Here is a 57018-nt window from a genome sequence, read left to right as displayed (position 1 = left end):
CGCCAGCCAGACTGCGTCCCAGACGCCCCCCCAGTTCGCTACCGCCCCAGGCGCCGATAGCGCCGCCAACCAATCCACCGATCAGCGTACCGACCACCGGCACCACCGAGCCGATGCTCGCTCCCAGAGCGGCGCCAGCCAGGGAACCAGCCAGGGAGCCACCGGCCTCGCCATAGGCGATGGTCTTTTCGCTCTCCGACAGGTCGCTGGAGTAAACCTCAGCAACATCGATCAACGACGAGGCCACTTGCAGCGGCGCGTTGCGTATGGGCAAACGCGACAGGCGCGGCAGCTTTCCTGCCATCGCCCCCAAGCCTCCTCCAGCCGAGAAGCCAAGGGATGGAAGGGAGCGGGCCTTCAGCCCACCGCCCTTGCCTCTCTTCCTGCGTGGTGTTTGACCGCGCTTTCGTTGTGCTGGCCTCCTCGCGGACTCCAGCGTAGAGTCGCCTCCCGGCACCGGCCAGTTGGTAACGAACACGCGCTGTATTTCGCTACCACCCGATACCCGGCCTGCACCCCGTTCGATCAGGTCGCCGACGGCAGCGCTCCCTCGCCGACCGAGCCGACCGCCACGCAGCACGTCGATAGCGCCGCGCCCTCCCTTGTAGGCGAGATACCCGGATAACACCGCACCTGCGGCGGCGGTAAGACCGGCCGTCGTCCGCGGATAGGCTTCGAGCAGTTCCGCAGTCGACTCGCCGAGTACCGCGCTCCCCTTGGCCAGGTTGTCCAGATATGGATTCAGGGCGCTGCCCAAAGCGGTCTGCGCCCTCTCCCAACTGTCGCTGGAAGCCTTCCACAGCTCCTGGGACATCCCCTTGCGACGCTGCGCATCGCGCTCCGAAGAGCCTACGGAAGACTGCTGGGATTCGAGCAAGCCCTGGAACTCGCCGCGCGACGCTCGATAGGCTTCAAGCGCCGGCGACGCCGCACCGGCGCTGAGCTTGCCGCCCTTATCCCGATAGCGCGCAGCCAGCTCCAGGTTGGCCTCCAGCAGACTCGCTCCGTCCTTGCGCAGCGCTTCCAGGTCCCGGTCGTAGTCCTGGCCATAAGCGCGTTTCAAGCTGCCGCTGCTGACGAACTCCAGCCAGGCCTTCATCCGCACGTCCGCTTTGTCTGGCGTGGTGTTCTTTGCCTGAATCTCCAGCAAGGCCCCCAGTGCACCGACATCGCCGGCCGTGGCCTCTCCCGCATTGCCCAGCGCTGACAACAAGGCAGGCAGGCGACGCGCCAGGGCCTCACTGCCGACTCTGCCTTTACCCAGGACGACCAGGCGGTCGAGGGAGGCGGACAATTGCTCTGGCGAGTCCGAACCCTGGGCCAGTTGCAACGCTCGAACCAGCCCCGCAGCCTCGGCTGAAGCAATCCCTTGGCCAAAGCCGAAGCGGCCCGCCAGTCCCAGATTCATTTGCGCGGCGGCGAACCCCATGCCGGTGGCGTTCAAGTGCTCCAGCATGTCCAGCGTCGCCGTGCGTCCCAGGCCGCTCTGGCTGGCACGGTCCTGGATCAGGGATGCCAAGGCTGGCTCCCGGCCGACGTCCAGGCCGTTGCGGATCGCCAGGTCGCGCAACCGCGCTTGATAACCGGCAGCCGTCTTGCTGGCTTCCACGACCAGTCCGGAAAATGCGCTAGCCAATGGCATTGCCTGGCTGGCCTGCTCCAGCCGTTGCAGGCCGCGGACCTGCATATCCAGGCCACGCTGCATCTCGCCCAGTCGAGCGTAGGCATCGCCCGCGGCCCTGGCCTCGATGCCGAGTCGCTTCAGTTGCTCCTGGCGTTCGCCAAGCTGCCGGGCATGCTCAGCAACGCCGCGGTCCCCGACCTTGCGCATATCGGCGAGTTCTCGCTCCAGGCGTATGGCGTCTCCCAGCACATCCCTCAGGCTGGACGCCTGGCGGGAACGTTCCTGGAGACTGTCGAGCCGTGCCTTGACGGTCTCGAATGCCTTGCCCAAGGAGGGGTCGGCGATGCCGCCGATGGAGACCACCAGGTCCATGTCTTTACTCATGACGGTTCGTCTCGTCTGTTATCGATGTCCGCCACCGCGGACCTACTGAAGTAGCGCGGGCGCCGCTCGCCTGGCGGACGGCGCCGTCGCTCACTCCTCGCCCTCGGCGAGCCACCAGAGCAGGTCGCCCAGGGTCATGCGCTCCAGTTCGCTGGCCTGGAAGCCCAGCTCAATGGCCAGGCGCCTCGCCAGTTGACGCATACGCGAAGGTGTCGTCCGTGTCGTCTTGCACCAGGCGAAAGTAGGCGCCTTGCAGCCGCTGGTAGTCGCTCAGCTTCAGCCCCTCCAGGTCCTGGCGGCTGACCTGCGCCAGCGAGGCGAACAGTTGCAGTTCGCGCTCCTCGGCATCGTCGCCGGCCACCTTGCCGGCCAGGCGGATATCACGCACGGTGGGTGCACGCAGGGTCAGCGTGTCGACGCTGACCCCGTTGCACTGTGCCGGACGCGAGAGACGAACGAGGGCGGCGTCGGCATCCAGCGTCAGCCAGCCCGGCAGTCGATTCTCTTGGGTCATGTCCGGAGCTCCTCTTACAGGCCGAGGTCGTTGCGCATGCCGGCCAACTGGTCGACACCGTTGATCGCGCGGACACCGTTGACCGGATCGATCTCGTAGACCTCGCGGCCATCGACTTCCAGCTTGTAGTAGCTGACCGCAACGGCGTACTTGAACTCGGCTTTCTCGCCGGCCTTCCAGTCGCCCGGGTCGACCTCCTTGAGCAGGCCGCGCAGGGTAGCCACCACTGGCACGCTGGCGCCCTTCTGGCCCTTGAAGGAGCCACGGAACACGCCATTGAAAGCGCTCTGGTCGGCCAGGCCGAAGAAATTCAGCGCTTCTCGGCGGGCACCGTTGGTGGAGAATTTGGCCTCCATCGCCTCCAGGCCCATGTCGATGGATACCGGTGCATCCATGCCGCCGGCACGGTATTGCTCGGTCTTCACAGCCAGCTTGGGCAGGGTCAGGGATGGCACGTCACCGGCGAAGCTCACGCCGTCGATGAACAGGTTGGTATTGGTCAGGGTTTGCGGAATCATCACGGGCGCTCCTTAGGCGACATCCAGAACTTCGGTGAGCCACTGATCGGTCACCTCGACACGGAAATTGGGGTTCTCGGCAGGCGGCACATCGGTGAAGCGGATGTTCCAGTACACCTTGCCCTGGGCCAGCTGGCTGGCGCTGTTCAGGTCCGGGTCGGCATAGACTTCGAAGTTGATCACCGCGCCCTGGTTCTTCAGATCGCGCATGAAGGCGCGCAGGCCCTCGGTGACATCCTTCACGTAGGTCTTGGTGATGCCGCGGTCCACCGCCCACTTGTGCCCGGCGAGGATCGCATCCATCACCAGGTCCATGGTCCGAACGCGGGTGACGAAAGCCCACTTGCTGTCGCTGGACAAGGTGCGATTGCCCCACAGGCGATAGCCATCGTCGCGAATGATCGTGGCGATATTGGCGTTGTTGAGCAGGTTGGCGCGACAGGTCTCATCGCCGTCGAGGAACTCCACCGGACGGCTGGTGCCGGTGATGCCCTTGATCTCCTTGTTCGACGGCGAGGACCAGAAGCCGTACTCGGCGTCGGTCCAGGCGAACAGGCCGGCGGCGTAGGCCGAAGCCGGGGCGTTGCGTGCGGCATTGGTGGCGCTGTCCCAAACCTGCACGCCCGGGTCGACCATGAACAGGCGCTTGCTGCCGAAGTTCTTGGCGTAGGCGACGGCCGCCTCGTCGGTGCTATTGGGACCATCGAGAATGGCGATGGCCCGCAGTTTCTCGGCCAGCCCGTCCATGGCGGTGGCCACCGCTTGCTGGGCCGAATGACCCGGCGCAACTAGTAGACGCGGCTGAGCATTGAAGCGGCTCTTGCCGTCTAGCAGAGCCTGAAGTCCGGTGCGCTCGCCGGCGGCGCTGACACCACCTATGACGGCGCTGGCCTGGGCCTCGGGAGTCTCCGCGGCTTCCACGCCCACCGCCACGATCACGGCCTGGGCACGATTGTAGATGGCCTCGCAGGCCAGGTAGATCGACGAGCCGATGCCGAACGCCGCGGCGGCGTCCTTCTTGCTGGTGAGCAGCACCGGAACGTTGGGCTTGGCGCTTGCCTGCGCCCCCGGCGTGAACACATCGCAGAGGCCGATGACGGAACTGGCCGGCAGCGCGATGGTGCGCGCACCGATATCGACGTTGGTTACCGTAACGCCGTGGAAGAAACTCATAGGTAGATCTCCATTAATGAAAAACCCCACACGAGGCGGGGTTCAGGGGGTGATGAGCGATTGGAGCCAGGCAGGCGGCTCGGGCCTTGCGTTCAGGTCGGGAAACTCCGCGGCAATAGGCCAGTCGCGAAGAACGGCGCGATAGAGAGTTAGCTCACGAAGCTGCTCCTGGCTCAGAGTCGTAGTTTTTCCCAGGTCCTGCTCGTCACGATGCCGAGCGAGAGGCCCGTCGGTGAGCTGTAACTGCCGGTCGCGCCAGATGCGTTCCCGTTGGACGAGAATGTCCTTGGCCGGAGCCGGCGGATCGACGCAGATAGGGCGACCGGTGTGGTCCGTGACAATTCGTTTCCCTTCGCTCTGCGCACGAAGAAGAGCCTGGTACTCGGCGTCTTCGAGAGGATGCATTTCATCCTCCAGAGGCATGCGGGACCCATGAATTTCCTTCGAATAAAAGCCGCCCGTGGCGGCATGGAAAAAAATCATTTTCACCTCAATAGCCGATGGCCATCACTCTGATGCCATAGTTTTGAGCCAGTCCGTAGTACTCGGAGGAAACGATCACACATCCCGTGTTGCTGACGCTGACATCGGCGACCGTAACGGTCGACGCGGACGTCGCTGGTCGCCCCACCTCCTTGACAGTCGGTACGACATGCAGACAGGCGCTAGGGAACGCGATCGGGAACGTCAAGGTACGATCGATTATTCCACCGGGATGATCTCCTACGTTCACCTGCATCCACTGGACGATCAGACCGGTATCGTTGTCCTTCCACCAACCATTGAGCGCCCGGCTCGCCGTGGCCGGCACTCCGGCACCAATGTTGTTGCGTGCTCCGGCCGCTGTATTGGCGCCAAGGCCACCACGAGCGAGAGGCAAGATGCCGGAGGTGATCTGGCTGGTATCGTGGTTATGCCCTGAGGGCGGGAAAGTTGCCGGCTTACCCGGCAAAGCCGCCCAGGTAAATCCCACCTTTGGCAGGTAGCTGGCCGGATCGAAGTTTCCATCGTCCCAGTTCTGCCGCCACGGACGCCAAGAGCCCGCATAGCAGCAGCGCGAATATGTGCTTCCGTTGAGTGTTACGTAGGTCTGATAGATATGGTCTGCATGTGCGCGGTAGACAATCAGCAAACCGGCCAGCCCCACGGGATAGTTAGCTCCACCCGCCGCCCATTCCGATGTCGATTGCAACCACCATCCGGAATTGACGAAGCTGTTTATATTGACGCCATTTCCAATGGTCCCGTCAGTCGTCTTCGTGAAGGAACCTCCAATGTCGCAGCGCTGCCAGGGCAACCACTCCCGGATGCTAGGGTTGGCCGCGTAGGACACCCGTACATACATCTCGGATGTAGCGTTGTAGCTCGTTGCAATCTGCGAAGCATTGCCGTTCTGATCCGGATAGAACATCGACTGGATGTAGAAGTATCGTCCGGCAACAGGTCCGTTCGCATGATTGGTCAGCATCAACGGCACGGTCGCGGTGTTCGGATCGCTACTGTTCGAGACAGCAGTAGCCAACCCGCGCGCGAATACCGGCAAACGCTGCTCGGCCAGCACCCCGCTGACCAGCTTCGACGCATCCAGCCCGGGAATGTCCGTCGCCGCCAGCGCCATTCCAGCAGTCACCCTTCCCTTCGTATCCACGGTCACCTTCGGATAGCTGCCCGCCGCCACACCGGTAGCGGAAAGACTCAGCGGCGCAGAAACATTGGCACTGCCGTCGAAGGTCACCGACCAGGAGGCATCGCCACTGGCTGCCAGGCTGCGCGGTGCGGCCAGCCTGCTGGATGACACGGCGTTGCCATCGACTCGCAGCGCATCGGTGATGCCATAGCCGGCTAGGGTGGTGGCCTTGTTCGCTTTCTGCGCCAGTTTTCCGTCGGTATCGGCCTTGGTATAGGCATCTCCGATCGCATAGCCGGCCAGGGTGGTCGGATTGCTGCCCTGGGTGACCACCCCGTTGGCGTTCACCGTGACCGAGCGATAGCTGCCCGCCGTCACGCCGGAAGGCGCCAGGCCAATGCTGCGGTCGGCAGAAAGATCGCCCCCACCGACCAGGCCATTGCCAGCCAGGATCTTGCGGCCCTTGAAATCGGCAGCGACCTTTTCCTTCACCCAGTCCTGAGTGGCGTAGATGATGCCGTTGTCGATCAGCAGCTGGACATTCTCCAGCCCGGAGAGTGCGATGTTCACCCGAATGGTCTGGGTCCGCGCACTGCCACTTTCCATTGCTGCCTTGTAGCTGGGCGGGCAGTTGGATACCGCGACGAACTTGCCGTCGACATCCTGCAGGCCGATCTCGCGGATCCAGAAGCCACCTACCTCAACTGGCAGCACCACCTCGGCAACCAAGGTATTGGCGTTCTTGTCGGAAACGAACAGCCGATTCAGCTGGGCCCGATGGCGTTGGTTGATCAGGCTCTTCTGCGCCGCCGAAGGCAATGGATCCGGCGTGTCGCCTGGCGCACCGCCAGCATCGCCGATCAGCATATGAGTCGGCTGCCATTTCTTGCCTGCTGCGCTGGCCGCAGCCAGCGCAGCGGCACCTATGTCGGTGAGCAGGCCACCGTATTTCGGAGTATTGGTCGTCATGTCACTGTTTCCAGGGGAAGATTTCCAGGGTGTCGCCGTCGGTCACGGCCAGTCCGTGACGGGACCGGATTACCGGGGTGATGCGCAGGTCCAGGCGGGTCAGGTGTCGACTCACCGGGCGGACGTCATCGAGCAAGCGCTCCAGCTCCAGTGCGGTGCCTTCGTCGATGCCACGGTCACTGACGTCCACGGTGATCTCGAAGGTCCCCGGCACGCCGGTCGGGCTTCGCTGCCACCATTCGGTGACCTCGCTCAGCGCACCGATCGGCTCGACCACTTGGCGCAACGCGGTCAGCGTGCCTTTGCGCTGGTGCAGGACGAAGGACGTCGCTACCGCATTGCGCTTGGCCTCGTCGCTCCAGTCCGGGTCCCAGCGGTCCACCGAGCGCGTCCAGGCCAGGTAGGGCAACAAGGCCGCCTCACAGCGTGCCGGATCGTGAAGCTCACGAAGCGGCACCGGCAGTTCGGCAGGCAATACATCACCCAGAGAGCGTTCCAGAGAACTCCTGTTTGGCGGCAGCAGTCGGCTACTCATCGACGCCTCCCAAGGTGATCGCGTACCCCGTGCAATAGGCCGCCTGGGTTTCATCCAGGACCACGTCGGCCGCAGGCTCCTGCAGTTCGACGCGCTGCACGCCTTCGACATGCAGGGTGGCGAACAGGGCCGAACGCCGGATGTCGCGGCCCAGGCGGCGCTGGGCGGAAATGTAGTCGCGCAGCGAAGCCTCGGCGGCGGCACGGATCAGTTCGGCCTCGGGACCGGGAAACAGGTAGAGCTGCGCCTTGACCTGATAGGGAACGATGCCTGCCGAGCGCACCGTTACCCGATCCGCGACAGGACGCACGTCCTCCGCGTTCAGCGCCAGGCGCACTGCCTGCAACACCGCTTCCGGTGCCTGCCCGTTGCCTTCCACCCCGAGCACGCTGATCAGCACTTCGCAGGGCGCCGGACTGGTCGCAGAGGCATCCGCCACCCTTCCATCCGCGCCCAGCGCATGGGCTATATAGGCGTTCCGCGGTCCTGCGACGGATAGCTGCTCGAACGCGAGCTGGATGCGATTGCGCAGCGACTTGTCGCTCTCGTATTGCGCCTCCACCGGCGGTACCGCCTCGGGCTGAGCGGGCCTGATCAGCAAACGCTGCACATTGAAGCCGGCACCGATCTGGTCGAGATCGGCACCGCTGGCGTATGCCAGCATCACCGCCCGCGCCGCATCGTTGATCCGCGCCCGCAGCAGCAGTTCTCGATAGGCCGCCAGTTGCAGAAGCTTGAGAACCGGATCGGACTCCACCTCCGCTGTCCATTCGCCAGCCATGGCTTCGCGGAAGTCGCCCAACAGCTCTTGGTAAATCGTCTCGAAATCGAGGTTTTCGATAACCTCTGGCTCCGGCAACTGGGAAAGATCGATGATCACGCCGAGACCTCCATATTGATGTTCTCGCCCTCGAACACGCCGCTCAGGAGCAGATCCACGCGGCCATCGACGACCGCGACGACTCGCACGGCAGACAATCCGATGCGCGGTTCCCAGCGCCCCAGGGAACGGGCTACCTCGGCCTGCACGGCGCTTTTCCAGCCTTCGCTCACCGGCATGTCGACCATCCGCCGCAGCTTGCTGCCGTACTCGGGGCGCATGCGCCTGCTGCCCAACGGGGTGGTCAGGATGTCCTCGACGGACTGTTTAAGATGAGCCAGGCCGGACAGGGGTAGCCCGCTACGGCGATCCATCCCGATCATCGCCCTGCCCTCCCGCTCCGGCAGAGACAGGCCGCGCCTGGCTCCGAATGGCTGTGAGTGTTGCCCATGGCGAACTCCGCAAACGAAAAGGCCCGCTCGCGCGGGCCGGTTGAATGTTCGACGGACCGCCCTTCGGCAGCCCCGTCGTATGTTCAATGGGTGTGGTGGTTGCTGTTGCCGGCGGTGTCGATGATCGAGCCGCCGCCGAGGATGTCTCCGCTGACCGTCAGTGTCCCGGCGATCTCCACCGGTCCTTCCAGGCTGATCTTCGGCGCCTTGAGACTGACCGCCCCGTCGCTGACCCGCACCTCGCTGGCGCCGACCCTCACTTCCACGGTGCCGCTGGGCATCTCGACGCGGTAGCGATGCGCAGCCCAGTCGTAACTCAACGAGGCGCCGTCGTCGAAACGCCAGGTCTCACTGCTGGCGCTGTTGTCCGGCGCCGTGCCCGCATCGCCGTACAGACCGGGAATAAAGGTACCCATTGACACTCCGCCCGACGGACTGAGCAGTACCCCCTGTTCGCCTATGCTCGGCGCACGCCAGTGGCGAACCTTGCCGGCTGCCAGGGAGTGCCAGCGCAGCCAGCCGCTGGTCCAGTCGCCGGAGCGCACCCGTACCCGCGCCGCTGCCAGGTCCACGGCGACCACCACGCAGGGCAGGATCATCGCGGCGAGCATGCGGTCATGCTCCGCACTGACATAGCTCATGCCAACGCCTCCGGAGCAAAGTAGTCCGGCTCATGGCCGGGGCCGGTCTGCGGGTCGAAGCCCAGCATCAGGCTGCCCGGCGGCTGGTCCTCCCAGGCCCACTCCGGGTCTCCGAGACGCAGCGACTGCGTCCACTCGACCAGCCAGACACGCAGGCTCTTCAGCTCCTCGCGACTGCCGTCGACGGCCGAGCGTACGAAGCGCGCCGGTTCCAGAGACAGGTTCCAGGTCTGCTCGCGCAATGTCCGAACGATTCCGCAAGCAATGGATACCGCCTGGCGATCGGCACCAGGCGGCACCATTATCCGCGCCTGCAGGCGGCACAGCAGGGCGCTCTCGCCGGTACCGGGATCGCGCTCGGGCAGCAGCTCGGCCATTTCCAGGGAAACCGCCGGGGTATTTTCCGGCACGCCTGGCCAGAAGCCGATCAACTGCACCTCCGGCAGACGCTCACGCAGTACCTGCTCGATGGCCGCGTACAGAGCCTCGAGCGTGACAGCCTGTTCAGGCATGGTTGACTCCTTCGATCAGTTTCAATGCGGGCCACGGTCGCCCGACTGTTCCTCGGGCAGCTCGCAAACCCCCAGGCGCCGGGCGGCCCAGCGTTCGTAGAGGCCGACGGCGATCTCCGCGCCGGCCGCGGCGGTCAGGCTGCCCAGCGCCGCGGCGAACAGCAGCGCGGCGCCGCAAGCCAACGCCAACAGCATCACCGCCACGCCGCAGACGATCGACGCGCCGGAGCGCAGCGCCAGGCGCCGCAACAAGGCCCAGCCGCCGAGACCGGCCTTGTCGGCACGCCACATCTCGCCGCTGACGCCGCCCAGCGCGGCGAGCAGGATCAGTACCCAGAGCGGCATTTCCGTCAGTGTCTGCGGTTCGTTGCCCATGAGTCCCTCCTTGGCAGGCAGCGCCGGGCACGTCCGCACGAACGTTTTCCCGGGCAATAAAAAACCCGGCGCCAGGGCCGGGTTCCGGTGCTTCACGAGTGCCTCCCTGGGGACGCACCTTTACAAGAATGACTACTTTTTACCGCCCGATTCCCAGCCCGGCAATGCCTTCTCGACAATCCACTGCAATAGGAGGGAGACGCACCACGATATGAGGGTGATATACCGCCCTGGGAACCTTCGCCAGGCATCCGGGCAAGCGCGTACCCACTTCCGATATGGAAAAGCCCGGCATCGACTGACGAAAAGGATGGATCCGCCAGCCCGACCCCGCCTCTACCGTGCAGGGTCCGCTGCTGTGCATGGGGCTCGCCGCCTCCATGGGCGACAGGCATAAAAAAACCGGCCCGAAGGCCGGTTGGAAAATTCCAGGGGGGACCAGGATCCGGTCCAGGAACTCAGGCCGCCCGCCGCAACAGGCCGTCCTGGATACCCTGGTGCGCCACATGCAGGCGCAGATAGAAGGTGTTGCGGCTGCAACCGCAGTGGCGGTACTTCTGCTCGGGGAAGCTGTCGCGATTGAGATAGTGCTCCACCACCACGGTCTTCAGTTCCTCGGGTAGGCGATTTACCAGGCGATCGACCTCCGCCACACGGTCGAGGATCACCCGGCTGCCACGGTGGCCGCGGACCACCTCGCCCTTGCTGGCGATCAGCATGGCGATCAGGTTGCCGCCGGCGTAGCCGCCTCCGTTGCTGCCTGGCGCGTGCATTTCCTCGGCCCAGAGCTTGAGCATTTCATCGATGGCTTTGATCACGGTCGTGTCTCCTTTCACTGCCCGCGAGGGCTCGGCATGAGGTCGGTTCAACGGCGCTCGTGGCGGTCCTGGCAGTCGATGCAGCGACTGCAACCCGGTGCCGCCCGGCGGCGCGCCTGGGGAATGGGCTCGCCGCAGTCCTCGCAGTCTTCCGCGGACTCGCGGATGGCCAGCGCCGGGCGCGCCGCCAGGAGGCCGTCGAGGCGAGCCAGGACCAGTTCGTTGGCGTGATCGGCAAGGTCAGCCATGGAAAGCCTCCCTGGCGTGCCCGACGCCCGACGGCCGAATGGATGGAACATGACAGATGCGCGGCGCCGGTTCGGCGACCTGCGTTCCTCTGCGCGGAAATGGCGAGTGCGTATCTCGCGACATGGCAATGACTCCCTGTACGACGCCGCCGTACCTGAAGCAGGTCGGCGACAGAATGAATGAGCGGGATGGAGCGTCTGCATGGACGGCGCTCCGGCCCTCCAGGTGCCGGAGCGCTTTCCCATGGCCCCGGCACCCAAGCAGTCGGCACCTGCATCGTCGGTCGCCGACAACCGGGTGCGTCCCTGCACCCATGTGAAATCTCTGAAAGGCGGGTGGGAAGTTGTGGAACTCACCCCTTCCGCTTTCTGACGGAAGAGAAATTACAACTAAAGCTATTTATCGTCAACACCTAGGCTCTTTACAGAAAATTCATCGGCCTGTAGATTGCCGAGCATGGACAAGAGCACCCAGATCCCGCCCGACAGCTTCGCCGCTCGCCTCAAGCAGGCCATGGCGATGCGCAACCTGAAGCAGGAAACCCTCGCCGAAGCGGCTGGGGTTTCGCAGAACACCATTCACAAGCTGACCTCGGGCAAGGCCCAGAGCACCCGCAAGCTGATCGAGATCGCGGCGGCCCTGGGCGTCTCGCCGGTCTGGCTGCAGACCGGCGAAGGCGCTCCAGCCGCGCGCAGTGCCGTGTCCGTGGCCGATGGCAGCCCATTGGTGCTGGAACCGCTGCATCCGTGGGACAGCGACACACCGCTGGACGAAGACGAAGTGGAACTGCCGCTGTACAAGGAAGTGGAGATGTCCGCCGGCGCCGGACGCACTGCGGTACGCGAGATAGAGGGGCGCAAGCTGCGTTTTTCCTATGCCACGCTGCGAGCCTCGGGCGTCGATCCGTCGGCGGCGATCTGCGCCCAACTCACCGGCAACAGCATGGAACCGCTGATCATGGATGGCTCCACCATCGGCGTGGACACCGCCACCACCCATATCACCGATGGCGAGATCTACGCTCTCGAACATGACGGCATGCTGCGGGTGAAGTTCGTCTATCGCCTGCCCGGCGGCGGCATTCGGCTGCGCAGCTTCAACCGCGAGGAATACCCGGACGAGGAGTACTCGCCGGAGGACATGCGCAGCCGCCAGATCAGCATGATCGGCTGGGTCTTCTGGTGGTCCACCGTACGCCACCGGCGCGCCCCGTCCCTGGTGCGGTGAGCGCCTGGCGCTCGCCCGCACTACAACTCCAGCTATTGCACAGAAAAACAACCTGAGCTATATTTCCTTCAACGACGCGTAGCCGCAGGAGGGAATACCGTGCAGCCAACCATCGCCCCTACCACTCCAATTCCACGCCAGGAAACCGTGGAATTGGTCTACCGCATCTTCGGCGACGTCCTGGTGCCGCTGGAGCAGGTCCGCGAACGCTGGTTTCGCAACCTGAACAAGGAAAACTTCAGCAAGGCCCTGGCATGCGGGCGGATCGCCCTGCCAGTGACGACCCTCGACGATAGCCACAAGGCCATGCAGTTCGTGGCCCTCGATCACCTCGCCGCCTACGTCGACCAGCGCGCGAACCAAGCCGGAAGCGCCCGTCGAGCACAGCCAGGCGCGGACAGCATCGCATCCTGAGCGGCCCGCCGTTGCCAGCATCGTAGGGAGCGACACCATGCTCCGCCTGGCGGATATCGCGTCGCGATATTCGCCCTACGAAAGCGGTTCCGCGTAGGGCGAAGCCAATGCGAGGGTCCAGCCGGGCACAAAAAAGGCGGATGACGCAAACGCCATCCGCCTTTTTTTCTTCCGCCTCGCGCCGTCTTACTCGACGCTCTGCTCGGCCAGCGCCACGGCGCGGAACATCGCCCGGCGCTTGTTGATGGTTTCTTCCCACTCCAGCGCCGGCACCGAGTCGGCAACGATACCGCCGCCGGCCTGCACGTGGAGTTCACCGTTCTTGATCACCGCGGTGCGGATGGCAATGGCGGTGTCCATGTTGCCGTTCCATGCCAGGTAGCCGACCGCGCCGCCGTAGACTCCACGCTTGACCGGCTCCAGCTCGTCGATGATCTCCATGGCGCGGATCTTCGGCGCGCCGGACAGCGTACCCGCCGGCAGGATCGCCCGCAGCGCGTCCATCGCGCTGAGCCCCTCGCGCAATTGCCCGGTGACGTTGGACACGATGTGCATGACGTTGGAGTAACGTTCGATCACCATTTTTTCGGTGACCTTCACCGCGCCGATGTCGGACACTCGACCCACGTCGTTGCGCCCCAGGTCGATCAGCATCAGGTGCTCGGCGATCTCCTTGGCGTCCGATAGCAGATCCTGCTCCAGCGCCAGGTCGGCCTCTTCGTTGATCCCGCGCGGACGGGTGCCGGCGATCGGGCGCACCGTGACCAGGCCGTCCTCGACCCGTACCAGCACCTCCGGAGAGCTGCCCACGACATGGAAGTCGCCGAAGTTGAAGAAGTACATGTAGGGCGTCGGATTGAAACAGCGCAGCGCGCGGTACAGGTCGATGGGCGCCGCCTTGAATTCGATGGACATGCGCTGCGACGGCACCACCTGCATGCAGTCGCCGGCCAGGATGTAGTCCTTGATCCTTCCTACCGCGTTTTCATAGTCCTCGCGGGTGAAGCTGGCACGAAACGCCGGCTCCCGGCCCTGGGCCGCCTCGAGGTCGAGGCCGCGACGCGGGGTGATCGGCTGGCGCAGACGCTCCAGCAGCTCCTCCAGACGTGCCTGGCCGCGCTCGTAGGCATTTTCCTCAGAGGGATCGGCGAGGACGATGGCGTGGATCTTCCCGGCCAGGTTGTCGAATACCACTACGGCATCGGACACCATCAACAGGATATCCGGGTTGCCCAGCGGGTCCGGGTTCGGACAGGTGGCCAGGCGTTTTTCCACGTAGCGCACGCAGTCGTAACCGAAATAGCCGACCAGGCCTCCATCGAAACGTGGCAAGCCGGGCACGGTGGGCACCTGGTAGCGCGCCTTGAACTCCTCGACGAAAGCCAGCGGGTCGGCGCAATCGAAGCGCTCGGTTTCCATGCCATCGATGCTGATCCGCACTTGATGGTCGTAGACCCGCAGCACCGTGCGACACGGCAGACCGATGATCGAATAGCGCCCCCATTTCTCGCCGCCCTGCACCGACTCCAGCAGGTAGGAGTTCGGCGCGTCGGCCAGCTTCAGGTAGATCGACAGCGGCGTGTCGAAGTCGGCAAGGGTCTCGAAGGACAGCGGGATGCGGTTGTAGCCATCGGCGGCCAGCCGCAGGAATTCTTCGCGATTCATGATCAGCCTCATCGGAGGAGAGAACGGTCAACAGGGTGCAAACGCGCGCCGGCTATCCGGCGGAGGATGATGTCAGGCGCGCCAGCGCCAACGCGCCAGGGCCTTGATGACCTTCATCCAGAGTTTGCTGACCGCCACGGCTTGATCTCGCTGGTCGGAGGGGGAAAGGGAGTCGTCCGGCAACACTATCTCAGCGGCCTGGTCGGCGCAAGGCAGCAGGTCGCGCAGGTTGTCGATGACCAGGGTGGGGGCTTCCTCGGCGATCGGCCGGCCGTGGTTGTAGCCATAGGTCAGCGCCGCGCAGCGCACACCGGCAGCCTTGGCGGCGAGTACGTCGTTGCGCGAATCACCGACGAACAACGCATCTTCGGGCTCGATGCCGGCCATCTTCATCACGAACAGCAGCGCCGCCGGGTCGGGCTTCTGCTGCGGCAGGGTGTCGCCGCCGATGATCCAGCGGAAATAGCGACCCAGCTTCATCTCATCCAGCAGCGGAGCGACGAAGCGCTCCGGCTTGTTGGTGATCAGCGCCATTTCCACGCCGTTGCGCTTGAGCCACCTGAGGGTATCGACGACGCCGGGATAGACCTCGGTGAGCGCATGACTGTCGGCATAGGCCTCCATGAACAGCGCCAGCGCGGCTTCGGTTTCTTCCTCACCGATGCCGTCATGCTCGATGCTTCCCGCCAGGGCGCGACGCACCAGCACACGCGCGCCGTTACCGATCCACTGGCGGACCTTCTCGATGCCCGCCGGCCGCCGCCCGAGGCTGGCGAGCATGCTGTCGACCGCGGCGGTGAGGTCGGGAACGGAATCGACCAGCGTGCCATCCAGGTCGAACATCACCAGACGCGGCAGGCGCGTGGCGAAGAACGGCTCCGCAGCGCTCATTACTGGTGCGCCTGGGCCAGTTCGGCATGCATGGCGCGGATGACCTCGGCGTAGTCCGGGGCGTTGAAGATGGCCGAGCCGGCGACGAAGGTATCGGCGCCCGCCGCGGCGATCTCACGGATGTTCTTGACGTTGACGCCGCCATCGATCTCCAGGCGGATCTCGCGTCCGGAGGCATCGATCAGGGCGCGTGCTTCGCGCAACTTGTCGAGGGTACCGGGGATGAATTTCTGCCCGCCGAAGCCGGGGTTGACGCTCATCAGCAGGACCATGTCGACCTTGTCCATCACGTACTTCAGCACCTCCAGCGGAGTAGCCGGGTTGAACACCAGGCCCGCCTTGCACCCGCCGTCGCGGATCAGTTGCAGGGAACGGTCGATGTGCTGGGAAGCTTCCGGATGGAAGGTGATGTAGGTGGCGCCAGCTTCGATGAAGTCGCCGATGATGCGATCCACCGGGGACACCATCAGGTGCACGTCGATCGGCGCGCTCACGCCGTACTTGCGCAGCGCCGAGCAGACCATCGGGCCGATGGTCAGGTTCGGCACGTAGTGGTTGTCCATCACGTCGAAGTGAACGATGTCGGCACCGGCGGCGAGCACCTTGTCCACGTCCTCGCCCAGGCGGGCGAAATCGGCGGAAAGGATCGACGGAGCGATGGCGAAGGGTTGCATGGCGCACCTCAAAGGGGATCACGGAAGGCGCGCATTGTAGCCGTTATCGGTTTTTGGCGGTGAAAATGACGACTTTTCGCCGCAGCAGCCGACGCCCGGACCAGGCCGGGCGCGCCCTGCGCCTCAGGCGCCGGGTTGTGCTGTACGCATCTTCTCGCTGCGCCCGCGCAGCCATTCCAGGGTCAGCAACAGCAGTACGGAGAAACCGATCAGCAAGGTCGCCGCGGCGGCAATGGTGGGGCTCAGGTTCTCGCGAATGCCGCTGAACATCTGCCGCGGCAGGGTGGCCTGCTCGGGGCCGGCGAGGAAGAGGGTCACTACCACTTCGTCGAACGAGGTGGCGAAGGCGAACAGCGCGCCGGAGATCACCCCGGGAGCGATCAGCGGCAGGGTCACCCGGAAGAAGGTGGTCAGCGGCGGCGCGCCGAGGCTGGCGGCGGCGCGCACCAGGTTGTAGTTGAACCCCTGCAGGGTTGCGGAGACGGTGATGATCACGAACGGCACGCCGAGCACTGCATGCACCACGATCAGCGACAGGTAGCTGTTGCCGAGCCCCAGCGGAGCGAAGAACAGGTAGCTGGCCACGCCGATGATCACCACCGGCACCACCATCGGCGAAATCATCAGGCTCATCACCAGTGCCTTGCCGCGGAACTCGCCGCGGGTCAGGCCGATCGCCGCCAGAGTGCCGAAGACCATCGCCAGCAGGGTCGCCGCCGGAGCGACGATCATGCTGTTGGTCAACGAGCGCATCCACTCGGCGGACTGGAAGAAGTCGGCGTACCAGCGCAGGGAGAACCCTTGCAGCGGGTAGACCAGGAAGGTACCGGAGTTGAACGACAGCGGCACGATGACCAGCACCGGCAGTACCAGGAACAGCAGTACCAGGCCGCAGAGGATGCGCAAGGAGTAGAACCACAGGCGCTCGACCGGGGACATGTAGGGACTCAGCATGACTCGCTCTCCAATGTGTTTCGTGCGGATCCCCCTCTCCCCGCCCTCCGGGCAACCTTTTTTCCGAAGGGAGAGGGGAATCGGTTGGCCTTCTCGGAAGGCGCTCTATCCCAGGCGCAGGCGGCTGGCGCCCACCAGCCAGCTGTAGACGACGTAGAGCACCAGGGTAGCGAGCAGCAGCAGGCCGCCGAGGGCGGTGGCCATGCCCCAGTTGATGGTGCTGTTGGTATAGAAGGCGACGAAGTAGCTGACCATCTGGTCGTTCGGGCTGCCCAGCAGCGCCGGGGTGATGTAGTAGCCGATGGACAGGATGAACACCAGCAGGCAACCGGCGCCGACGCCCGCGACGGTCTGCGGGAAATACACCCGCCAGAAGCTGGCGAACGGGTGGCAGCCGAGGGAAATCGCGGCGCGCATGTAGCTCGGCGAAATGCCCTTCATCACGCTGTAGATCGGCAGGATCATGAACGGCAGCATGATGTGCACCATCGCGATGTATACGCCGGTGCGGTTGAACACCAGTTGCAGCGGCTGGTCGATCAGGCCGAGCTTGAGCAGCGCGCCGTTGATCAGGCCACCCGATTGCAGCAGGACGATCCAGGCGGCGACACGTACCAGGATCGAGGTCCAGAACGGCAGCAGGACCAGGATCATCAGCAGGTTGCTCTTGCGCGTCGGCAGGTTGGCCAGCAGGTAGGCCAGCGGGTAGGCCAGCAGCAGGCAGATGACGGTGATCACCGCGCCCATCCAGAAGGTGCGGGCGAAGATATCCAGGTAGATGGCCTGGTCCGGGGTGGCGCGCGCCACTTCGCCGAGATCGTCGATCCGGTGGTCGAGGGCCGCGAGCAGGTAATAGGGTGTATAGCTGCTGGCGTTGCGGCGGATCACCTGCCAGTAGGCGGGGTCGCCCCAGCGCTCGTCGAGCTGCTCCATGGCGTCCTTGTAGGAAGCGGGCTCCTCCTTGAACGGCAGCTTGCGCGCGGTCTTCGCCATCAGGCTGCGATAACCGGCCAGTTCCATGTTCAGGCGCTTGGAGAGATCGCCGATGGTCTGGTTGCGACGAGCCTCGGCGAGATCCTGGCTGAGCGCCTTGTAGACGGCGTCGGCCGGCAGCGACTTGCCGTCCCAGGCGGAGATGGCTTCTACCGTCAGCGGCAACGAGCGAACCACTTCCGGGTTGGACACGCTCTTGTAGAGCAGCGCGGCGATCGGCACCAGGAAGGTCAGGACCAGGAAGGCCAGCAGGGGCAGGATCAGCGCCTGGGACTTCAGGCGGTTCATCCGCTCGGCGCGCGCCAGGCGTTGCTTGAGGGTGCTGCCGGCGGCCTGGGACATGGGCACAGCTGTGGCCATAGCGAACTCCGGAAAAAAAGCGGGCCGTCGGGAGCGGCCCTGGAAAGTGTGGAACGGTAGGAGGAGCCGCCGCGCGGCGGCCCCTCCGGCCCTCACTGGAGGGTCAGGCGAGGATTACCTGGCCGCCCAGGCGTTGAAGCGCTGTTCCAGTTGTTCGCCGTAGTCGGCCCAGAAGGTCACGTCCATTGCCACCTGGTTCTGGATGTTTTCCGGAGTGGTCGGCATGTCCTTCAGCAGGGCCTTGTCCAGCAGCGGCACCGCCTGCTTGTTGGCCGGACCGTAGGCGATGTTTTCCGAGTAAGTCTTCTGCTGCTGGGGCTGCACCGAGAAGGCGATGAACTTCAGGGTCTCTTCCTGTTTCTTCGCCCCCTTCGGGATGGCCCAGGCGTCGAAATCGTAGATGCCGCCGTTCCATACCACCTTCAGGTTGCTTTCCTTCTGCACCGCGGCGATCCGACCGTTGTAGGCAGAACTCATCACCACATCGCCGGAAGCCAGGTACTGCGGCGGCTGGGCGCCCGCCTCCCACCACTGGATGCTCGACTTGATCTCGTCGAGCTTCTTGAAGGCGCGATCCTGGCCTTCCTTGGTGGCGAGCACGCCGTAGACGTCCTTCGGCGCCACGCCGTCGGCCATCAGGGCGAATTCGAGGGTGTACTTGGCGCCCTTGCGCAGGCCGCGCTTGCCGGGGAATTTCTTGATGTCCCAGAAGTCCGCCCAACTGGTCGGCGCGCTTTTCAGCTTGTCGGCGTTGTAGGCGAGCACCGTGGACCAGACGAAGAAACCCACGCCGCACGGTTGGATGGCGCCGGGCACGAAGTCCTCGGTCTTACCGAACTGCGCCGGGTCGAGTTCCTCGAACAGGCCTTCGTCGCAGCCGCGCGACAGCTCCGGCGACTCCACTTCCACCAGGTCCCAGGACACGCTGTTGGTATCGACCATGGCCTTGACCTTGGCCATCTCGCCGTTGTATTCGCCGGCGACGATCCTGTTGCCGGTGGCTTTCTGGTAGGGCTCGTAGAACGCCTTGATCTGGGCGCTCTTGTTGGCCCCGCCGAAGGACACCACGGTCAGGTCCACCGCCATGGCCTGGGCCGCGCAGGCCAGGCCGGCCGCCAGGGTGGCGAACTTCAGGCTGGCCGCTTTCAGGGATTTCGACATTATTGTTCTCTCCACAGTGCAGGGTTGCTTCGGTACGGTTCGGGACTGCCGGCGCTCACGCCGCCGGCAGAGGGTCGAGCGCCCTCACATGCTCGACCTGCCAGCCCAGCGGAACCACATCACCGACGCTCAGCGTCGGGTCCAGCTCGGCGATCGGCTGCTTGACGAAGAAGTCGTCGCGGCCGCAGACCTCCAGGCGCACACGCACGTGGTCGCCCAGGTAGACGAACTCGGCCACGCGGCCGGAGAAACGGTTGACGCAAGACTCGCTGGCGCCGTTCAGGCGCACCCGCTCGGGGCGGATCGACAAGGTCACCGGCTCGCCCGGCTGGCCGACGTTGACCGCCAGCGCCTCGACCTTCTCGCCGCGCGGCAGTCCGACCACGCAGCGCTCGCCGTCGCAACTGAGAAGCTGCCCGGATAGACGGTTGTTCTCACCGATGAAGTTGGCCACGAAGGTGTTGCGCGGCTGCTCGTAGAGATTGCGCGGCGGCTCGATCTGCTGGATTTCGCCCTGGTGGAACACCGCCACCCGGTCGGACATGGTCAGCGCCTCGCCCTGGTCGTGGGTGACGTAGACCACGGTGACACCGAGGCGCTGGTGCAGATGCTTGATTTCCATCTGCATGTGCTCGCGAAGTTGCTTGTCCAGCGCTCCCAGGGGCTCGTCCATCAGCACCAGTTGCGGCTCGAAGACCAGCGCGCGGGCCAGCGCCACGCGCTGCTGCTGGCCACCGGAAAGCTGCGCCGGATAACGCCCGGCGAAGGCGTCGAGCTGGACCATCGACAACGCGCGCTTGACCCTTTCCTTCACGTCGGTCTTGCTCATGCCGCGGACGCTGAGGGGAAAGGCCAGGTTCTCGGCCACGGTCATGTGCGGGAACAGCGCATAGTTCTGGAACACCATGCCGATGTCGCGCTTGTGCGGAGGGACATTGTTGATCGAGCGACCGGCCAGGAGAATTTCGCCGGCGGTGGGGGTTTCGAAACCGGCCAGCATCATCAGGCTGGTGGTCTTGCCGGACCCGGAGGGGCCGAGCAGGGTGAGGAATTCGCCCTTGCGAATGTCCAGGTTGAGATCCTTCACGATGAGGGTCTCACCGTCGTAGCTCTTCTGCACGCCACGGAAGCTGACCAGTACATCGCCGCCTTGAGTCTCGGCCATAACCGCACCTTTGTTCGTTTTATGGATGCTGTGCGAACAGCCTAGAGAACCCGGCGCAGGACGCAAATCGGCCGGCAAGAGAGTTTTCTATCAGGGGAAAGGAAAGCTCTTTGTAGGAATCGCCCTACAAAAAAGATGCACCCCGGAATGGGCCAGACCGCTCTGGGAAGGGGCTTTCGAGAAGGGCAAAGGTTTGCGCGCCAGCGCTCTCCGGCTGGCGCGCAACGGCGTCCTCAGCGCTTGGCCCAGTTCTGGAAACGCTGCTCCAGGGCCTCGCCGTGCTCCGCCCAGAAGGCCACGTTCATACCCACCGCGTTCTGCATGTTCTGCGGCGCGGTCGGCAGGTTGGCAGCCACTTGCGGATCGAGCAGGCCTACCGCCTTGCGGTTGGCCGGGCCGTAGGCGATGTTCTCGGCGAAAGCCTTCTGCTGCTCCGGCTGGCTGGCGAAACGGATGAACTCCTCGGCCAACTGCTTCTTCCAAACCCCGACCGGCAGCGCCCAGAAGTCGAAATCGTAGACGCCGCCGCTCCAGACCATTGCCAGGCGCTGCTTCTCGGCCTGCGCCGCGGCGATCCGCCCGTTGTAGGCCGAACTCATCACCACCGTGCCATCGGCCAGGTCGCGCACAGGGTCCTGCCCGGACTTCCACCAATGGATATAGGGCTTCAGCTCGTCGAGCTTGCGGAATGCCCGCTCGACGCCGGCGGGCGTCGCCAGCGTCTGGTAGACGTCCTTCGGCGCCACGCCATCGGCCATCAGGGCGAACTCCAGGCTGTACTTGGCGCCCCAGCGCAGGCCGCGCTTGCCGGGAAACTTCTTCACGTCCCAGAAATCCGCCCAGCCCTGCGGGCTGCCCGCAACCTTGCCGGGGTTGTAGGCAAGCAGCGTGGTCCAGACGAAGATGCCGACTCCGCAGGGCTGCACCGCGCCGGGAACGAAATCCGCGGGATCGCCGACCTTCGCCATGTCCAGCTTCTCGAACAGACCTTCCTCGCAACCGCGCGCCAGCTCCGGCGCCTCGACTTCCACCACGTCCCAGGAGACGTGGCTGATCTCCACCATGCGCTTGAGCTTGGCCAGGTCGCCATTGTAGGAGCCATGCACCACGCGATTGCCGGTGGCGCTCTTGAAGGGTTTGTAGAACGCGGTTTCCTGGGCTTCCTTGTTGGCGCCGCCGAAGGAAATCACGGTCACGTATTCCGCCCAGGCGGGCGCGGTAAATCCGAGAAGGGCGCACAACAGGCCCGTCCTCATGGCTGGCAACATCGTTTCTTCTCCTTATCGTGTTGGCCGGCGAGCATCATTCCCTGCCGCGCGGAAGCCAGGTAGACAGCAGATCGCGAAAACCGGACCTGGCGCACAAGCCGCGAGCAAAACCTGGGCGAACGCCCCTGTCAGAGCAGGCGGTGCTCCATCGCGTAGCGCACCAGGTCGGCTACCGAATGCGCGTTGAGCTTCTGCATCAGGCGTGCCTTGTGGGTACTGATGGTCTTGTTGCTGACCGCCAGTTGCTGGGCGATCTCGTTGACGTTGGCGCCCTGCACCAGCCGCTCGAACACCGAGAACTCGCGCTCGGAGAGCAGCGCATGGGGCGGACGCGAATCGGTCAGGCCAACCTCGAAGACCATCCGATCGGCAAGGTCCGGGTCGATGTAGCGTCCGCCGCCGGCGACCCTGCGGATCGCGGTGAGCAGCAATGCCGGATCGCTGTCCTTGGTGGCATAGCCGGCAGCACCTATCTTCAGGGCGCGGGCGGCCATCTGCGCCTCGTCGTGCATCGACAGCACCAGGATCGCCGGCGGCTCGTTCAGCGCGCGAATCCGCGGAATCGCCTCGAGGCCATTGACGCCGGGCATGGAGATATCCAGCAGGACCACCTCGCAAGGCGTTCCGCGCAGGGTTTCCAGCAACTGCTCGCCATTGGTGGCCTCGCCGACCACCTGCAGGTCCTTGGCCATGCCAATCAGTTGCTTGATGCCTTCCCTGACGATCGTGTGGTCTTCAGCGACCAGGACTCGGATCACCACTCTTTGCTGCCTCACGCTGTTCCGCCTTGCCGGCGGTTGTTCTTGTCACGGGCTCGCGACGCCCAGCGGAATCCTCACGCTGAGCGTGGTGCCCTCGCCGGGGGCACTGTCGATGTCCAGCGTACCGCCCATCATCAGCACCCGCTCACGCATGCCGACCAGGCCGAAGGAACTGCCACGCCCCACCGTGGCAACATCGAACCCGCGACCGTCGTCGCTGACGCTCAGGCACAGCTCGTCGCCCTCGCGCAGCAGACGCAGTTGCACAGTATGCGCCTCGGCATGCCGCATGACATTGGTCAACGCCTCCTGGAGGATGCGGAACAGGCCGATAGCCTTGGCGTCGACCAACTGCGGCGAGTTCTCCGGCACCTCCACCAGGCAGGGAATCTGCGTGCGCGCCTCGAAGCGCCGCGCCTGCCACTCCACCGCCGAGCCGATTCCGGCGTCGAGGATCGGCGGGCGCAGTGCGGTAGCCACGTCGCGCACCAGCTGGAACAACTGGGCGATCAGCTTTTTCATGTTGCCCAGGCGTTCGCGCAGGCCCTCCTGGGCATCGGCATAGGCCAGCTCGCACATCGAGGTTTCCAGCTTCAGCACCGTCAGCACCTGGCCCAGCTCATCATGGACCTCGCGGGCGATACGCGCCTTCTCCTCCTCCCGCACCGACTCCAGGTGCGCCGACAGCTCGCGGAGCTGGGCGCGCGACTCGCCGAGTTCGAGTTCGATCTGCTTGTTCGCGGTGATGTCCCAGACCACCCCGTCCCAGACCGCGCGACCATCCTCGAAACAGCGCGCCGAAGCCTTGATGTCGGCCCAGCGCAATTCGCCCTGGCGAGTGAGGATGCGGCCCTGCCAATGCCAGTCGCGATTCTCGTCGAGGGCAGTCATCTGGCTCGACCAGTAGCGCTCGCGGTCGTCGGGATGGACCAGGCCACGAATGCCGCGGCCGCTTTCGATCAGTTCGCGAGCGCTGTAGCCGACCAGCGCCTCGCTGCCCTCGCTGATATAGGCGAAGTCGGAAAACGCGCCGGCCCGCGGCCGCTCCAGGCGGAAGACCATGCCCGGCACGTTGGAGGCGATGCCCTTCATCCGCGCCTCGCTTTCCTGCAATGCCTCGCGGGCACGGCGGCGCTCGGTGACGTCGCTGAGGAACACCACCAGATACTCGGACGTGCCGAAGCGCAGGAAGCTAAGCGAGACGTCGGCCGGCAGCCAACTGCCGTCGGCGCGCAGGCAGCGGGTCTCGAAGCTGAGCGGGCCCTCCTCGCTATTGCGCGCACGACGCCAAAGATTCAACCAGCGGTCCATGTCCAGGCCGGGCTCGAAGTCGGCCAGCGGACGGTCCACGAGTTGGCCGTCGGCATGGCCGAGCATCTGTTCGGCGGCGCGGTTGGCGTAGCGTACGCGGCTGTCCCAGTTGACCCAGAGGATGCCCAGGGTGCTGTTGTCGATGGAGAACTGGGTCAGGCGCAGCGCCTCCTCGGCCGCCTGGCGCAGCTCCAGGTCGCGGCGGGCGCCGTACAGCCGGGCTTCCAGCGCATGCTGCTGGCGCCGCTGGAGGAACACCGCCGCCAGCGCGCCGGCCAGCAGCAGGCCGAGGAGGATCGACAGGTTCTGCCAGAACCCCGGCGACTCGCCGAGGCGCGGATACTTGGGTTGCAACCAGCGCTCGTGCAACTGGTCCAGGGACTTGCGCGGCAGCGAACGCAACGCCTGGTCGACCACCATCGCCAGTTCCGGCCAATCGCGGCGGGTCGCCACCCGTAGCAGTTGCGGATAGCCGATGTCGCCAACCACCGCTAGCTCGGCGAACTCCGGCTCGCGGGTCAGGCGGCTGAGTTGCGCTTCGTCGATCACCGCGTAGCGTGCCTGTCCGGCGAGCACGGCGCGCAGCACCTCGCGTTCGGAATCGGCCGACACCCATTGCAGGCCGCTATAGGTGCTGCTGAGGTAGTCGGCTACCGAACTGCCGGCCCGCACGGCAACCCGGGTATCGCGCTCCAGTTGCTCCAATTCGACGCTGCCGCTGCCATCGCGCTTCCCCACCACCAGCCGGGAAACCCGCAGGTAGGGATCGGAGAACAGCCACAAGCGCAGCCCGGCTGGGGTCTGGCTGAGGCCGGGAGCGATATCCACGCGCCCAGCGCGCAGGGCATCGTCGAGCGCCGCCTGGTCGGGATAGCCCTGCCACCGCAAGGTCACCTGCATTGCCGTGGCCAGCCAGCCCATCAGCTCCACGTTGGCCCCGGAATACTGTTGCAGGCGGCGGTCGTACTGGGCATAGGGCGCTTCGGTGACCACCCCGACGCGCAATTCCCGATGCTCCGCCAGCCAGGTCCGTAGCTCCGCCGTCAGCGGCAAGGCGACCGACTCCTCCGCTCGCACGGGCAGGCTCAACAGCAGACAGAAGAAGAGCAGACAGCAACGACGCAACATGCCGGCGACACTCCACGGAATACACCGCAACGGAAGGAAAAGCGGGCATACCTTACCGCGAGCGCGACCGGCGAACCATGCGAAGGCTCGGCCTGACAAAGAACTGCTCTGGGTTTAGGCTGCCTTCTGGATTGTCTATCGGGAATTTCCAATGCCGGCCTTCTCTCTACTGCCGAAGCCCTCCGCCCTGCTGCTGCTATTGGCCGCCGCTTTCCTGCCGCCGGCTTTCGTGCAAGCCGAAGAGGAGGTCGCCAAGGACCAGCCGCCGGCCCCCGTGGAACGCCCGGCGGTCAGCGAGCGCAGCCAGGACGAGGCCAAGGGGCTGGAGCGCCAGTTGCCAGAGGACGGCCAGCAGATCCTCAAGGCCGGCGACGAAAGCTTCCTCACCCTCTGGTTGCCGGCCAACACCGCCGAGGCCGAAGGTGTGGTGATCCTGGTTCCCGGTGATGGCGAAAGTCCGGACTGGCCGCAAGCCATCGGCCCGCTGAGGCGCAAACTGCCGGATGCCGGCTGGCAGACCCTGAGCCTGGCCCTGCCCGACCCGCAGAGTACCGCGCCGGTTACCCGCCCTGCGGAATCCGCCGCCAGCGCCAGCGCCGACAAGGACGCCAGCGCCGCGGACAGCGCAAGCAAGCCTGACGTGAAAGGCGAAAGCGGCAACGCGCCGGCGCCGGAAAGCACCGCCGAAGCCGGCAGCGGCGAACCGGCGCAGAGCGAGGACCAGGCCCCTCCCCCAGCCATCGATCCGGTCGAGCAGCGCAAGGCGCACGCCGAACGGGTCATGGCGCGCCTGCAGGCGAGCATCGACCTGGCCCTGCAGCACGAACCGAAAAGCGTCGTCCTGCTCGGTCATGGCACGGGCGCCTATTGGGCGGCACGCTACCTGGCGGAGAAGGAGCCTGCGGAAATCCACAACCTGCTGCTGGTTGCCGCGGAGGTACCGCGCGATTTTCGCCCGGCGCTGGAAGATATGGTGCCGAAGCTGAAACTGGCGACCGGCGACTTCTATTACCGCGACGCCCGCGCCGACCGCGAGGCGGCCAGGCTGCGCATGCAGGCCGGCAAGCGGCAGAAACACCCGGCCTACGTACAAATCGCGATGCAGGCGCTACCGGCCGACCCCAAGGCGGAGCAGGAGCAACTGTACCGACGAATCCGCGGCTGGCTCAGCCTTCACCTGCAGGCCGATGCGCAGAAACCTGCGGAGTGATCAGCGGAACCCCTCACGCTCTCGGACCAGGGCGTAGGCCGCCTGCAATTCACGGGTTTTCTCGGTAGCCGCACGCACGCGCTCGACGCTGGCGCCGGCTCCCGCCAGTTTGTCCGGATGATGCTGGCTGATCAGCTTGCGATAGGCGCGTTTGATCAGCGCCGGCTCGCTTCCGGCCTCCACGCCGAGCAGCAGCAGGGCCTCACGGTAGCTATCCCGGGCGACAGCGCGCGTCCGCTTCGGCATGACCCGCGCCGACAAGCGTTCCGTTCGCTCCGCCGACCAACCCAGCCAGCGCCCCCATTGCAACACCAGTTGTCGCGCCGACTGGCTGAGCACGCCGCCAGCCCAGGCCATCCGCCAGCAGGCGAGCAATACTGCCTCCGCACGTTCGCCTTTCAGACGCGCGACCTCCTCCTGCAGATGGGCGATGCCGGCCTTGCCCTTGCCGAAGGACGCGATGGCACGCCGCTGGGCTCGCCTATCGAGCTTGCGCAACGCCATCTCCTCGCGCGCCTGGCGGATATGCATTTCCTCCACCCGCCCGCCGCTCTTGGCCAGATAGCCGAGCAACTGGAACAGCAGGTCGTCCTCATCGTTCACCGCCCGCCCGCGCAAGCGCGCCAGCAGGCCGCGCCAGGACTCCAGGCGTAACCTGCGGTCCAGCAGTTGCCCCAGCAGGCCGCCGAGCAGGGCGCCGGGGATGCTGGCCAGGGCCCAGCCGGCTCCGGCTCCGATCAGCGTAGCGGGCCAAAGCATCTCAGGCGTGCTCCGCCAGCAATCGCTCGACTTCCGCCAGGCGCTCGTGGGTACCGACGTCGACCCAGTGCCCACGATAGTGTTCGCCGCTGACCCGCCCCGCGGCGATGGCCTTGCGCAATAGCGGCGCCAGCTTGAAGGCGCCCGGCTGGCAGCCCTCGAACAGCGCGGGATGCAGTACGGCGATCCCGCTGTAGGTCAGGTTGCCGCCCGCTTCGCGGGTCTCGCCCACCCGTCCGCCGGCATCCAGGTGGAAATCGCCGGCGGGATGGTGCGCCGGGTTGTCGACCAGCACCAGATGCGCCAGGTCGCCGTCGGCAAGATGCAGCCGAGAGTAGTCGAAGTCGCTCCAGACATCGCCGTTGAGCAACAGGAACGGCTGCTCGCCGAGCAACGGCAGGGCGCGGAAGATTCCGCCGCCGGTTTCCAGCGGTTCTCCCTCCGGGGAATAGGCGATCCGCCCGCCCAGGCGCGAACCGTCGCCGAGATAGGCCTCGATCTGCTCGCCAAGCCAGGCATGGTTGATCACCCAGTCGTCGACTCCGGCCTGGCGCAGCGCCAGCAACTGACGCTCGATCAATGGCACGCCGGCGGCCTCGATCAGCGGCTTGGGCGTGTGCAGGGTGGTCGGCCGCATGCGCTCGCCACGCCCGGCGGCGAGGATCATCGCCTTCATGCCTCGGCTCCCTGCGGCAGCGAGGCCAGCAGCTCGCCCAGTTCGGCCAGCTCGGGACGGCGCGCCACGGCGGTTTCCAGATAACGGAAGAAGCGCGGCACGTCACCCAGGTAGCGCGGCTTGCCGTCGCGGTGACAGATACGGGCGAAGATGCCAATCACCTTCAGGTGGCGCTGCACGCCCATCAGGTCGCTGGCACGGAGGAAGTCCTCGAAGCTTGGCGGCAGCGGGATGCCGGCCCAGGTCGCCTTCTTCCAGTAGCGATTCAGCGCGGCATGCACGCGCGGCTCCGGCCAACTGACGAAGGCGTCCTTGTACAGGCAGGTGACATCGTAGGTGACCGGGCCGTGCAGGGCGTCCTGGAAGTCGAGGACGCCCGGGTTGGGCTCGCTGAGCATCAGGTTGCGCGGCATATAGTCGCGATGGACGAACACCCGCGGTTGCTCCAGCGCGCTGCGTACCAGCAGGTCGCAGATCCGCTGCCAGCGGGCCAGCGTCTCGCCCTCCAGCTCCACGCCGAGGTGGCGGGCCAGGTACCAGTCGGGGAACAGCTGCAGCTCGCGGCGCAGCACCGCTTCGTCGTAGGCAGGCAGGACACCGGCGACATCGACCTTCTGGAAGGCGATCAGCGCATCCAGGGCCGGTTCGAACAGCTCGTCGGCATTTCCGGGATGAAGCACGTCGAGGTAGGTCTGCCGGCCCAGGTCACTGAGCAGCAGGAAACCGTTCTCCAGATCCTGGGCGAGAATCCTCGGCACATGCACGCCGGCTCCGGCGAGCAGTCCGGCGACCTTGACGAACGGTCGGCAGTCTTCCTGGGGCGGCGGCGCGTCCATCACCACCAGGCTGCGGTCCCCTCCCTGCCAGCGGAAATAACGACGGAAGCTGGCGTCGCTACTGGCCGGGATCAGTTCGGCGGGGGGCACCTCCCCCCAACCTTCGGCAACGAACAACTCGGGCAAACAAGAGTCCAACCAGCGATTCAGCTGCTGGAAACGGGCATCATCAGACATTTACGGGGTTCTCCACGGCCCTAGCCGTTGCGCAGGTCATGCTTTATTATCCAGCATCTTTTTCAGCCCATCGAGAGGCGTGCGGCCCACCGGGCCGATGGCGCGCAGGAAGCCCGGATTAACAAGATGGCAGTGAAATCCCTCGTGTTTCGAAGAAAGTTTCCCCTGCTGGTCACCGGCAGCCTGCTGGCTCTGCAGCCGGTCGCAGCATTGACTGTACAGGCCGCCGATCAGTTCGACTGCAAGGTATCGGCCACCGGCGGCTGGGATTGCTCCCCGCTGCAGAACGCCAATGCCAACCTGCCACCGCGCCCGGCGCATACCGCGACCTCGGTCAGCACCGCCGCGGCGGGCACCAGTGTATCCGGCAGCGGAGGCGAAACCGTCGAGGCAGAGCCGACCCAGCGCCTGGTCACCGAGTCCGGCGGTCGCGCGCTGAAATCCCGCAGTGCGGACTACTCGCACCTCGACTGGATTCCTCGGGAAAAACTGACCGCCGCCCAGTTGGCGGAAATCGGCCCCTATTGCGGCGGCTCCTACATCGAGCCGGTGCGTCCGGGCATGGATGACGGCGCGCCCAGCGACGAGAGCCCGACCTACGTATCCGCCAAGGCTTCGCGCTACGAGCAGGAAAAACAGATCGCCACCCTCGCCGGTGACGTGGTCCTGCGCCAGGGCAGCATGCAGGTGGAAGGCGACGAGGCCAACCTGCACCAGCTGGAAAACCGCGGCGAACTGGTCGGCAACGTCAAGCTGCGCGACAAGGGCATGCTGGTGGTCGGTGACCACGCCCAGGTCCAGCTGGACAACGGCGAGGCCCAGGTCGACAACGCCGAGTACGTGATCCACAAGGCCCATGCCCGCGGCAGCGCGCTCTACGCCAAGCGCAGCGAGAACGCCATCATCATGCTCAAGGATGGCACCTACACCCGCTGCGAACCGAGCAGCAACGCCTGGACCCTGAAGGGCAACAACGTCAAGCTGAACCCGGCCACCGGCTTCGGCACCGCGACCAACGCGACCCTGCGGGTCAAAGATTTCCCGGTGTTCTACACCCCGTACATCTATTTCCCGATCGACGACCGCCGCCAGTCCGGCTTCCTGCCGCCGAGCTTCAGCAGCACCAGCGACACCGGCTTCACCCTGGTCACCCCGTACTACTTCAACCTGGCGCCGAACTACGACGCCACGTTGTACCCGCGCTACATGGCCAAGCGCGGCATGATGCTGGAAGGCGAGTTCCGCTACCTGACCCACAGCAGCGAAGGCACCGTCAACGCCGCCTACCTGAACGACAAGGACGATCACCGCGAGAACTTCCCGGACTACAGCAAGGACCGCTGGCTGTACGGCCTCAAGAACACCACCGGCCTCGATTCGCGCTGGCTGGCCGAGGTCGACTACACGCGGATCAGCGATCCCTATTACTTCCAGGACCTGGATACTGACCTGGGTGTAGGCAGTACTACTTACGTCAACCAACGGGGCACTCTGACCTATCGCGGGGACACCTTTACTGGCCGCTTGAATGCGCAGGCGTACCAGTTGGCGACCACCACCGATGTAACGCCTTACGAGCGTCTGCCACAGATCACTTTCGATGGTTTCTTGCCTTACGAACCTGGCGGTGTGAAGTTCAACTACAGCACCGAGTTCGTCCGCTTCGACCGGGATTTGGACGATAATATTTACCTGAACGACGACGGCAGCGAGTGGGGCCGTCGCGCGGACGCCTATCTACAAGGCCTGGCACGCTCCACCGGCGACCGTGTACATCTCGAACCCGGCATGAGCCTACCGATGACCCGCAGTTGGGGTTACCTGACGCCGACCTTGAAGTACCTGTACACCAAATATGATTTGGATCTGGACAGCCAGGGCAAGCGCACTCTCACGACCTATGACGAGACCTTCGATAGCAGCCAAGATCGTTCATTGCCTCTGGTTAAGGTCGATAGCGGGCTGTACTTTGATCGCGACACCACCTTAGCCGGTACGCAATTCCGACAAACCTTGGAGCCAAGGGCGATGTATCTCTACGTTCCATACAAGGATCAGGAGAACATCCCGGTATTCGACACCAGTGAACCTTCGTTCAGCTACGACTCCCTATGGCGGGAGAATCGCTTCTCCGGCCGCGACCGAATCGGTGATGCCAACCAACTGTCTCTGGGCGTAACCACTCGCTTTATCGAAAGCAATGGGTTCGAACGTGCAAGCCTGAGCGCCGGACAGATCTACTATTTCCGCGATCGTCGTGTTCAATTGCCAGGCCTGACCGAGAAAGATCTGGACCGTCTGCGGCTAACTAACCCAGACCTGAAAGATCCGGATACCGATAGCTGGCGCTCCCCCTATGCGTTAATGGGTCAATATCGCTTCAACCGCGACTGGAGGGTCAGTTCCGACTTCAACTGGAATCCCAACACTAGTCGTACCGAGTCCGGCAGTGCCATGTTCCATTACCAGCCGGAAGACAATCCGAACAAGGTGGTCAACGCAGGCTATCGCTACCGCGAGGACTCCCGCCGCTTCAACAGCTCTACGGGCCGCTTCGAGTATGGCCGCGAGAACGACATCATCAAGCAGCATGATTTCTCCGTCATCTGGCCGCTGGTGCCGCAATGGTCCGTGCTCGCCCGCTGGCAGTACGACTACAACAAGAACCGGACCCTAGAGGCCTTCGGTGGCTTCGAATACGACAGTTGCTGCTGGAAGCTGCGTCTGATCAACCGCTACTGGCTGGACGTGGATGACGATGCCTTCCTCAACCAAAATGAAAAAGCCGACCGCGGCATCTTCCTGCAGATCGTCCTGAAGGGCCTCGGCGGCATCGTAGGCAACAAGACAGAAATGTTCCTCGACAAAGGCATCCAAGGTTATCGTCAACGTGAAGATCAAGCTATGTAACCGGCTGCGCCCCCTTGCATTGGGCGCAGCACTCCTTTGCTCCTTCGCGCATGCCGAAGTGGTACCACTGGACCGGGTCGTCGCCATCGTCGACAACGATGTGATCATGCAGAGCCAGCTCGACCAGCGCCTGCGTGAAGTGCACCAGACGCTGCTCAAGCGCGGTGCGCCGCTGCCGCCCGAGCACGTGCTGACCCAGCAGGTGCTGGAACGCCTGATCATTGAGAACATCCAGCAGCAGATCGGCGACCGCTCCGGCATCCGCATCTCCGACGAGGAGCTGAACCAGGCGATGGGCACCATCGCCCAGCGCAACGGCATGAGCCTGGAGCAGTTCCAGGCCGCCCTCACCCGCGACGGCCTGTCCTACGCCGACGCACGCGAGCAGGTCCGTCGCGAGATGGTGATCAGCCGTGTGCGCCAGCGCCGGGTCGCCGAGCGCATCCAGGTCAGCGAGCAGGAGGTGAAGAACTTCCTTGCCTCGGACATGGGCAAGATCCAGCTTTCCGAAGAGTACCGCCTGGCCAATATCCTGATCCCGGTGCCGGAAGCCGCGTCCTCGGACGTGATCCAGGCCGCCGCAAGGCAGGCCCAGGAGCTTTACCAGCAGCTCAAGCAGGGCGCCGACTTCGGCCAACTGGCGATTTCCCGCTCGGCCGGCGACAACGCCCTGGAAGGCGGCGAGATCGGCTGGCGCAAGGCCGCCCAGTTGCCGCAGCCGTTCGACAGCATGATCGGCTCCCTGGCCGTCGGCGACGTCACCGAGCCTGTCCGCACCCCCGGCGGCTTCATCATCCTCAAGCTGGAAGAGAAGCGCGGCGGCAGCAAGATGGTCCGTGACGAAGTGCATGTCCGCCATATCCTGCTCAAGCCCAGCGAAATCCGCAGCGAAGCGGAGACCGAGAAGCTGGCGCAGAAGCTGTACGAGCGCATCCAATCCGGGGAAGACTTCGGCGAACTGGCGAAGAGCTTCTCCGAAGATCCGGGTTCCGCCCTCAACGGCGGCGACCTGAACTGGATCGACCCGGAAGCCCTGGTGCCCGAGTTCCGCCAGGTGATGAACGATACCCCGCAGGGCGAGCTGTCCAAGCCGTTCCGCTCGCAGTTCGGCTGGCACATCCTGCAGGTCCTCGGCCGTCGCGCCACCGACAGCAGCGAGAAGTTCCGCGAGCAGCAGGCGGTAAGCGTTCTGCGCAACCGCAAGTACGACGAAGAACTGCAAGCCTGGCTGCGGCAGATCCGCGACGAGGCCTACGTGGAAATCAAGCAGTGAGCCTGCGCTTCGCGCTCACTCCCGGCGAGCCGGCAGGTATCGGACCCGATCTGTGCCTGCTGCTCGCCCGCTCCGCCCAGCCCCACCCCCTGATCGCCATCGCCAGCCGCACGCTCCTGCAAGAGCGCGCCGGCCAACTGGGCCTGGCGATCGACCTTAAGGACGTTTCCCCGGCCGCCTGGCCAGAGCGACCAGCCAAAGCCGGCCAACTGTACGTATGGGATACGCCGCTGGCCGCCCCGGTCCGCCCCGGGCAATTGGACCGCGCCAACGCCGCCTACGTCCTGGAAACCCTGACCCGCGCCGGCCAGGGCTGCCTCGACGGGCACTTCGCCGGGATGATCACCGCACCGGTGCACAAGGGCGTGATCAACGAAGCCGGCATCCCCTTTTCCGGCCATACCGAATTCCTCGCCGACCTCACCCACACCGCCCAGGTGGTGATGATGCTGGCCACCCGCAGCCTGCGCGTGGCCCTGGCGACCACCCACCTGCCGCTGCGCGAGGTCGCCGACGCCATTAGCGATGAGCGCCTGACCCGGGTCGCGCGCATCCTCCACGCCGACCTGCGCGACAAGTTCGGCATCGCCCATCCGCGCATCCTGGTCTGCGGACTCAACCCGCACGCCGGCGAAGGCGGTCACCTGGGCCGGGAAGAGATCGAGGTGATCGAACCCTGCCTCGAGCGCCTGCGTGGCGAAGGCCTCGACCTGATCGGTCCGCTGCCGGCCGACACCCTGTTCACTCCCAAGCACCTGGAGCATTGCGACGCGGTGCTGGCGATGTACCACGACCAGGGTCTCCCCGTGCTCAAGTACAAGGGCTTCGGTGCCGCCGTGAACGTGACCCTCGGCCTGCCGATCATCCGCACCTCTGTCGACCACGGTACCGCGCTCGACCTGGCCGGAAGCGGCCGCATCGATAGCGGCAGCCTGCAGGTCGCCCTGGAAACCGCCTACCAGATGGCGGCCAGCCGCTGCTGACGGCGGTCGGCCATCGTTTAGCCCTGCCGGCCCGACGCTTCGCTGTTAAAATGGCGCCCTTTCGCATCCGCGCCTCCCGCCTTGGCCTGGGGCCCGCAGCCTGGAACCGTTTCCAATGTCCGAGCTTTACCAACACCGCGCGCGCAAGCGCTTCGGCCAGAACTTCCTGCACGATGCCGGGGTGATTCACCGCATCCTCCGTGCCATCCATGCCCGCGAGGGTCAGCGCCTGCTGGAGATCGGCCCGGGCCAGGGTGCCCTGACCGAGGGACTGCTGGGCAGCGGCGCACGCCTGGACGTGATCGAGCTCGACCAGGACCTGATCCCCCTGTTGAAGCTGAAATTCGGCCTCGAGTCGCGCTTCAGCCTGCACCAGGGCGACGCCCTCAAGTTCGATTTCGCCTCGCTGGTGGAGAGCGGCGAGAAGCTGCGAGTGGTCGGCAACCTGCCCTACAACATCTCCACGCCACTGATCTTCCATCTGCTGGAGCACGCGCCGGTGATCGAGGACATGCACTTCATGCTGCAGAAGGAAGTGGTCGAGCGCCTGGCGGCCACGCCGGGCGGCGGGGACTGGGGCCGGCTCTCGATCATGGTCCAGTATCACTGTCGGGTGGAGCACCTGTTCAACGTCGGCCCCGGCGCGTTCAACCCGCCGCCCAAGGTCGACTCGGCCATCGTCCGCCTCACCCCCTTCGCCGAGCCGCCCCATCCGGCACGCGACCCGAAACTGCTCGAACGGGTGGTCCGCGAGGCCTTCAACCAGCGCCGCAAGACCCTGCGCAACACCCTCAAGCCTCTCCTGAGCGTCGAGGACATCGAGGCCGCAGAGGTCGATCCGACCCTTCGTCCCGAACAACTCGACCTGGCCGCATTCGTCCGCCTGGCCAACCGGCTGGCCGAGCTGCCAGGCAATCGTTAGTCTGATGAGACACTCGTCAGGAATCAGGCAAGCCGTATGAGCGATACCCAGCACCAGGTCAACGTCAGGGTCGACACCCGCTACCTTCCGGAACAGTCCGCCCCGGAGCAGAACCGTTTCGCCTTCGCCTACACGGTGACCATCGAGAACCAGGGCGAGGTTCCGGCCCAACTGCTGTCGCGCCACTGGATCATCACCGACGGCGACGGCCGTACCCAGGAAGTTCGCGGCGCCGGCGTGGTCGGCGAGCAACCGCTGATCGCCCCCGGCGCGCAACACACCTACACCAGCGGCACGGTGCTGGCGACCCGGGTCGGCAGCATGCGCGGCAGCTATCAGATGCTCGGCAGCGACGGAATCGCCTTCGACGCCGCGATCCCGGTGTTTCGTCTGGCCGTACCGGGAGCGCTGCACTGATGGCGGTCTACGCGGTAGGCGACCTGCAGGGTTGCCTGGATCCCCTGAAATGCCTGCTGGAGCGCGTCGCCTTCGACCCGGCCAAGGACCGCCTGTGGCTGGTCGGCGACCTGGTCAACCGCGGCCCGCAGTCCCTGGAGACGCTGCGCTTCCTCTATGCCATGCGCGAGTCGGTGGTCAGCGTCCTGGGCAACCACGACCTGCACCTGCTGGCGGTAGCGCACAAGTCCGAGCGCCTGAAGAAGTCCGACACGCTGCGGGAAATCCTCGAGGCGCCGGACCGCGAGCCACTGCTCGACTGGCTGCGTCGCCTGCCGCTGCTGCACTATGACGAACAACGCAAGGTCGCCCTGGTGCATGCCGGCATCCCCCCGCAGTGGAGCCTGGAAAAAGCCCGCCTGCGCGCAGCCGAGGTGGAGCAAGCATTGCGCGACGACCAGCGCCTGCCGCTGTTCCTCGACGGCATGTACGGCAACGAGCCGGCCAAGTGGGACAAGAAGCTGCATGGTATCGACCGCCTGAGGGTGATCACCAACTACTTCACCCGCATGCGTTTCTGCACCGAAGATGGCAAGCTCGACCTGAAGAGCAAGGAAGGCCTCGACACCGCGCCGCCCGGCTACGCCCCCTGGTTCAGCTTCCCTTCGCGCAAGACCCGCGGCGAGAAGATCATCTTCGGCCACTGGGCGGCCCTCGAAGGCCACTGCGACGAGCCCGGCCTGTTCGCCCTGGATACCGGCTGCGTCTGGGGCGCGCGGATGACCCTGTTGAACGTCGACAGCGGCGAACGCCTGAGCTGCGATTGCGCCGAACAGCGCGCGCCGGCCAGACCCGCCGCCACGCCCGCATGAATCTCCGGCGTCCGGTGGACGCCCTGTACACAGGTACCCCGACATGAGCGACACCTTCCAGCGCATCGCCCCCGAACAGGCCCGCCAGCTCCGCGAAAACGGCGCCGAGGTGGTCGACATCCGCGACCCGCAGAGCTTCGCTGTCGGCCATATCAGCGGCTCGCGGCACATCGACAACCACTCGGTGGCGGACTTCATCGCCGCCGCCGACCTCGACGCTCCGCTGGTGGTGGTCTGCTACCACGGCAACTCCAGCCAGAGCGCCGCCGCCTATTTCATCCAGCAGGGCTTCAGCGACGTCTACAGCCTCGACGGCGGCTTCGAGCTATGGCGCAGCGTCTATCCCGCGGATACCAGCAGCGGCGAAGCGGAGTAGGCCACGCCGCTACCCCGCCAAAAAAACTGTAACTTCTCTCGCCTTTCTTCCTTTACTCCGTCCAGAACGAACTATTCTTTTCCTCAGGCCATCCAAAACAGGGGAGAGCCGGCACACCGGCTTCCGGGCCATCGGCTGTGACCGTTAGGAGCGCTGGCGGAAAGGGAAGCACCGTGCAGCGACGGAGTCTGGGGGATTCTCGCCGGCCTGGCTGGCGGCCCCCCCGCACCCGCACGACCGATCCCGCGCCGGCTCACTGCATCGAGCGAGGAGACGTCATGAGCATTTTCAGTCACTTCCAGGAACGCTTCGAAGCGACCCGCCAAGAGGAATATTCCCTCCAGGAATATCTCGACCTCTGCAAGCAAGACAAGACAGCCTATGCCTCCGCCGCCGAGCGCCTGCTGATGGCGATCGGCGAGCCGGAGTTGCTGGACACCTCGGTGGACTCCAGGCTGTCGCGGATCTTCTCCAACAAGGTGATTCGCCGCTACCCGGCGTTCGCCGACTTCCACGGCATGGAGGAATGCATCGACCAGATCGTCGCGTTCTTCCGCCACGCGGCCCAGGGCCTGGAGGAGAAGAAGCAGATCCTTTACCTGCTCGGCCCGGTCGGCGGCGGTAAATCCTCCCTGGCGGAAAAACTCAAGCAACTCATGGAGAAGGTGCCCTTCTACGCGATCAAGGGCTCGCCGGTCTTCGAGTCGCCGCTGGGCTTGTTCAACCCCGACGAAGACGGCGCCATCCTCGAGGAGGACTACGGCATCCCGAGGCGCTACCTGCGCTCGATCATGTCGCCCTGGGCAACCAAGCGCCTCAACGAATTCGGCGGCGACATCAGCCAGTTCCGCGTGGTCAAGCTGTACCCCTCGATCCTCAACCAGATCGCCATCGCCAAGACCGAGCCCGGCGACGAGAACAACCAGGACATATCCGCGCTGGTCGGCAAGGTCGACATCCGCAAGCTGGAGGAATACCCGCAGAACGACGCGGACGCCTACAGCTATTCTGGCGCCCTCTGCCGGGCCAACCAGGGCCTGATGGAATTCGTCGAGATGTTCAAGGCCCCGATCAAGGTCCTGCACCCGCTGCTGACCGCGACCCAGGAAGGCAACTACAACAGCACCGAAGGCCTCGGCGCCCTGCCCTACAGCGGCATCATCCTGGCTCACTCCAACGAGTCGGAATGGCACAGCTTCCGCAACAACAAGAACAACGAGGCCTTCATCGACCGCATCTACATCGTCAAGGTGCCGTACTGCCTGCGCGTGGCGGACGAGATCAAGATCTACGACAAGTTGCTGGTCAACAGCTCGCTGGCGCATGCCCACTGCGCGCCGGACACCCTGAAGATGCTCTCGCAGTTCTCCGTGCTGTCGAGGCTGAAAGAGCCGGAAAACTCGAATATCTACTCGAAGATGCGGGTATATGACGGCGAAAACCTGAAAGATACCGATCCCAAGGCCAAGTCGATCCAGGAATACCGCGACTCGGCCGGGGTCGACGAAGGCATGGCCGGGCTTTCCACCCGCTTCGCCTTCAAGATCCTCTCCAAGGTATTCAACTTCGATCCGCACGAGGTAGCGGCCAACCCGGTGCACCTGCTCTACGTCCTCGAACAGCAGATCGAGCAGGAACAGTTCCAGCCGGAAACCCGCGAGCGCTACCTGCGCTTCATCAAGGAATACCTGGCGCCGCGCTACGTCGAGTTCATCGGCAAGGAAATCCAGACCGCCTACCTGGAGTCCTACAGCGAATACGGTCAGAACATCTTCGACCGCTATGTGCTGTACGCCGACTTCTGGATCCAGGACCAGGAATACCGCGACCCGGAAACCGGCGAGATCCTCAACCGCGCCGCTCTCAACGAGGAACTGGAGAAGATCGAGAAACCCGCCGGCATCAGCAACCCGAAGGACTTCCGCAACGAGATCGTCAACTTCGTGCTGCGCGCCCGCGCCGGCAACAACGGCAAGAACCCGAGTTGGCTGTCCTACGAGAAGCTGCGCGTGGTGATCGAGAAGAAGATGTTCTCCAACACCGAGGACCTGCTTCCGGTCATCAGCTTCAACGCCAAGGCCAGCAAGGAGGACCAGCAGAAGCACAACGACTTCGTCAAACGCATGGTCGAGCGCGGCTACACCGAGAAGCAGGTCCGCCTGCTGTCGGAATGGTACCTGCGGGTTCGCAAGTCGCAGTAGTCTGCCATCGGTACGGTCGCTGCGACCGTACCGGTCGCCGTCGCATTCGGACCTCGGCGCCTCCGCTCCGGCGGGGCGCCACAGGCCCTGAGGAGCATTCATGAGCTACGTCATCGACCGGCGTCTGAACGGCAAGAACAAGAGCACGGTGAACCGCCAGCGCTTCCTGAGGCGCTACCGTGAACACATCAAGAAGGCCGTCGAGGAGGCCGTCAGCCGGCGTTCCATCACCGACATGGAGCACGGCGAGCAGATCAGCATTCCCGGGCGCGATATCGACGAACCGGTGCTGCACCATGGCCGCGGCGGGCGGCAGACCGTCGTCCACCCCGGCAACAAGGAATTCACCGCCGGCGAGCACATCGCCCGCCCATCCGGCGGCGGGGGCGGCCGCGGCGGCGGCAAGGCCAGCAACAGCGGCGAAGGCATGGACGACTTCGTCTTCCAGATCACCCAGGAGGAATTCCTCGACTTCATGTTCGAGGACCTGGAGCTGCCCAACCTGGTCAAGCGCCACATCACCGGCACCGACACCTTCAAGACCGTCCGCGCCGGCATCAGCAACGACGGCAACCCGTCGCGCATCAACATCGTCCGCACCCTGCGCTCGGCCCATGCGCGGCGCATCGCGCTGTCCGGCGGCAGCCGGGCCAAGCTGCGCGCGGCGCTGAAGGAACTGGAGCGGATCAAGCGCGAAGAGCCGGACAACCTCGGCGATATCCAGGAACTCGAGCTGGAGATCGCCAAGCTCCGCGCGCGCATCGACCGGGTACCGTTCCTCGACACCTTCGATCTCAAGTACAACCTGCTGGTCAAGCAGCCCAACCCCACCTCCAAGGCGGTGATGTTCTGCCTGATGGACGTCTCCGGCTCGATGACCCAGGCGACCAAGGACATCGCCAAGCGCTTCTTCATCCTGCTCTACCTGTTCCTCAAGCGGAACTACGAGAAGATCGAAGTGGTGTTCATCCGCCACCACACCAGCGCCCGCGAGGTCGACGAGGAGGAGTTCTTCTACTCCCGCGAGACCGGCGGCACCATCGTCTCCAGCGCGCTGAAGATGATGCAGGAGATCATGGCCGAGCGTTATCCGACCCATGAGTGGAACATCTACGCCGCCCAGGCCTCGGACGGCGACAACTGGAACGACGACTCGCCGGTGTGCCGGGACATCCTCCTCAAGCAGATCATGCCGTTCGTCCAGTACTACACCTACGTCGAGATCACCCCGCGCGAACACCAGGCCCTGTGGTTCGAGTACGAGCGCGTGCGCGAAGCCTTCGAAGACAGCTTCGCCCAGCAGCAGATCGTCTCGGCATCGGACATCTACCCGGTGTTCCGCGAGCTGTTCCAGAGGAGGCTCGTCGCATGAGCAAGCGCCAGCCCATCGCCACCGGCTCGGAATGGACCTTCGAGCTGATCCAGCAGTACGACCGGGAAATCAGCAGGATCGCCGAGCGCTATGCGCTGGATACCTATCCGAACCAGATCGAGGTGATCACCGCCGAGCAGATGATGGACGCCTACGCCTCGGTGGGCATGCCGATCGGCTATAACCACTGGTCCTACGGCAAGCACTTCCTCAGCACGGAAAAGAACTACAAGCGTGGCCAGATGGGCCTGGCCTACGAGATCGTGATCAACTCCGACCCCTGCATCGCCTACCTGATGGAGGAAAACACCCAGTGCATGCAAGCGCTGGTGATCGCCCACGCCTGCTACGGGCACAACAGTTTCTTCAAGGGCAACTACCTGTTCCGCACCTGGACCGATGCCAGTTCGATCATCGATTACCTGGTGTTCGCCAAGCAGTACATCATGCAGTGCGAGGAGCGCTACGGGATCGACGCGGTGGAAGACCTCCTCGACTCCTGCCACGCCCTGATGAACTACGGTGTCGACCGCTACAAGCGGCCCTACCCGATTTCCGCGGAAGAGGAGCGGCAGCGGCAGAAGGAGCGCGAGGAACTGATCCAGCGCCAGGTCAACGACCTCTGGCGGACCATCCCGCGCGTCGGCGGCAAGGACAAGGAACAATCCATGGCGCGCTATCCGAGCGAGCCGCAGGAGAACATCCTCTACTTCATCGAGAAGAACGCGCCGCTGCTGGAGCCCTGGCAGCGCGAGGTGATCCGCATCGTGCGCAAGATCGCCCAGTATTTCTACCCGCAACGCCAGACCCAGGTGATGAACGAAGGCTGGGCGACCTTCTGGCACTACACGCTGCTCAACGACCTCTACGACGAAGGCCTGGTCAACGACGGCTTCATGATGGAGTTCCTGCAATACCACACCAGCGTGGTCTACCAGCCGTCCTTCGACAGCCCCTACTACAGCGGCATCAACCCCTACGCCCTGGGCTTCGCCATGTACCGCGACATCCGCCGCATCTGCGAGGAGCCTACCGATGAGGACCGCCGCTGGTTCCCGGATATCGCCGGCAGCGACTGGCTGGCCACGCTGAAGTTCGCCATGAAGAGCTTCAAGGACGAAAGCTTCATCCTCCAGTTCCTCTCGCCCAAGGTGATTCGCGACCTGAAGCTGTTCAGCATTCTCGACGACGACCAGAAGGACGACCTGCTGGTCGCGGCGATCCACGACGAAGCCGGCTACCGCACCATCCGCGAGACCCTGGCGGCGCAGTACAACCTCGGCAACCGCGAGCCGAACATCCAGATCTGGAACGTCGACCGTCGCGGCGACCGCTCGCTGACCCTGCGCCACCAGCAGTTCGACCGCCAGCCGCTGAGCGACTCCACCGCCGACGTGCTCAAGCACCTGCATCGCTTGTGGGGCTTCGATATCCACCTGGAGACCCTGCAGGGCGACCAGCTCGTGCAGACCCACCACATGCCGCCCAAGGGCGCCAGCGAGGGCGAGGAAGGCTACCCGCGCCTGGACCTGATCATCCCGCCCATTTGATCGGTTGACGTCCGCCCCGACCGCCAGCCAGCATGCCGGCACGGTCGGGGCCGCCCACAGCAGAACAAGAAGCCGGCCGTCCACGGGAGCCGCCATGCGCCTGTTCGCCATCGTCCTGCTCTGCCTCGTCCTGGCCACCTGCGCCAGCCACATCCCCAGCGCCCGGGTGACCCATCCGGCCAGCGCCGGATTGCCCGGCCTGCAAGGTTTCCAGTTGATGCCGCCGGAACAGGCGGTCGACGCCCTGCCCTACCGCAACCGCTATCCGCTGATAAACGCAGAGCTGCGCCAGGGACTGGCGGCCCACGGCTACCACGAGAGCGCCACCCCGCAATTCCGCGTCTACTACTGGCTGGCGCTGCGCGACGCACCGCTGGAGTTCCGCCCCGACCTTCCGCCCACCTCCGGCATGGGGCCTTACCTGGCGATCCACCGCCTGCGCGACGAAACCGGGACATTGCGCGTGCGCCTGGTCGACCTGGAGGAGCGCGTTCTCTGGGAAGGTATGGTAAGCACCGGCCTCAGCCCCGCCAGGGCCAATCCGGAACAGCTCGAACTGGCGGTCGGCGCCCTGCTCCGGCAGCTTCCACGCGCCCGCTAGGACACCCTGGGGTAGACTTCCGCCTATCACGCGGAGGATTCCCATGCAGATTTACAAGGTCGGCGGCGCCGTGCGCGATCGCCTTCTCGGCCGTCCGGTCACCGATATCGACTGGGTGGTGGTCGGTGCCAGCAGCGACGAGATGCTCGCCCGCGGCTACCGCCCGGTGGGCGCCGACTTCCCGGTCTTCCTTCATCCGCAGAGCGGCGAGGAATACGCCCTGGCGCGCACCGAGCGGAAGAGCGGGCGCGGCTACGGCGGCTTCACCTTCCATGCCAGCCCCGAGGTGACCCTGGAGGAAGACCTGACTCGCCGTGACCTGACCATCAACGCCATGGCCGAGGACGAACAGGGGCGGGTAATAGACCCCTACGGCGGCCAGGCCGACCTCGAGGCGCGCCTGCTGCGCCACGTTTCCCCGGCGTTCGCCGAGGATCCCCTGCGGGTCCTGCGCGTAGCGCGCTTCGCCGCCCGCTACGCCGGCCTGGGCTTCCGGGTCGCCGCCGAAACCCTCGCCCTGATGCGCCAACTGGCGGAGTCCGGCGAGTTGCAGGCGCTGACCCCGGAGCGCAGTTGGAAGGAAATTTCCCGCGCCCTGATGGAACCCAACCCCGAGGTCTTCATCCAGGTCCTGCACGACTGCGGCGCCCTGGCCGAACTGATCCCGGAAGTCGAGGCGCTGTTCGGCGTACCGCAGCCGGCGGCCCACCATCCGGAAATCGATACCGGCGTCCATGTCCTGTCGGTATTGCAGCAATGCGCCCGCCACCGGCAGCCGCTCAGCGTACGCTGGGCCTGCCTCCTGCACGACCTGGGCAAGGGACTCACCAGCGAAGCGGACTGGCCCCGCCATATCGCCCACGAGGCTCGCGGCGTGCCGTTGATCGATGCGGTGAACCAGCGCTTCAGAGTGCCGCGCGACTGCCAGGAACTGGCGCGCCTGGTGGGCGAGTACCACACCCACGCCCATCGGGCGCTGGAGCTGCGCCCGAATACACTGCTGGAGCTGTTGCAGAGCTTCGACGTGTATCGCCGCCCGCAGCGTTTCGAGGAGTTCGTCGCCGCCAGCGAGATGGACGCGCGCGGCCGCCTCGGCCTGGAACAGCGGGACTATCCGCAGGCCGCCTACCTGCTCGGCGCGGCGCAGGCAGCGCGGGCGGTCAGCGTGAAGCCGCTGGTGGAAAAGGGCTTGAAGGGCGCGGAACTGGGCGAGGCACTAAAGCGTGCGCGCCTCGCCGCGCTCAAGGCCTACAAGGAAGAACGCGGAAAGGCCTGAAGCAGCGCTTCGGGAGTCAACGCCTGGCCACGCCATTCGAATGGCGCCGGCCAGAGCTTCTGCTGGATCCTCGTCTCGCGCCAGAGATCGCCCAGCGGCTGGCGGGCGACCGGATGCTCCAGGTTCGGCGCCAGCTCGGACAAGGGCCAGAGCACGAAAGCGTTCTTCAGCACTTCGGCGCGCGGCAGCACCAGGCCATCGAAATCGCCCACCAGGTCGCCGTAGAACAGCACGTCGATATCCAGGGGCAGTCCCTTGCGCTCTGGCGCATAGCGGCCATTGTCGGCCTCGATGTGCTTGAGTCGCAGGCTCAGTTCGGCCAGCGGCAGATCGGTGCGGGCAGACACCACCAGGTTGAAGAACGGCCCGCTCTTGATACCCACCGGCTCGCTCTCGAATACCGGCGAACAACGCAGGTCATGAAGGAAAGCGGCCAGCGCATCGAGGCCGGCATGCAGATGGCGCTCACGCTCGACATTGCTGCCGAGGCCGAGGTAGACCGGGATCAGCGACATCCGCGTTCGATCTCCACGCCAACGCCACGGGCCGCCGGCACCGCGCCGGGCTTGGTCACGCGGATGCGCAGCCAGGGAATGCCGCGCTCGCCCATCAGTACCTCGGCGAGGCGCTCGGCGAAGGTTTCCACCAACTGGAAATGCGATTCCCGAGCGAATTCCTGCACCCGCTCGGACAACGCGGCATAGTCCAGCGCCAGGGCGAGATCGTCGCCCGCGGCGGCCGGACGGTTGTCCCAGCCCAGGGTCAGGTCCAGGCGCAGGCACTGACGGATGCCGCGCTCCCAGTCGTACACGCCGATGACGGTATCGACCTCCAAGCCTTCGATAAAAACTCTGTCCACTTCGCTACCCGCTCCAAGGGATGCCACGACAAGCGTGCGCCGCCCCGTTAGAATCGAGGACATCCTCGTCCTCGGTGGAATCCATGGTCTGGCTACTGGCGATCCTCGCCTACCTGCTCGGTTCCCTCTCCTTCGCCGTCCTGCTCAGCCGCTGGTTCGGCACCCAGGACCCGCGCGCCAGCGGTTCCGGCAACCCCGGCGCGACCAACATGCTGCGCGTCGCCGGGAAGAAACTCGCCATCCTGACCCTGCTCGGCGACGTCGGCAAAGGCCTGTTGCCGGTGCTGGTCGCCCGCTGGCTGGGGCTCGGCGTGATGGAGGAGGCCTGGGTCGGCATCGCCGCCGTGATCGGCCACCTGTACCCGCTGTACTTCAACTTCCGCGGCGGCAAGGGTGTCGCCACCGCCGCGGGCATGCTCCTCGGCCTCTATCCGCCGGCCGTACTGCTGGCCGCAGCGGCCTGGCTGCTGACCTTCAAGCTGTCGCGCACCAGCTCGCTCGCCTCGCTGGTGGCTACCCCGCTGACCCTGCCGTTGCTGGCCTGGCAGCAGCCCGGAGCGCTGCTGCCGATGACCGTGCTGACCGGCCTGATCGTCTGGCGGCACCGCGCCAACTTACGCGATCTGTTCGCCGGCCGCGAACGGCATTTCTAATCCATAAAAGGAAAAAACTTCATGCAGTCTGGCCCAGCTGCGTCATCGACACCTGCCTGGCTGCGACCTGGCGGCCACTCAGACCGCCGGCAGCGACTCCATCGGCCAGCGCGGCTGGACGCTGATCGCCGGGCCGTCATGCTGGCCGGCGAGCAGGCGCTGGCAGCCGGCGTAGGCGATCATCGCGCCATTGTCGGTGCAGAAGCGCGGGCGGGCGTAGAACACCTGCCCCTTCATTTCGCCGAGCATCTTTTCCAGGCCGCTGCGTAGCGCCTGGTTGGCGCTGACGCCGCCGGCGATCACCAGGTTCTTCAGGCCGGTCTGCTTCAAGGCGCGACGGCACTTGATCAGCAGGGTCTCGACCACCGCGGTCTGGAACGCCAGGGCGATGTCGCAGCGGGTCTGCTCGCTGTCGTCGCCGGCCTCGACGCAACGCTGCCAGGTGTTCAGGGTAAAGGTCTTGAGCCCGCTGAAGCTGAAGTCCAGGCCGGGGCGATCGGTCATCGGCCGCGGGAACACGAAGCGGCCAGAAGTGCCGCGCTCCGCCAGGCGGGCGATTTCCGGACCACCGGGATAGCCCAGGCCGATCAGCTTGGCGGTCTTGTCGAAGGCTTCGCCGGCGGCATCGTCCACCGATTCGCCAAGCAACTGGTAGCGGCCGATACCGTCCACCCGCACCAACTGGGTGTGACCGCCGGAAACCAGCAAGGCGACGAACGGGAACCGCGGCGGCTGCTCTTCCAGCATCGGCGCCAGCAGGTGCCCTTCCATGTGGTGCACGCCGACCGCCGGCACGCCCCAGGCGAAGGCCATCGCCTGGGCACAGGAAGCCCCCACCAGCAGGGCGCCGACCAGGCCGGGGCCGGCGGTATAGGCGATCGCGTCGATATCCGCCGGCGTGCAACCGGACTCGTCGAGCACCTGGCGGATCAGCGGCAGCATGCGCTTGACGTGGTCGCGCGAGGCCAGCTCGGGCACGACGCCGCCGTAGACGCGATGGAGGTCGATCTGACTGAACAGCGCGTCGGCCAGCAGGCCGCGTTCGCTGTCGTAAAGGGCGACGCCGGTTTCGTCGCAGGACGTTTCCAGTCCCAGCACGCGCATGGGCTTGAGCCTTAGAGCTTGGCAAATACGAAGCCGCGCATGATAATCGGCGGCTTTGCGCCAGACCAGTGTTTTTCGATCGGAGGCTTTGCATTCCTCCGGCCGAACCGTTAATATCCGCAACCCTTGAAAACCGACGTATCCGCGCCACCTTGCCGGAGTACGTTCAACCCCCGGTAATCAGTGAAGGTACGACCTGGATGCCAGCCGTCAAAGTAAAAGAGAACGAACCCTTCGACGTAGCCCTGCGTCGTTTCAAGCGCTCCTGCGAAAAAGCAGGTGTACTGGCTGAAGTTCGCAGCCGCGAGTTCTACGAGAAGCCCACTGCCGAGCGCAAGCGCAAGGCCGCTGCCGCAGTGAAGCGCCACGCGAAGAAAGTACAGCGCGAACAGCGCCGTCGCGAGCGCCTGTACTGATCCACTCGACGCCCACGCGTCAGTGATCGTGCCTCAGCCCGGCCCCGGCCGGGCTTTCGGCTTTCCGCCATGAGCGAAATCAAATCCCGCCTCCTCGACGCCGTCAAGGTCGCCATGCGCGCCCAGGACAAGCCGCGGCTGACCACGTTGCGCCTGGCCCTCGCGGACATCAAGCGCGTCGAAGTCGACGAACGCATCGAGGTGGATGACGCCCGAGCCCTGCTGATCCTCGACCGGATGATCAAGCAGCGCCGCGACGCCCAGCGCCAGTTCAGCGACGCCGGCCGCCAGGACCTCGCCGAGGTCGAGGCCGCCGAGATCCTCGTGCTCCAGGACTTCATGCCCAAGCCCCTGGACGACCACGAGATCGACGCCCTGATCGAACGCAGCATCGTCGACAGCGGCGCCCAGGGTCCGCAGGACATGGGCAAGGCGATGAGCCTGCTGCGACCGCAGGTCCAGGGTCGCGTCGACATGGCACAGGTCAGCCAGCGCCTGAAGGCGCGCCTCTCCTCCTGAAACACCGCGCCGGCCTGATCGGCCCGGCGATAATTGCTATGCTGCCGCTCTGCGCCCACGCGCCGTCGTTTTCGAGAACACCATGGCCGGCCTGATACCGCAAAGCTTCATCGATGACCTGCTGAACCGCACCGACATCGTCGAGGTGGTGAGTTCGCGCATCCAGCTGAAGAAAACCGGCAAGAACTACAGCGCCTGCTGCCCGTTCCACAAGGAAAAGACTCCCTCGTTCACCGTCAGCCCGGACAAGCAGTTCTACTACTGCTTCGGCTGCGGCGCCGGCGGCAACGCGCTCGGCTTCGTCATGGACCACGACCAGTTGGAGTTCCCCCAGGCGGTCGAGGAACTGGCCAAGCGTGCCGGCATGGACGTGCCGCGCGAGGAACGCGGCGGACGCGGGCACACGCCGCGCCAGCCGACCGACTCGCCGCTCTATCCGCTGCTCAGCGCCGCCGCCGAGTTCTACAAGCAGGCGCTGAAAAGCCACCCGGCGCGCAAGGCCGCGGTGAACTACCTGAAGGGCCGCGGCCTGACCGGCGAGATCGCCCGCGACTTCGGCCTCGGCTTCGCCCCGCCCGGCTGGGACAACCTGCTCAAGCACCTGGGTGGCGACAACCTGCAACTCAAGGCCATGCTCGACGCCGGCCTGCTGGTGGAGAACAGCGACACCGGCAAGCGCTACGACCGCTTCCGCGATCGCGTGATGTTCCCGATCCGCGACAGCCGCGGGCGGATCATCGCCTTCGGCGGCCGGGTGCTCGGCGACGACAAGCCGAAGTACCTGAACTCCCCGGAGACTCCGGTCTTCCACAAGGGCCAGGAACTCTACGGACTCTACGAGGCCCGGCAGAAGAATCGCGACCTCGACGAGATCATGGTGGTCGAGGGCTACATGGATGTCATCGCCCTGGCCCAGCAAGGCATCCGCAACGCGGTGGCGACCCTCGGCACGGCGACCAGCGAGGAACACATCAAGCGCCTGTTCCGCCTGGTACCGAGCATCCTGTTCTGTTTCGACGGCGACCAGGCCGGCCGCAAGGCGGCCTGGCGCGCCCTGGAGTCGGTGCTGCCGAACCTGCAGGACGGCAAGCGCGTGCGCTTCCTGTTCCTCCCCGAGGGCGAGGACCCGGACAGCCTGGTACGCGCCGAGGGCGAGGATGCCTTCCGCGCACGCATCACCCAGCAGGCCCAGCCGCTGGCGGAGTACTTCTTCCAGCAACTGATGCTGGAGGCCGACCCCGCCACCCTGGAAGGCAAGGCCCACCTGGCGACCCTCGCCGCGCCGCTGCTGGAGAAGATTCCCGGGAACAACCTGCGCCTGCTGATGCGGCAACGTCTGTCGGAAATCACCGGCCTGTCCGGCGAAAACATCGGACAACTGGCGCACCACAGCCCGCCGCCGTCGTCCATGGATCACGGAGCGAGCGGCACCTTGGACGGCGACGACTATTTCGCCGCCAGCGCCTACTACGAGAACGAGCCCTCCCATGCGCCGTTCGACGCTGCGCCAGGCTATGGCGAGGCGCAACCGCGCAAGAGCTGGAACAAGGACAAGAAGCCCTGGGACGGCAAGAAGTGGGATGGCAAGAAGAAGTGGGACAAAGGCGGCCGCGGCGACTTCAAGGCTCCGCAACGAACGCCGGTAAGCGTGGAGTCCACCACCCTCAACGCCCTGCGCACCTTGCTGCATCATCCGCAGTTGGCCTTGAAGGTCGACGATGCGGGCACCCTCGCCAGGGAGCAGGATACCTACGCCCAGTTGCTGGTGTCCCTGCTGGAAGCCCTGCAGAAGAACCCGCGGCAGAGCTCGATGCAACTCATCGCACGCTGGCACGGCACGCCCCAGGGCCGCCTGCTGCAGGCCCTGGGCGAGAAGGAGTGGCTGATCGTCCAGGAGAACCTTGAAAAGCAGTTCTTCGACACCATTACTAAACTCTCCGAGAGCCAGCGTTTCGGCGAGCGGGAGGAGCGTTTACGCAGCGTCATGCAGAAGAGCTACAGTGAACTGACCGATGAAGAGAAAGCCTTGCTCAGAGAGCACTACAGTGTTGCCGCTTCATCGCCTTCCCAGAGCTGAACTGGCGCCTCAGCCCAGGCATCAGGTATAATCCTCTGCTTATTTTTTGCCCGCCAAGACCTTCAGTGGATAGGGTGTTATGTCCGGAAAAGCGCAACAGCAATCTCGTCTGAAAGAGTTGATCGCCCGAGGCCGTGAGCAGGGATACCTGACTTACGCGGAGGTCAACGACCACCTGCCGGAGGATATTTCCGATCCGGAACAGGTGGAAGACATCATCCGCATGATCAACGACATGGGGATCAACGTATTCGAGACAGCCCCGGATGCGGATGCCCTGTTGCTGGCCGAGGCGGATACCGACGAAGCCGCAGCGGAAGAAGCCGCAGCGGCCCTGGCCGCGGTGGAAAGCGACATCGGTCGCACCACCGACCCGGTGCGCATGTACATGCGTGAAATGGGTACCGTGGAACTGCTGACCCGCGAAGGCGAGATCGAAATCGCCAAGCGCATCGAGGAAGGCATCCGCGAAGTGATGAGCGCCATCGCCCAGTTCCCGGGCACGGTGGACAGCATCCTGGCCGACTACAACCGCATCGTCGCCGAAGGCGGTCGCCTCTCCGACGTCCTCAGCGGCTATATCGATCCCGATGACGGCAGCCTGCCCGCCGAAGAGGTGGAGCCGGTCAACCTGAAGGACGATTCCGCCGACTCGAAAGAGAAGGACGACGAGGAAGAAGAAAGCGACGACAGCAGCGACAGCGACGATGAAGGCGACGGCGGTCCGGATCCGGAAGAAGCCCGCCTGCGTTTCACCGCGGTCTCCGAGCAGCTCGACAAGGCCAAGAAGGCCCTGAAGAAGCACGGTCGCGGCAGCAAGCAGGCCACCGCCGAACTCACCGGCCTGGCCGAGCTGTTCATGCCGATCAAGCTGGTGCCCAAGCAGTTCGACGCCCTGGTCGCCCGCGTGCGCTCCGCCCTGGAAGGCGTGCGCGCCCAGGAACGCGCCATCATGCAGCTCTGCGTGCGTGACGCGCGCATGCCGCGTGCCGACTTCCTGCGCCTGTTCCCGAACCACGAGACCGACGAGAAGTGGGTCGACAGCGTCCTGAAGAGCAAGCCGAAGTACGCCGAGGCCATCGAGCGCCTGCGCGACGACATCCTGCGCAACCAGCAGAAGCTGGCGGCCCTGGAAAGCGAGGTCGAGCTGACCGTCGCCGAGATCAAGGAAATCAACCGCGCGATGTCGATCGGCGAAGCCAAGGCTCGCCGGGCGAAGAAGGAAATGGTCGAGGCCAACCTGCGCCTGGTGATTTCCATCGCCAAGAAGTACACCAACCGCGGCCTGCAATTCCTCGACCTGATCCAGGAAGGTAACATCGGCCTGATGAAGGCGGTGGACAAGTTCGAATACCGTCGCGGCTACAAGTTCTCCACCTACGCCACCTGGTGGATTCGCCAGGCGATCACCCGTTCGATCGCCGACCAGGCACGTACCATCCGCATCCCGGTGCACATGATCGAGACGATCAACAAGCTCAACCGCATCTCCCGCCAGATGCTCCAGGAAATGGGTCGCGAGCCCACCCCGGAAGAGCTTGGCGAGCGCATGGACATGCCTGAGGACAAGATCCGCAAGGTACTGAAGATCGCCAAAGAGCCGATCTCCATGGAAACCCCGATCGGTGACGACGAAGATTCGCACCTGGGCGATTTCATCGAGGACTCCACCATGCAGTCGCCGATCGAGATGGCGACCAGCGAGAGCCTCAAGGAATCCACCCGCGAAGTCCTCGCCGGCCTCACTGCCCGGGAAGCCAAGGTGCTGCGCATGCGCTTCGGCATCGACATGAACACCGACCACACCCTCGAGGAAGTCGGCAAGCAGTTCGATGTGACCCGCGAGCGGATCCGCCAGATCGAAGCCAAGGCGTTGCGCAAGCTGCGCCATCCGTCGCGAAGCGAGCACCTGCGCTCCTTCCTCGACGAGTGACGAACGAACCCCCGGCCTGAAAAACCGGGGGTTTTTCTTTGCCGCTTGCCCCGCCGCCCGGCGTCTACACTTCCGCTTATATTCCCGTCCACCGCGAGACCGCCTCATGCAGCGTCTGCAGGCCGTGCTTCTCCTGTGTCTGGCCTGCTGCTGGCCGGGGCTGGCCGGCGCCCTCACGCTCACGCCCGAGGAACGGGCCTGGCTGGCCGAGCACCCGAGCATCCGCCTGGGCGTGGACACCTCCTGGCCGCCATTCGAGTACCGCGACGAACAGGGCCGCTACCAGGGACTCGCCGCCGGCTACGTCGGCCTGCTGCAGGAACGCCTGGGCGTCAGCCTGACGCCTGTCGAACCGAAGACCTGGACGCAGGTCCTGGAGCAGGCCAAGGACGGTCGGCTGGACCTGCTGCCCGGCATCATGGCTACCCCGGAGCGCCAGGAGTACCTGAGCTTCACCCGGCCCTACCTGGACTTCCCGATCATCATCCTGGCACGCAAGAACGGCCCGATGCCGAAACGCATCGACGAGCTCTACGGGCTCAAGGTAGCGGTGGTCGACCACTATGCTCCTCACGAACTGCTGATCGCCCAGCATCCCGACCTCACCCTGCTGCCGCTGCCTTCGGTAGCGGCAGCCCTGCAGGCGCTGGCCACCGGCCAGGCCGACGCCTTCGTCGGCGACTTCGCCTCCAGCGTATGGAACCTCCGCCAGCTCAAGCTCAACGGCCTGGAGATCAGCGGCGAGACGCCATACCGCTACCAACTGGCGATGGCCGTGCCGCGCGGACAACCGATCCTCGCCGGGATCATCGACAAGGTCCTCGCCGACCTCAGCGCCGAGGAGATCGAGCGACTCCAGGCCCCCTGGGTCGGCGGCCTGCTCGACCGACGTCCGGCCTGGCGCGAGATGGCGACCTACGGCCTTCCCATCGTCCTGCTGATCCTGGTCTCGGTCGCCATACTGCTGGCCATGAATCGCCGCCTGCGCCGCGAGGTGAGTCGCCGGCGGCAATTGGAGCGCGAACTGCGCGACAGCGAACAGCACTACCGGGGACTGGTGGAAAGCCTGAATGCCATCGCCTGGGAAATGCGCCTCGAGGAGAACCGCTTCACCTACGTCTCGCCCCACGCCGAACGCCTGCTCGGCTATCCCCTCGGCGAATGGCTGCAGCCGGGCTTCTGGCAGCGGACCCTGCACCCCATGGACGCCGAGTACGCCATCCACTACTGCATGAGCGAAAGCCAGGCCGGACGCGACCACAGCTTCGACTACCGGATGCTCGCCGCCGACGGCCGGGTAGTCTGGATTCGCGATCTGGTCACCCCGATCGCGCAAGGCCGGGACCTGCTCCTGCGCGGTCTGATGATCGACATCACCGAGGCCAAGCTCACCGAGCAGGCCATGCGCCTGTCCGAACAGAAGTTCGCTTCGGTGTTCCACCACTGCCCGGACATGGTGGTACTGGCCAACGGCGCCGACGGCCGCTTCCTCGCGGTGAACAGCACCTTCGAGCAGCAGATCGGCATCGCCGCCGACGACGCCATCGGCAAGACCGCCACCGAACTGGGCATCTGGGCACTCCCCGGCCTGGGCCCGCAGGTCCTGGAAAAGCTCGGCCACGGCAACCTGACCAACCTCGAGGTGCCCCTGCGGCGCCGCAATGGCAGTACCTTCAGCGCGCTGCTCAGCGCCCAGCACGTGGCCCTCGACCAGACCCCGGCGCTGGTGGTGGTGATCCGCGACATCACCCACCTGGTGGAGACCCAGGAACTGCTGCGGATCTCCGAGGAGAAGTTCGCCAACGCCTTCCATGCCTACCCCGACGGTCTGCTGATCAGCCGCCTCGAAGACGGCACGCTGATCGACGTGAACGAAGGCTTCACCCGCCTCACCGGCTACCGCCGCGACGAGGTCATCTCCCGCTCCACGCTCGAACTCGGCCTGTGGGTCGACACCGAGGACCGCAAGCGCCTGATCTCGCTAGTACGCCACCACACCCTAACCCAGGGCTTCACCGCCCCTGTACGGGACCGCAACGGTGGCATCCGCCAGTGCGAGATGTCCGCCCACCGGATCAGCATCGATGGCGAGGACTGCGTGCTGACCATCGCCCGCGATATCACCGAGCGCCAGCTCATGCAGGAGAAGCTGCAGCAGGCCGCCACCGTCTTCGAAAGCACCGCCGAAGGCGTGATGATCACCGATACCCGCCAACGCATCACCGCGGTCAACCGCGCCTTCAGCGAGATCACCGGCTACAGCGAGCAAGAGGCGCTGGGACGCTCGCCCAGCCTGCTCTCCTCCGGACAACACGACTCCAGCTTCTACCTCGCCATGTGGAACCAGCTGGAGCGCGACGGGCACTGGCAGGGCGAGATCTGGAACCGACGCAAGACCGGCGAGCTGTACCCCGAATGGCTGACCATCAGCGCGGTACACAATCCGCAGGGCGAGATCACCCACTTCGTCGGCGTCTTCGCCGATATCTCCACCCTCAAGTACGCCCAGGCCCGGCTCGACTACCAGGCCCACCACGATCCGCTCACCGGCCTGCCCAATCGCCTGCTGTTCGAGAGCCGGCTCAATCACGCCCTCGACGAGGCCCGCGAAGAGAGTCGTCCCGGCGCCGTGCTGTTCATCGACCTGGACCGCTTCAAGCACATCAACGACAGCCTCGGCCATCCCATCGGCGACCTGCTGCTCAAGGCCATCGCCGAACGCCTGCGCGACCAGTTGCGCGACGTCGATACCGTGGCCCGCCTGGGGGGCGACGAATTCATCATCCTGCTCCCAGGCCTGCACCAGGAAAGCGACGCCGAGCACGTCGCGCGCAAGCTGCTGAATGCCTTCACCGCGCCGTTCCAGGCCGACGGTCATGAATTCTTCGTCAGCGCCAGCGTCGGCATCGCCCTGTTCCCCAAGGACGGCGACGACGCCCCGACCCTGGTGAAGAACGCCGACGCCGCCATGTACCGCGCCAAGTCGCGGGGCCGCAGCCGCATCGAGTACTACACCCGCGAACTGACCTACCTGGCCACCGAGCGCATGGCGCTGGAAACCGAACTGCGCCGCGCCCTCGAGCGCGACGAGTTGCAGCTCTACTACCAACCCAAGCTGAGCCTGGAGAGCGGCTTGCTGGTCGGCGCCGAGGCACTGGTGCGCTGGTACCATCCGCTGTTCGGGGAAATTTCCCCGGAGCGCTTCATCCCCCTCGCCGAGGATTGCGGCCTGATCCTGCCCCTCGGCGACTGGGTGCTGGAACACGCCTGCCAGCAGATGGGCGAATGGCAAAAGCTGCACGCACCGTTCGGCCCGCTGTCGGTCAACCTCGCCGGCGCCCAGCTCGGCCAGCCGCAACTGATCGAACGCCTCGAGCAACTGCTGGAGCAGTCCGGCCTGGAACCGTCGCGGCTGCAACTGGAAATCACCGAGAGCTTCATCATGAACCAGACCGAGGAGGCCCTCGCCGTCCTCCACGGCCTCAAGCGCCTCGGCGTACAGCTGGCGATCGACGACTTCGGCACCGGCTACTCCTCGCTCAGCTACCTCAAGCGCCTGCCGCTGGACATCCTGAAGATCGACAAGTCGTTCATCCGCGGCCTTCCCGACGATCCCCACGATGCCGCCATCACCCGCGCCATCATCGCCCTCGGCCGCAGCATGCAGCTCACGGTGATCGCCGAAGGCGTGGAAACCGAAGGCCAGCAGAGCTTCCTCACCCACGAAGGCTGCGAGCAGATCCAGGGCTTCGTCCTCAGCCCGCCGCTGCCCGCCGAGCTGTTCGCCAGCAAATTCCTCAAACCGCGCCAGCCGATTGGCGCTCCCCGAGAAGCGCCGGTATAATCCGCCGACCTTCTGGGGGCCTATAGCTCAGTCGGTTAGAGCAGAGGACTCATAATCCTTTGGTCCACGGTTCGAGTCCGTGTGGGCCCACCATATAAAACAACGACTTAAGCCAACCATCTCGGTTGGCTTTTTCGTTTACGGCCATTTAGTCCCCGATTTAGTCCCCACTTCGTATTTCTCCCATCTCCCTCGTGCGGCCGATCCGCCACCAGCGGCACCGCTAGTCGAACCGATCGGCATCTTATAGATTGCAGGACATAGCAGAGCCACGAAGGGAATCTCATGTCTGTCGCTTTTGATGTTCAGAGCAACGTAGGCTCACTTTGGCATCGCTGGGATCCGCACATCCATACGCCCGGAACGGCCCTGAATGACCAGTATTCCGGGCCCGATCCGTGGGAAAAATTCCTTAGCGCCATTGAGTCGTCGAACCCGCCGATTCGTGCCCTGGGCATCACCGACTACTTCGGCATCGAGCGCTATGAGCAGGTCGTTGATCTTAAGAACCAGGGACGTCTACCGGGCGTAGGCCTGATCTTCCCTAACGTCGAGCTGCGGCTCGGCATCGAGACGGCCAAGGCATCCGCGGTAAATATCCACCTGCTGTTCTCACCGCAGGATCAGGATCACGTTGAGCGCATTAAGCGCTTCCTGCTCGAGTTCGAGTTCTCCTACCTGGGAGAACCCTATCGGTGCCATCGCGACGATCTCATCCGCCTAGGCCGCGCTCACAAGCCAGATCTGACGGACGACGATGCTGCAAGATCTGTAGGGGCCAACCAGTTCAAAGTCAATTTCGATCAGCTCAAGCACAGCTGGTCGAAGAACGAGTGGGTTCGGAAAAACGCCCTTATCGCTGTCGCTGGCGGCGAAAAAGACGGCTCTTCCGGTCTCCGCGATGCGACAGGCTCATTTGCCGCACAACGTAAAAACATCGAAGGGCTGGCACACATTGTTTTCAGCTCCAACGCCAAACAGATCCGGTTTTGGCTGGGCGAAGAGTCAGCCTCGATTGAGGAGCTTGAGGCTCAGTACAACGGCTGCAAGCCGTGCTTGCACGGGTCTGATGCGCACACTGTAGACAAGGTTGGCCAACCCGATGGTGATCGCCGTTGTTGGATCAAGGGTGATCTGACTTTCGATTCACTTCGCCAGACCTGCATCGAACCTGCAGAGCGAGTCTATATCGGTGCTGAGCCGCCTCGTGGCGCCCTGGACAGCCATGTGATCGAGTCAGTATCTGTCACAAACGCGCCCTGGATCGTGAACGGCGACGTCGCATTGAATGCTGGCCTTGTTGCAGTCATAGGTGCTCGCGGATCTGGCAAGACTGCGTTGGCCGATTTGATTGCAGCCGGAGGCCTAGCGCTTTCCCCCCATTTGAACGATCGATCCTTTATCCAGCGGGCAAAACAGCACTTAGGCGACAGTGAAGCTGAACTGCTCTGGGCATCTGGAGAAACGACCAAGAATCAACTTGCCCATTGCGACATGGATGAGTATTTGGCTACCTCTTATGTTCAGTACCTGTCGCAACAGTTTGTCGATCAACTCTGCTCCGCTGAGGGCCTCGACGACGCTCTGGTCGCGGAAATAGAGCGTGTAATCTTCAATGCGCACCCCCTAACTGAGCGCCAGGGTGCTGACTCGTTTGCGGAGCTTCTGGAGATCCGCCTCGAAACCTCACGCCAGATGCGTGAGCGCCAACAGCAAGCACTGGCCAGGGTGTCCGCCGAGCTGACCGAAGAGCGCGTTAGGAAGGACGGGCTCAAGGCCCTAGAGAAGGATCGTGACGAGAAGAAGCGGGCTATTGATAAGGACAAAACCGACCGCGAAGCGTTAATCCCCAAGGGCGATGAAGAGCGCGCCCGACGCCATGAGCAAGTCTCCCTTGCCGTTGATGCCAAACGACAGCAAGTGAGGGTGTGCAGAATTTTGTGTAACCGGGGTTAGGGTTACTGCTGCGGCAGGCGGTCTTCGTAGCTGATCGTAAAGCGAGTCAGCGCCGCCTTCCAGTCACGGATCGGCATCGTCCAT

52 protein-coding genes and 1 tRNA gene (1 of these 53 only partly in view) are annotated in these 57018 nt (G+C 64.8%); 23 read left to right on the top strand and 30 right to left on the bottom strand.

From position 1 onward, the window contains the following. The 14 genes from AC4OR5_RS28280 to AC4OR5_RS28215 form a co-directional block, all read right to left on the bottom strand. On the bottom strand, positions 1-2008 hold the 5' portion of the coding sequence (locus AC4OR5_RS28280) for a hypothetical protein (protein ID WP_058160531.1). Its footprint begins 230 nt before the window's first position; 2008 of the gene's 2238 nt are visible here — the first part of the coding sequence; it begins with the start codon at positions 2006-2008; its stop codon lies beyond the left edge, outside the window. A gap of 169 nt (positions 2009-2177) precedes the next feature. Continuing rightward, a complete protein-coding gene (locus AC4OR5_RS28275; protein WP_003085178.1) occupies positions 2178-2522 on the bottom strand; it encodes a phage tail assembly protein in 345 nt (114 codons plus the stop codon). Positions 2523-2536: 14 nt separating this feature from the next. Continuing rightward, a complete protein-coding gene (locus tag AC4OR5_RS28270; protein WP_003085175.1) occupies positions 2537-3040 on the bottom strand; it encodes a phage major tail tube protein in 504 nt (167 codons plus the stop codon). Positions 3041-3052: 12 nt separating this feature from the next. After that, positions 3053-4213, bottom strand: coding sequence for a phage tail sheath subtilisin-like domain-containing protein (locus tag AC4OR5_RS28265; protein ID WP_003085173.1), 1161 nt, complete (start codon positions 4211-4213; stop codon positions 3053-3055). Between the two features lie 42 nt (positions 4214-4255). Continuing rightward, a complete protein-coding gene (locus AC4OR5_RS28260; protein ID WP_016852415.1) occupies positions 4256-4696 on the bottom strand; it encodes a hypothetical protein in 441 nt (146 codons plus the stop codon). 7 nt (positions 4697-4703) lie between these two features. After that, complete coding sequence (locus AC4OR5_RS28255; RefSeq protein WP_034003590.1) at positions 4704-6809, bottom strand: phage tail-collar fiber domain-containing protein; 2106 nt, start codon at positions 6807-6809, stop codon at positions 4704-4706. Position 6810: 1 nt separating this feature from the next. After that, on the bottom strand, positions 6811-7344 hold the full coding sequence (locus AC4OR5_RS28250; RefSeq protein ID WP_003129210.1) for a phage tail protein I: 534 nt from the start codon (positions 7342-7344) through the stop codon (positions 6811-6813). Then, positions 7337-8224 (bottom strand): baseplate assembly protein, encoded by an 888-nt coding sequence (locus AC4OR5_RS28245; RefSeq protein WP_003085151.1) that lies wholly within the window; start codon positions 8222-8224, stop codon positions 7337-7339. Before AC4OR5_RS28245 ends, AC4OR5_RS28250 begins: the two co-directional genes overlap by 8 nt. Next, on the bottom strand, positions 8221-8547 hold the full coding sequence (locus tag AC4OR5_RS28240; RefSeq protein ID WP_003113199.1) for a GPW/gp25 family protein: 327 nt from the start codon (positions 8545-8547) through the stop codon (positions 8221-8223). The genes AC4OR5_RS28245 and AC4OR5_RS28240 overlap by 4 nt, the downstream gene beginning before the upstream one ends. A gap of 152 nt (positions 8548-8699) precedes the next feature. Next, positions 8700-9257 carry a phage baseplate assembly protein V gene (locus AC4OR5_RS28235; protein WP_033938809.1) on the bottom strand — a complete coding sequence of 186 codons (558 nt, stop codon included), beginning with the start codon at positions 9255-9257 and terminating at the stop codon, positions 8700-8702. Further along, on the bottom strand, positions 9254-9769 hold the full coding sequence (locus tag AC4OR5_RS28230; RefSeq protein WP_033998607.1) for a hypothetical protein: 516 nt from the start codon (positions 9767-9769) through the stop codon (positions 9254-9256). Before AC4OR5_RS28230 ends, AC4OR5_RS28235 begins: the two co-directional genes overlap by 4 nt. A gap of 21 nt (positions 9770-9790) precedes the next feature. Continuing rightward, positions 9791-10144, bottom strand: a complete 354-nt coding sequence (locus AC4OR5_RS28225; RefSeq protein WP_003085137.1) for a phage holin family protein — start codon at positions 10142-10144, stop codon at positions 9791-9793. A 458-nt stretch (positions 10145-10602) separates the two neighbouring features. Then, positions 10603-10962 (bottom strand): PA0613 family protein, encoded by a 360-nt coding sequence (locus AC4OR5_RS28220; RefSeq protein ID WP_003085135.1) that lies wholly within the window; start codon positions 10960-10962, stop codon positions 10603-10605. 47 nt (positions 10963-11009) lie between these two features. After that, positions 11010-11210 carry a TraR/DksA C4-type zinc finger protein gene (locus AC4OR5_RS28215; RefSeq protein WP_003085132.1) on the bottom strand — a complete coding sequence of 67 codons (201 nt, stop codon included), beginning with the start codon at positions 11208-11210 and terminating at the stop codon, positions 11010-11012. Positions 11211-11667: 457 nt separating this feature from the next. Here AC4OR5_RS28215 and prtR point away from each other — a divergent pair, with 457 nt between their 5' ends. Continuing rightward, entirely contained in the window at positions 11668-12438 is a 771-nt protein-coding gene (gene prtR / locus AC4OR5_RS28210) for a transcriptional regulator PrtR (protein WP_003109047.1), read from the top strand. A 99-nt stretch (positions 12439-12537) separates the two neighbouring features. Beyond that, the gene (prtN, locus tag AC4OR5_RS28205; RefSeq protein WP_003085128.1) at positions 12538-12852 is read left to right on the top strand and encodes a pyocin genes transcriptional regulator PrtN; all 315 of its coding nucleotides are present in this window, start codon (positions 12538-12540) and stop codon (positions 12850-12852) included. A gap of 186 nt (positions 12853-13038) precedes the next feature. On the opposite strand, the gene trpE is transcribed toward prtN, so the two are convergent. The 10 genes from trpE to AC4OR5_RS28155 all read right to left on the bottom strand — a co-directional run bounded on the left by trpE (position 13039) and on the right by AC4OR5_RS28155 (position 25183). Continuing rightward, positions 13039-14517: an anthranilate synthase component I gene (trpE, locus tag AC4OR5_RS28200; RefSeq protein WP_003085126.1), complete on the bottom strand. Its 1479-nt coding sequence runs from the start codon at positions 14515-14517 to the stop codon at positions 13039-13041. Between the two features lie 72 nt (positions 14518-14589). Next, on the bottom strand, positions 14590-15408 hold the full coding sequence (locus AC4OR5_RS28195) for a phosphoglycolate phosphatase (protein WP_003109045.1): 819 nt from the start codon (positions 15406-15408) through the stop codon (positions 14590-14592). Further along, positions 15408-16082, bottom strand: a complete 675-nt coding sequence (gene rpe, locus AC4OR5_RS28190; protein ID WP_003085122.1) for a ribulose-phosphate 3-epimerase — start codon at positions 16080-16082, stop codon at positions 15408-15410. The genes AC4OR5_RS28195 and rpe overlap by 1 nt, the downstream gene beginning before the upstream one ends. 123 nt (positions 16083-16205) lie before the next feature. Continuing rightward, positions 16206-17036, bottom strand: a complete 831-nt coding sequence (locus AC4OR5_RS28185) for an ABC transporter permease (protein ID WP_003085119.1) — start codon at positions 17034-17036, stop codon at positions 16206-16208. Positions 17037-17141: 105 nt separating this feature from the next. Then, complete coding sequence (locus AC4OR5_RS28180; RefSeq protein ID WP_003109044.1) at positions 17142-18389, bottom strand: ABC transporter permease; 1248 nt, start codon at positions 18387-18389, stop codon at positions 17142-17144. A 114-nt stretch (positions 18390-18503) separates the two neighbouring features. Further along, positions 18504-19550 (bottom strand): ABC transporter substrate-binding protein, encoded by a 1047-nt coding sequence (locus tag AC4OR5_RS28175; protein ID WP_003109043.1) that lies wholly within the window; start codon positions 19548-19550, stop codon positions 18504-18506. A 55-nt stretch (positions 19551-19605) separates the two neighbouring features. Further along, the gene (locus AC4OR5_RS28170; RefSeq protein ID WP_003085109.1) at positions 19606-20715 is read right to left on the bottom strand and encodes an ABC transporter ATP-binding protein; all 1110 of its coding nucleotides are present in this window, start codon (positions 20713-20715) and stop codon (positions 19606-19608) included. A 233-nt stretch (positions 20716-20948) separates the two neighbouring features. Then, the gene (locus AC4OR5_RS28165; RefSeq protein WP_052150630.1) at positions 20949-21983 is read right to left on the bottom strand and encodes a polyamine ABC transporter substrate-binding protein; all 1035 of its coding nucleotides are present in this window, start codon (positions 21981-21983) and stop codon (positions 20949-20951) included. A 128-nt stretch (positions 21984-22111) separates the two neighbouring features. Further along, positions 22112-22744: a response regulator gene (locus AC4OR5_RS28160; RefSeq protein WP_003085103.1), complete on the bottom strand. Its 633-nt coding sequence runs from the start codon at positions 22742-22744 to the stop codon at positions 22112-22114. Positions 22745-22789: 45 nt separating this feature from the next. Further along, the gene (locus AC4OR5_RS28155) at positions 22790-25183 is read right to left on the bottom strand and encodes a PAS domain-containing sensor histidine kinase (protein ID WP_043102275.1); all 2394 of its coding nucleotides are present in this window, start codon (positions 25181-25183) and stop codon (positions 22790-22792) included. Positions 25184-25334: 151 nt separating this feature from the next. Between AC4OR5_RS28155 and AC4OR5_RS28150 the strand changes: the two genes are divergently transcribed. Continuing rightward, positions 25335-26393 (top strand): alpha/beta hydrolase family protein, encoded by a 1059-nt coding sequence (locus AC4OR5_RS28150; RefSeq protein ID WP_003109038.1) that lies wholly within the window; start codon positions 25335-25337, stop codon positions 26391-26393. Here the strand turns inward: AC4OR5_RS28150 and AC4OR5_RS28145 are convergent, their stop codons facing one another. The 3 genes from AC4OR5_RS28145 to AC4OR5_RS28135 are packed head-to-tail and all read right to left on the bottom strand — an operon-like array spanning position 26394 to position 28841. Further along, entirely contained in the window at positions 26394-27152 is a 759-nt protein-coding gene (locus tag AC4OR5_RS28145) for a DnaJ domain-containing protein (RefSeq protein ID WP_003085097.1), read from the bottom strand. 1 nt (position 27153) lies between these two features. Then, the gene (gene murU / locus AC4OR5_RS28140) at positions 27154-27828 is read right to left on the bottom strand and encodes an N-acetylmuramate alpha-1-phosphate uridylyltransferase MurU (protein WP_003085095.1); all 675 of its coding nucleotides are present in this window, start codon (positions 27826-27828) and stop codon (positions 27154-27156) included. Further along, positions 27825-28841 carry an aminoglycoside phosphotransferase family protein gene (locus tag AC4OR5_RS28135; RefSeq protein WP_010793494.1) on the bottom strand — a complete coding sequence of 339 codons (1017 nt, stop codon included), beginning with the start codon at positions 28839-28841 and terminating at the stop codon, positions 27825-27827. Before AC4OR5_RS28135 ends, murU begins: the two co-directional genes overlap by 4 nt. A gap of 126 nt (positions 28842-28967) precedes the next feature. Between AC4OR5_RS28135 and lptD the strand changes: the two genes are divergently transcribed. The 12 genes from lptD (at position 28968) to AC4OR5_RS28075 (ending at position 43573) form a co-directional block, all read left to right on the top strand. After that, complete coding sequence (gene lptD / locus AC4OR5_RS28130; RefSeq protein WP_058160816.1) at positions 28968-31751, top strand: LPS-assembly protein LptD; 2784 nt, start codon at positions 28968-28970, stop codon at positions 31749-31751. Continuing rightward, positions 31732-33024, top strand: a complete 1293-nt coding sequence (locus AC4OR5_RS28125; RefSeq protein WP_003109024.1) for a peptidylprolyl isomerase — start codon at positions 31732-31734, stop codon at positions 33022-33024. The genes lptD and AC4OR5_RS28125 overlap by 20 nt, the downstream gene beginning before the upstream one ends. Further along, positions 33021-34007, top strand: coding sequence for a 4-hydroxythreonine-4-phosphate dehydrogenase PdxA (pdxA, locus tag AC4OR5_RS28120; protein ID WP_034075334.1), 987 nt, complete (start codon positions 33021-33023; stop codon positions 34005-34007). The genes AC4OR5_RS28125 and pdxA overlap by 4 nt, the downstream gene beginning before the upstream one ends. 115 nt (positions 34008-34122) lie before the next feature. After that, positions 34123-34929, top strand: a complete 807-nt coding sequence (gene rsmA, locus AC4OR5_RS28115) for a 16S rRNA (adenine(1518)-N(6)/adenine(1519)-N(6))-dimethyltransferase RsmA (RefSeq protein ID WP_003099569.1) — start codon at positions 34123-34125, stop codon at positions 34927-34929. Between the two features lie 36 nt (positions 34930-34965). After that, entirely contained in the window at positions 34966-35346 is a 381-nt protein-coding gene (gene apaG, locus AC4OR5_RS28110; RefSeq protein ID WP_003085085.1) for a Co2+/Mg2+ efflux protein ApaG, read from the top strand. After that, entirely contained in the window at positions 35346-36197 is an 852-nt protein-coding gene (locus tag AC4OR5_RS28105) for a symmetrical bis(5'-nucleosyl)-tetraphosphatase (protein ID WP_003113213.1), read from the top strand. Before apaG ends, AC4OR5_RS28105 begins: the two co-directional genes overlap by 1 nt. Positions 36198-36240: 43 nt before the next feature. Beyond that, positions 36241-36573: a thiosulfate sulfurtransferase GlpE gene (gene glpE, locus AC4OR5_RS28100; protein WP_023083949.1), complete on the top strand. Its 333-nt coding sequence runs from the start codon at positions 36241-36243 to the stop codon at positions 36571-36573. Positions 36574-36851: 278 nt separating this feature from the next. Beyond that, positions 36852-38774, top strand: coding sequence for a PrkA family serine protein kinase (locus AC4OR5_RS28095; RefSeq protein WP_003085078.1), 1923 nt, complete (start codon positions 36852-36854; stop codon positions 38772-38774). A 100-nt stretch (positions 38775-38874) separates the two neighbouring features. Further along, positions 38875-40146 carry a YeaH/YhbH family protein gene (locus AC4OR5_RS28090; protein ID WP_003099579.1) on the top strand — a complete coding sequence of 424 codons (1272 nt, stop codon included), beginning with the start codon at positions 38875-38877 and terminating at the stop codon, positions 40144-40146. Next, entirely contained in the window at positions 40143-41696 is a 1554-nt protein-coding gene (locus AC4OR5_RS28085) for a SpoVR family protein (RefSeq protein ID WP_003099581.1), read from the top strand. Before AC4OR5_RS28090 ends, AC4OR5_RS28085 begins: the two co-directional genes overlap by 4 nt. Positions 41697-41790: 94 nt before the next feature. Beyond that, positions 41791-42297 carry a DUF4136 domain-containing protein gene (locus AC4OR5_RS28080; protein ID WP_003085071.1) on the top strand — a complete coding sequence of 169 codons (507 nt, stop codon included), beginning with the start codon at positions 41791-41793 and terminating at the stop codon, positions 42295-42297. Positions 42298-42340: 43 nt separating this feature from the next. Further along, positions 42341-43573 (top strand): multifunctional CCA addition/repair protein, encoded by a 1233-nt coding sequence (locus tag AC4OR5_RS28075; protein ID WP_003099584.1) that lies wholly within the window; start codon positions 42341-42343, stop codon positions 43571-43573. On the opposite strand, the gene folK is transcribed toward AC4OR5_RS28075, so the two are convergent. Both folK and folB read right to left on the bottom strand, forming a co-directional pair. Next, the gene (folK, locus tag AC4OR5_RS28070) at positions 43546-44088 is read right to left on the bottom strand and encodes a 2-amino-4-hydroxy-6-hydroxymethyldihydropteridine diphosphokinase (RefSeq protein ID WP_003099585.1); all 543 of its coding nucleotides are present in this window, start codon (positions 44086-44088) and stop codon (positions 43546-43548) included. The genes AC4OR5_RS28075 and folK overlap by 28 nt on opposite strands. Next, positions 44079-44432, bottom strand: coding sequence for a dihydroneopterin aldolase (gene folB / locus AC4OR5_RS28065; RefSeq protein WP_003099587.1), 354 nt, complete (start codon positions 44430-44432; stop codon positions 44079-44081). Before folB ends, folK begins: the two co-directional genes overlap by 10 nt. 83 nt (positions 44433-44515) lie before the next feature. Between folB and plsY the strand changes: the two genes are divergently transcribed. Continuing rightward, complete coding sequence (plsY, locus tag AC4OR5_RS28060) at positions 44516-45085, top strand: glycerol-3-phosphate 1-O-acyltransferase PlsY (RefSeq protein WP_003085061.1); 570 nt, start codon at positions 44516-44518, stop codon at positions 45083-45085. A 78-nt stretch (positions 45086-45163) separates the two neighbouring features. On the opposite strand, the gene tsaD is transcribed toward plsY, so the two are convergent. Beyond that, positions 45164-46189, bottom strand: a complete 1026-nt coding sequence (tsaD, locus tag AC4OR5_RS28055) for a tRNA (adenosine(37)-N6)-threonylcarbamoyltransferase complex transferase subunit TsaD (protein WP_058160814.1) — start codon at positions 46187-46189, stop codon at positions 45164-45166. A gap of 200 nt (positions 46190-46389) precedes the next feature. Between tsaD and rpsU the strand changes: the two genes are divergently transcribed. The 7 genes from rpsU (at position 46390) to AC4OR5_RS28020 (ending at position 56934) form a co-directional block, all read left to right on the top strand. Then, positions 46390-46605, top strand: coding sequence for a 30S ribosomal protein S21 (gene rpsU / locus AC4OR5_RS28050; RefSeq protein ID WP_003085057.1), 216 nt, complete (start codon positions 46390-46392; stop codon positions 46603-46605). A gap of 69 nt (positions 46606-46674) precedes the next feature. Then, positions 46675-47124 carry a GatB/YqeY domain-containing protein gene (locus AC4OR5_RS28045; RefSeq protein ID WP_034026544.1) on the top strand — a complete coding sequence of 150 codons (450 nt, stop codon included), beginning with the start codon at positions 46675-46677 and terminating at the stop codon, positions 47122-47124. An 82-nt stretch (positions 47125-47206) separates the two neighbouring features. Next, the gene (gene dnaG / locus AC4OR5_RS28040; RefSeq protein WP_003085039.1) at positions 47207-49201 is read left to right on the top strand and encodes a DNA primase; all 1995 of its coding nucleotides are present in this window, start codon (positions 47207-47209) and stop codon (positions 49199-49201) included. A gap of 79 nt (positions 49202-49280) precedes the next feature. After that, a complete protein-coding gene (rpoD, locus tag AC4OR5_RS28035) occupies positions 49281-51134 on the top strand; it encodes an RNA polymerase sigma factor RpoD (protein ID WP_003085035.1) in 1854 nt (617 codons plus the stop codon). Between the two features lie 106 nt (positions 51135-51240). Further along, complete coding sequence (locus AC4OR5_RS28030) at positions 51241-54978, top strand: EAL domain-containing protein (protein WP_058160813.1); 3738 nt, start codon at positions 51241-51243, stop codon at positions 54976-54978. 16 nt (positions 54979-54994) lie between these two features. Continuing rightward, positions 54995-55071, top strand: a tRNA-Ile gene (locus AC4OR5_RS28025). A gap of 192 nt (positions 55072-55263) precedes the next feature. Then, the gene (locus AC4OR5_RS28020) at positions 55264-56934 is read left to right on the top strand and encodes a coiled-coil domain-containing protein (RefSeq protein WP_491952857.1); all 1671 of its coding nucleotides are present in this window, start codon (positions 55264-55266) and stop codon (positions 56932-56934) included. Positions 56935-57018 lie beyond the last annotated feature (84 nt).

Source organism: Pseudomonas sp. YA1, assembly GCF_058680555.1.
This window is presented reverse-complemented; position numbering and strand designations above follow the sequence as displayed.

What these genes read in the sequence shown, in the direction of transcription:
- AC4OR5_RS28275 (WP_003085178.1), bottom strand. Translation starts at nt 2,522, where the DNA reads ATGACCCAAGAGAATCGACTGCCGGGCTGGCTGACGCTGGATGCCGAC.
- AC4OR5_RS28270 (WP_003085175.1), bottom strand. Translation starts at nt 3,040, where the DNA reads ATGATTCCGCAAACCCTGACCAATACCAACCTGTTCATCGACGGCGTG.
- AC4OR5_RS28265 (WP_003085173.1), bottom strand. Translation starts at nt 4,213, where the DNA reads ATGAGTTTCTTCCACGGCGTTACGGTAACCAACGTCGATATCGGTGCG.
- AC4OR5_RS28260 (WP_016852415.1), bottom strand. Translation starts at nt 4,696, where the DNA reads ATGATTTTTTTCCATGCCGCCACGGGCGGCTTTTATTCGAAGGAAATT.
- AC4OR5_RS28255 (WP_034003590.1), bottom strand. Translation starts at nt 6,809, where the DNA reads ATGACGACCAATACTCCGAAATACGGTGGCCTGCTCACCGACATAGGT.
- AC4OR5_RS28250 (WP_003129210.1), bottom strand. Translation starts at nt 7,344, where the DNA reads ATGAGTAGCCGACTGCTGCCGCCAAACAGGAGTTCTCTGGAACGCTCT.
- AC4OR5_RS28240 (WP_003113199.1), bottom strand. Translation starts at nt 8,547, where the DNA reads ATGATCGGGATGGATCGCCGTAGCGGGCTACCCCTGTCCGGCCTGGCT.
- AC4OR5_RS28235 (WP_033938809.1), bottom strand. Translation starts at nt 9,257, where the DNA reads ATGAGCTATGTCAGTGCGGAGCATGACCGCATGCTCGCCGCGATGATC.
- AC4OR5_RS28230 (WP_033998607.1), bottom strand. Translation starts at nt 9,769, where the DNA reads ATGCCTGAACAGGCTGTCACGCTCGAGGCTCTGTACGCGGCCATCGAG.
- AC4OR5_RS28225 (WP_003085137.1), bottom strand. Translation starts at nt 10,144, where the DNA reads ATGGGCAACGAACCGCAGACACTGACGGAAATGCCGCTCTGGGTACTG.
- AC4OR5_RS28215 (WP_003085132.1), bottom strand. Translation starts at nt 11,210, where the DNA reads ATGGCTGACCTTGCCGATCACGCCAACGAACTGGTCCTGGCTCGCCTC.
- prtR (WP_003109047.1), top strand. Translation starts at nt 11,668, where the DNA reads ATGGACAAGAGCACCCAGATCCCGCCCGACAGCTTCGCCGCTCGCCTC.
- trpE (WP_003085126.1), bottom strand. Translation starts at nt 14,517, where the DNA reads ATGAATCGCGAAGAATTCCTGCGGCTGGCCGCCGATGGCTACAACCGC.
- AC4OR5_RS28195 (WP_003109045.1), bottom strand. Translation starts at nt 15,408, where the DNA reads ATGAGCGCTGCGGAGCCGTTCTTCGCCACGCGCCTGCCGCGTCTGGTG.
- rpe (WP_003085122.1), bottom strand. Translation starts at nt 16,082, where the DNA reads ATGCAACCCTTCGCCATCGCTCCGTCGATCCTTTCCGCCGATTTCGCC.
- AC4OR5_RS28185 (WP_003085119.1), bottom strand. Translation starts at nt 17,036, where the DNA reads ATGCTGAGTCCCTACATGTCCCCGGTCGAGCGCCTGTGGTTCTACTCC.
- AC4OR5_RS28180 (WP_003109044.1), bottom strand. Translation starts at nt 18,389, where the DNA reads ATGGCCACAGCTGTGCCCATGTCCCAGGCCGCCGGCAGCACCCTCAAG.
- AC4OR5_RS28175 (WP_003109043.1), bottom strand. Translation starts at nt 19,550, where the DNA reads ATGTCGAAATCCCTGAAAGCGGCCAGCCTGAAGTTCGCCACCCTGGCG.
- AC4OR5_RS28170 (WP_003085109.1), bottom strand. Translation starts at nt 20,715, where the DNA reads ATGGCCGAGACTCAAGGCGGCGATGTACTGGTCAGCTTCCGTGGCGTG.
- AC4OR5_RS28165 (WP_052150630.1), bottom strand. Translation starts at nt 21,983, where the DNA reads ATGTTGCCAGCCATGAGGACGGGCCTGTTGTGCGCCCTTCTCGGATTT.
- AC4OR5_RS28155 (WP_043102275.1), bottom strand. Translation starts at nt 25,183, where the DNA reads ATGTTGCGTCGTTGCTGTCTGCTCTTCTTCTGTCTGCTGTTGAGCCTG.
- AC4OR5_RS28150 (WP_003109038.1), top strand. Translation starts at nt 25,335, where the DNA reads ATGCCGGCCTTCTCTCTACTGCCGAAGCCCTCCGCCCTGCTGCTGCTA.
- AC4OR5_RS28145 (WP_003085097.1), bottom strand. Translation starts at nt 27,152, where the DNA reads ATGCTTTGGCCCGCTACGCTGATCGGAGCCGGAGCCGGCTGGGCCCTG.
- murU (WP_003085095.1), bottom strand. Translation starts at nt 27,828, where the DNA reads ATGAAGGCGATGATCCTCGCCGCCGGGCGTGGCGAGCGCATGCGGCCG.
- AC4OR5_RS28135 (WP_010793494.1), bottom strand. Translation starts at nt 28,841, where the DNA reads ATGTCTGATGATGCCCGTTTCCAGCAGCTGAATCGCTGGTTGGACTCT.
- lptD (WP_058160816.1), top strand. Translation starts at nt 28,968, where the DNA reads ATGGCAGTGAAATCCCTCGTGTTTCGAAGAAAGTTTCCCCTGCTGGTC.
- rsmA (WP_003099569.1), top strand. Translation starts at nt 34,123, where the DNA reads ATGTCCGAGCTTTACCAACACCGCGCGCGCAAGCGCTTCGGCCAGAAC.
- apaG (WP_003085085.1), top strand. Translation starts at nt 34,966, where the DNA reads ATGAGCGATACCCAGCACCAGGTCAACGTCAGGGTCGACACCCGCTAC.
- AC4OR5_RS28105 (WP_003113213.1), top strand. Translation starts at nt 35,346, where the DNA reads ATGGCGGTCTACGCGGTAGGCGACCTGCAGGGTTGCCTGGATCCCCTG.
- glpE (WP_023083949.1), top strand. Translation starts at nt 36,241, where the DNA reads ATGAGCGACACCTTCCAGCGCATCGCCCCCGAACAGGCCCGCCAGCTC.
- AC4OR5_RS28095 (WP_003085078.1), top strand. Translation starts at nt 36,852, where the DNA reads ATGAGCATTTTCAGTCACTTCCAGGAACGCTTCGAAGCGACCCGCCAA.
- AC4OR5_RS28090 (WP_003099579.1), top strand. Translation starts at nt 38,875, where the DNA reads ATGAGCTACGTCATCGACCGGCGTCTGAACGGCAAGAACAAGAGCACG.
- AC4OR5_RS28085 (WP_003099581.1), top strand. Translation starts at nt 40,143, where the DNA reads ATGAGCAAGCGCCAGCCCATCGCCACCGGCTCGGAATGGACCTTCGAG.
- AC4OR5_RS28080 (WP_003085071.1), top strand. Translation starts at nt 41,791, where the DNA reads ATGCGCCTGTTCGCCATCGTCCTGCTCTGCCTCGTCCTGGCCACCTGC.
- AC4OR5_RS28075 (WP_003099584.1), top strand. Translation starts at nt 42,341, where the DNA reads ATGCAGATTTACAAGGTCGGCGGCGCCGTGCGCGATCGCCTTCTCGGC.
- folK (WP_003099585.1), bottom strand. Translation starts at nt 44,088, where the DNA reads ATGTCGCTGATCCCGGTCTACCTCGGCCTCGGCAGCAATGTCGAGCGT.
- plsY (WP_003085061.1), top strand. Translation starts at nt 44,516, where the DNA reads ATGGTCTGGCTACTGGCGATCCTCGCCTACCTGCTCGGTTCCCTCTCC.
- tsaD (WP_058160814.1), bottom strand. Translation starts at nt 46,189, where the DNA reads ATGCGCGTGCTGGGACTGGAAACGTCCTGCGACGAAACCGGCGTCGCC.
- rpsU (WP_003085057.1), top strand. Translation starts at nt 46,390, where the DNA reads ATGCCAGCCGTCAAAGTAAAAGAGAACGAACCCTTCGACGTAGCCCTG.
- AC4OR5_RS28045 (WP_034026544.1), top strand. Translation starts at nt 46,675, where the DNA reads ATGAGCGAAATCAAATCCCGCCTCCTCGACGCCGTCAAGGTCGCCATG.
- dnaG (WP_003085039.1), top strand. Translation starts at nt 47,207, where the DNA reads ATGGCCGGCCTGATACCGCAAAGCTTCATCGATGACCTGCTGAACCGC.
- rpoD (WP_003085035.1), top strand. Translation starts at nt 49,281, where the DNA reads ATGTCCGGAAAAGCGCAACAGCAATCTCGTCTGAAAGAGTTGATCGCC.
- AC4OR5_RS28030 (WP_058160813.1), top strand. Translation starts at nt 51,241, where the DNA reads ATGCAGCGTCTGCAGGCCGTGCTTCTCCTGTGTCTGGCCTGCTGCTGG.
- AC4OR5_RS28020 (WP_491952857.1), top strand. Translation starts at nt 55,264, where the DNA reads ATGTCTGTCGCTTTTGATGTTCAGAGCAACGTAGGCTCACTTTGGCAT.